This is a genomic window from Streptomyces sp. NPDC051211 (genome assembly GCF_040689505.1).
In the GTDB taxonomy this organism is placed as follows: domain Bacteria; phylum Actinomycetota; class Actinomycetes; order Streptomycetales; family Streptomycetaceae; genus Streptomyces.
Genome location: NZ_JBFBAV010000042.1, coordinates 1 through 57671, shown reverse-complemented (window position 1 = coordinate 57671; position 57671 = coordinate 1). Strand labels below are relative to the sequence as shown.

47 protein-coding genes (1 of these 47 running past the window's edge) are annotated in these 57671 nt (G+C 72.5%); 21 read left to right on the top strand and 26 right to left on the bottom strand.

Translation table 11 applies throughout. The annotated features are described in order from the left end of the window. The 5 genes from sucD to AB0447_RS29700 all read right to left on the bottom strand — a co-directional run. Positions 1–473: the 5' portion of a succinate--CoA ligase subunit alpha gene (gene sucD / locus AB0447_RS29720; protein WP_030031032.1), read on the bottom strand. Its footprint begins 412 nt before the window's first position; the window shows 473 of its 885 coding nt (coding positions 1–473); its start codon is at positions 471–473; the stop codon falls past the left edge of the window. 23 nt (positions 474–496) lie between these two features. Continuing rightward, complete coding sequence (sucC, locus tag AB0447_RS29715; RefSeq protein WP_366479924.1) at positions 497–1675, bottom strand: ADP-forming succinate--CoA ligase subunit beta; 1179 nt, start codon at positions 1673–1675, stop codon at positions 497–499. Positions 1676–1935: 260 nt separating this feature from the next. Further along, on the bottom strand, positions 1936–3093 hold the full coding sequence (locus AB0447_RS29710; protein ID WP_366479923.1) for a VWA domain-containing protein: 1158 nt from the start codon (positions 3091–3093) through the stop codon (positions 1936–1938). Positions 3094–3192: 99 nt separating this feature from the next. Continuing rightward, entirely contained in the window at positions 3193–5709 is a 2517-nt protein-coding gene (locus AB0447_RS29705) for a DUF5682 family protein (RefSeq protein ID WP_366479922.1), read from the bottom strand. After that, on the bottom strand, positions 5706–6812 hold the full coding sequence (locus AB0447_RS29700; RefSeq protein WP_366479921.1) for an AAA family ATPase: 1107 nt from the start codon (positions 6810–6812) through the stop codon (positions 5706–5708). The genes AB0447_RS29705 and AB0447_RS29700 overlap by 4 nt, the downstream gene beginning before the upstream one ends. A gap of 135 nt (positions 6813–6947) precedes the next feature. Here AB0447_RS29700 and AB0447_RS29695 point away from each other — a divergent pair, with 135 nt between their 5' ends. Together AB0447_RS29695 and AB0447_RS29690 are read left to right on the top strand one after the other, a co-directional pair. Then, positions 6948–8288, top strand: a complete 1341-nt coding sequence (locus AB0447_RS29695; RefSeq protein ID WP_366479920.1) for an SWIM zinc finger family protein — start codon at positions 6948–6950, stop codon at positions 8286–8288. Between the two features lie 102 nt (positions 8289–8390). Continuing rightward, entirely contained in the window at positions 8391–9953 is a 1563-nt protein-coding gene (locus tag AB0447_RS29690) for a DUF5691 domain-containing protein (protein ID WP_366479919.1), read from the top strand. A 220-nt stretch (positions 9954–10173) separates the two neighbouring features. On the opposite strand, the gene AB0447_RS29685 is transcribed toward AB0447_RS29690, so the two are convergent. Then, positions 10174–10578 carry a cobalamin B12-binding domain-containing protein gene (locus AB0447_RS29685; protein WP_366479918.1) on the bottom strand — a complete coding sequence of 135 codons (405 nt, stop codon included), beginning with the start codon at positions 10576–10578 and terminating at the stop codon, positions 10174–10176. A gap of 172 nt (positions 10579–10750) precedes the next feature. Between AB0447_RS29685 and AB0447_RS29680 the strand changes: the two genes are divergently transcribed. Together AB0447_RS29680 and AB0447_RS29675 are read left to right on the top strand one after the other, a co-directional pair. Further along, positions 10751–11551, top strand: coding sequence for an alpha/beta fold hydrolase (locus AB0447_RS29680; protein ID WP_366479917.1), 801 nt, complete (start codon positions 10751–10753; stop codon positions 11549–11551). Positions 11552–11771: 220 nt separating this feature from the next. Then, a complete protein-coding gene (locus AB0447_RS29675) occupies positions 11772–13337 on the top strand; it encodes a M23 family metallopeptidase (RefSeq protein ID WP_366479916.1) in 1566 nt (521 codons plus the stop codon). 69 nt (positions 13338–13406) lie between these two features. Here AB0447_RS29675 and pcrA read toward each other — a convergent pair whose 3' ends face one another. Next, positions 13407–15875 (bottom strand): DNA helicase PcrA, encoded by a 2469-nt coding sequence (pcrA, locus tag AB0447_RS29670; RefSeq protein ID WP_366479915.1) that lies wholly within the window; start codon positions 15873–15875, stop codon positions 13407–13409. Between the two features lie 82 nt (positions 15876–15957). Between pcrA and AB0447_RS29665 the strand changes: the two genes are divergently transcribed. Both AB0447_RS29665 and AB0447_RS29660 read left to right on the top strand, forming a co-directional pair. Continuing rightward, the gene (locus tag AB0447_RS29665) at positions 15958–16311 is read left to right on the top strand and encodes a hypothetical protein (protein ID WP_366479914.1); all 354 of its coding nucleotides are present in this window, start codon (positions 15958–15960) and stop codon (positions 16309–16311) included. Positions 16312–16442: 131 nt separating this feature from the next. Then, positions 16443–17519, top strand: coding sequence for an NlpC/P60 family protein (locus AB0447_RS29660; RefSeq protein WP_366479913.1), 1077 nt, complete (start codon positions 16443–16445; stop codon positions 17517–17519). A gap of 26 nt (positions 17520–17545) precedes the next feature. Here the strand turns inward: AB0447_RS29660 and AB0447_RS29655 are convergent, their stop codons facing one another. Further along, positions 17546–18223, bottom strand: a complete 678-nt coding sequence (locus AB0447_RS29655; RefSeq protein WP_366479912.1) for a response regulator transcription factor — start codon at positions 18221–18223, stop codon at positions 17546–17548. Continuing rightward, entirely contained in the window at positions 18220–19512 is a 1293-nt protein-coding gene (locus tag AB0447_RS29650; RefSeq protein ID WP_366479911.1) for a PspC domain-containing protein, read from the bottom strand. The genes AB0447_RS29655 and AB0447_RS29650 overlap by 4 nt, the downstream gene beginning before the upstream one ends. Positions 19513–19657: 145 nt before the next feature. Here AB0447_RS29650 and AB0447_RS29645 point away from each other — a divergent pair, with 145 nt between their 5' ends. Further along, positions 19658–20947, top strand: coding sequence for a PspC domain-containing protein (locus AB0447_RS29645; RefSeq protein ID WP_366479910.1), 1290 nt, complete (start codon positions 19658–19660; stop codon positions 20945–20947). Continuing rightward, a complete protein-coding gene (locus AB0447_RS29640; protein WP_366479909.1) occupies positions 20934–21155 on the top strand; it encodes a hypothetical protein in 222 nt (73 codons plus the stop codon). The genes AB0447_RS29645 and AB0447_RS29640 overlap by 14 nt, the downstream gene beginning before the upstream one ends. Here AB0447_RS29640 and AB0447_RS29635 read toward each other — a convergent pair. From AB0447_RS29635 to guaA, 4 genes are all read right to left on the bottom strand, one after another. After that, positions 21104–21595 carry a DoxX family protein gene (locus AB0447_RS29635; protein ID WP_366479927.1) on the bottom strand — a complete coding sequence of 164 codons (492 nt, stop codon included), beginning with the start codon at positions 21593–21595 and terminating at the stop codon, positions 21104–21106. The genes AB0447_RS29640 and AB0447_RS29635 overlap by 52 nt on opposite strands. 34 nt (positions 21596–21629) lie before the next feature. Next, positions 21630–22895, bottom strand: coding sequence for a hypothetical protein (locus AB0447_RS29630; protein ID WP_366479908.1), 1266 nt, complete (start codon positions 22893–22895; stop codon positions 21630–21632). A gap of 102 nt (positions 22896–22997) precedes the next feature. Then, on the bottom strand, positions 22998–23771 hold the full coding sequence (locus AB0447_RS29625) for a class II aldolase/adducin family protein (protein ID WP_366479907.1): 774 nt from the start codon (positions 23769–23771) through the stop codon (positions 22998–23000). Positions 23772–23899: 128 nt separating this feature from the next. Beyond that, on the bottom strand, positions 23900–25537 hold the full coding sequence (gene guaA, locus AB0447_RS29620) for a glutamine-hydrolyzing GMP synthase (protein ID WP_366479906.1): 1638 nt from the start codon (positions 25535–25537) through the stop codon (positions 23900–23902). A 235-nt stretch (positions 25538–25772) separates the two neighbouring features. Between guaA and AB0447_RS29615 the strand changes: the two genes are divergently transcribed. Together AB0447_RS29615 and AB0447_RS29610 are read left to right on the top strand one after the other, a co-directional pair. Next, positions 25773–26060 (top strand): chorismate mutase, encoded by a 288-nt coding sequence (locus AB0447_RS29615; RefSeq protein WP_366479905.1) that lies wholly within the window; start codon positions 25773–25775, stop codon positions 26058–26060. A gap of 452 nt (positions 26061–26512) precedes the next feature. Further along, entirely contained in the window at positions 26513–28141 is a 1629-nt protein-coding gene (locus AB0447_RS29610) for a peptidase (protein ID WP_366479904.1), read from the top strand. Between the two features lie 118 nt (positions 28142–28259). On the opposite strand, the gene AB0447_RS29605 is transcribed toward AB0447_RS29610, so the two are convergent. The 6 genes from AB0447_RS29605 to AB0447_RS29580 all read right to left on the bottom strand — a co-directional run bounded on the left by AB0447_RS29605 (position 28260) and on the right by AB0447_RS29580 (position 40913). Further along, positions 28260–30044 (bottom strand): GMC family oxidoreductase, encoded by a 1785-nt coding sequence (locus AB0447_RS29605; RefSeq protein ID WP_366479903.1) that lies wholly within the window; start codon positions 30042–30044, stop codon positions 28260–28262. Between the two features lie 11 nt (positions 30045–30055). Further along, positions 30056–31693, bottom strand: a complete 1638-nt coding sequence (locus AB0447_RS29600; RefSeq protein WP_366479902.1) for a succinic semialdehyde dehydrogenase — start codon at positions 31691–31693, stop codon at positions 30056–30058. Between the two features lie 85 nt (positions 31694–31778). Then, entirely contained in the window at positions 31779–33500 is a 1722-nt protein-coding gene (locus AB0447_RS29595; protein WP_366479901.1) for a serine/threonine-protein kinase, read from the bottom strand. A 148-nt stretch (positions 33501–33648) separates the two neighbouring features. Beyond that, positions 33649–36354: a serine/threonine protein kinase gene (locus AB0447_RS29590; RefSeq protein ID WP_366479900.1), complete on the bottom strand. Its 2706-nt coding sequence runs from the start codon at positions 36352–36354 to the stop codon at positions 33649–33651. A gap of 89 nt (positions 36355–36443) precedes the next feature. Further along, entirely contained in the window at positions 36444–39050 is a 2607-nt protein-coding gene (locus tag AB0447_RS29585) for a protein kinase (protein WP_366479899.1), read from the bottom strand. Between the two features lie 156 nt (positions 39051–39206). Further along, positions 39207–40913 (bottom strand): glycerol-3-phosphate dehydrogenase/oxidase, encoded by a 1707-nt coding sequence (locus AB0447_RS29580; protein ID WP_366479898.1) that lies wholly within the window; start codon positions 40911–40913, stop codon positions 39207–39209. Between the two features lie 229 nt (positions 40914–41142). Here AB0447_RS29580 and AB0447_RS29575 point away from each other — a divergent pair, with 229 nt between their 5' ends. The 3 genes from AB0447_RS29575 (at position 41143) to AB0447_RS29565 (ending at position 42965) form a co-directional block, all read left to right on the top strand. Beyond that, positions 41143–42372, top strand: a complete 1230-nt coding sequence (locus AB0447_RS29575) for a nucleotide sugar dehydrogenase (protein ID WP_366479897.1) — start codon at positions 41143–41145, stop codon at positions 42370–42372. Positions 42373–42450: 78 nt separating this feature from the next. After that, the gene (locus AB0447_RS29570) at positions 42451–42651 is read left to right on the top strand and encodes a hypothetical protein (RefSeq protein WP_366479896.1); all 201 of its coding nucleotides are present in this window, start codon (positions 42451–42453) and stop codon (positions 42649–42651) included. After that, on the top strand, positions 42648–42965 hold the full coding sequence (locus AB0447_RS29565; RefSeq protein WP_366479895.1) for a type II toxin-antitoxin system PemK/MazF family toxin: 318 nt from the start codon (positions 42648–42650) through the stop codon (positions 42963–42965). Before AB0447_RS29570 ends, AB0447_RS29565 begins: the two co-directional genes overlap by 4 nt. Positions 42966–43029: 64 nt before the next feature. On the opposite strand, the gene AB0447_RS29560 is transcribed toward AB0447_RS29565, so the two are convergent. The 4 genes from AB0447_RS29560 to AB0447_RS29545 form a co-directional block, all read right to left on the bottom strand. Continuing rightward, positions 43030–44154, bottom strand: a complete 1125-nt coding sequence (locus AB0447_RS29560; RefSeq protein WP_366479894.1) for a GuaB3 family IMP dehydrogenase-related protein — start codon at positions 44152–44154, stop codon at positions 43030–43032. A 170-nt stretch (positions 44155–44324) separates the two neighbouring features. Continuing rightward, positions 44325–45836 carry an IMP dehydrogenase gene (gene guaB / locus AB0447_RS29555; RefSeq protein WP_366479893.1) on the bottom strand — a complete coding sequence of 504 codons (1512 nt, stop codon included), beginning with the start codon at positions 45834–45836 and terminating at the stop codon, positions 44325–44327. A gap of 151 nt (positions 45837–45987) precedes the next feature. Then, a complete protein-coding gene (locus tag AB0447_RS29550; RefSeq protein ID WP_366479892.1) occupies positions 45988–46617 on the bottom strand; it encodes a sigma-70 family RNA polymerase sigma factor in 630 nt (209 codons plus the stop codon). 305 nt (positions 46618–46922) lie between these two features. Beyond that, positions 46923–47534, bottom strand: coding sequence for a response regulator transcription factor (locus AB0447_RS29545; protein ID WP_003948568.1), 612 nt, complete (start codon positions 47532–47534; stop codon positions 46923–46925). 378 nt (positions 47535–47912) lie between these two features. Here AB0447_RS29545 and AB0447_RS29540 point away from each other — a divergent pair, with 378 nt between their 5' ends. Next, positions 47913–48239, top strand: a complete 327-nt coding sequence (locus tag AB0447_RS29540) for a WhiB family transcriptional regulator (RefSeq protein ID WP_366479891.1) — start codon at positions 47913–47915, stop codon at positions 48237–48239. A gap of 118 nt (positions 48240–48357) precedes the next feature. Here AB0447_RS29540 and AB0447_RS29535 read toward each other — a convergent pair whose 3' ends face one another. After that, positions 48358–49260, bottom strand: a complete 903-nt coding sequence (locus tag AB0447_RS29535) for a LysR substrate-binding domain-containing protein (RefSeq protein WP_366479890.1) — start codon at positions 49258–49260, stop codon at positions 48358–48360. A 79-nt stretch (positions 49261–49339) separates the two neighbouring features. Here AB0447_RS29535 and AB0447_RS29530 point away from each other — a divergent pair, with 79 nt between their 5' ends. The 3 genes from AB0447_RS29530 (at position 49340) to AB0447_RS29520 (ending at position 51612) form a co-directional block, all read left to right on the top strand. Continuing rightward, complete coding sequence (locus AB0447_RS29530) at positions 49340–50020, top strand: MOSC domain-containing protein (RefSeq protein ID WP_366479889.1); 681 nt, start codon at positions 49340–49342, stop codon at positions 50018–50020. Positions 50021–50081: 61 nt separating this feature from the next. Next, on the top strand, positions 50082–50855 hold the full coding sequence (locus tag AB0447_RS29525) for an SDR family oxidoreductase (protein WP_366479888.1): 774 nt from the start codon (positions 50082–50084) through the stop codon (positions 50853–50855). A gap of 49 nt (positions 50856–50904) precedes the next feature. Beyond that, positions 50905–51612 carry an ester cyclase gene (locus AB0447_RS29520; RefSeq protein WP_366479887.1) on the top strand — a complete coding sequence of 236 codons (708 nt, stop codon included), beginning with the start codon at positions 50905–50907 and terminating at the stop codon, positions 51610–51612. Between the two features lie 60 nt (positions 51613–51672). Here the strand turns inward: AB0447_RS29520 and groL are convergent, their stop codons facing one another. After that, on the bottom strand, positions 51673–53304 hold the full coding sequence (gene groL, locus AB0447_RS29515) for a chaperonin GroEL (RefSeq protein WP_366479886.1): 1632 nt from the start codon (positions 53302–53304) through the stop codon (positions 51673–51675). 117 nt (positions 53305–53421) lie between these two features. Next, positions 53422–53730 (bottom strand): co-chaperone GroES, encoded by a 309-nt coding sequence (gene groES, locus AB0447_RS29510; protein ID WP_179174625.1) that lies wholly within the window; start codon positions 53728–53730, stop codon positions 53422–53424. A 344-nt stretch (positions 53731–54074) separates the two neighbouring features. Here groES and AB0447_RS29505 point away from each other — a divergent pair, with 344 nt between their 5' ends. The 4 genes from AB0447_RS29505 to AB0447_RS29490 all read left to right on the top strand — a co-directional run bounded on the left by AB0447_RS29505 (position 54075) and on the right by AB0447_RS29490 (position 56829). Beyond that, entirely contained in the window at positions 54075–54449 is a 375-nt protein-coding gene (locus AB0447_RS29505; RefSeq protein ID WP_366479885.1) for a hypothetical protein, read from the top strand. A 105-nt stretch (positions 54450–54554) separates the two neighbouring features. Continuing rightward, a complete protein-coding gene (locus AB0447_RS29500; protein WP_366479884.1) occupies positions 54555–55067 on the top strand; it encodes a response regulator transcription factor in 513 nt (170 codons plus the stop codon). Then, on the top strand, positions 55013–55447 hold the full coding sequence (locus AB0447_RS29495) for a hypothetical protein (RefSeq protein WP_366479883.1): 435 nt from the start codon (positions 55013–55015) through the stop codon (positions 55445–55447). Before AB0447_RS29500 ends, AB0447_RS29495 begins: the two co-directional genes overlap by 55 nt. Next, positions 55435–56829: an FtsW/RodA/SpoVE family cell cycle protein gene (locus tag AB0447_RS29490; protein ID WP_366479882.1), complete on the top strand. Its 1395-nt coding sequence runs from the start codon at positions 55435–55437 to the stop codon at positions 56827–56829. Before AB0447_RS29495 ends, AB0447_RS29490 begins: the two co-directional genes overlap by 13 nt. Positions 56830–57671: the final 842 nt, after the last annotated feature.

Genomic DNA, 57671 nt, shown 5'->3' with positions numbered 1-57671 from the left:
GACACGAGACCGATCTTGCCGGGCTTGGTGATGTCGCCCGGGATGATGCCGGCGTTGGACTGGCCGGGGGTGATCAGGCCGGGGCAGTTCGGGCCGATGATCCGGGTCTTGTTGCCCTTGGCGGTCGCGTACGCCCAGAAGGCGGCGGAGTCGTGGACCGCGATGCCCTCGGTGATGACGACGGCGAGGGGGATCTCGGCGTCGATGGCCTCGACGACGGCGGCCTTGGCGAAGGCCGGCGGGACGAAGAGGACGGAGACGTTGGCGCCCGTCTTCTCCATCGCCTCGGCGACCGAGCCGAAGACCGGGACCTCGGTGCCGTCGAAGTCGACGGTGGTGCCGGCCTTGCGCGGGTTCACGCCGCCGACGATGTTGGTGCCGTCAGCCAGCATCAGCTTGGTGTGCTTCATGCCCGTGGCACCGGTCATGCCCTGGACGATGACCTTGCTGTCCTTGTTGAGGAAGATAGCCATGGTGAGTCTGTGACCTCGTCCCTTTACTTCGCAGCCGCGAGCTCGGCGGCCTTGTCGGCCGCACCGTCCATGGTGTCCACGCGCTGGACCAGCGGGTGGTTGGCGTCCGACAGGATCTTGCGACCCAGCTCCGCGTTGTTGCCGTCGAGACGGACGACGAGCGGCTTGGTGACCTCTTCGCCCTTGTCCTTGAGCAGCTGCAGGGCCTGGACGATGCCGTTGGCGACCTCGTCACAGGCGGTGATGCCGCCGAAGACGTTGACGAAGACGGACTTGACGTCCGGGTCGCCGAGGATGATCTCGAGGCCGTTGGCCATGACGGCGGCGGAGGCGCCACCGCCGATGTCGAGGAAGTTGGCGGGCTTGACGCCGCCGTGGTTCTCGCCGGCGTAGGCGACGACGTCGAGGGTGCTCATGACGAGACCCGCGCCGTTGCCGATGATGCCAACCTCGCCGTCGAGCTTGACGTAGTTGAGGTTCTTGGCCTTGGCGGCCGCCTCGAGCGGGTTGGCCGCAGCGTGGTCCACGAACTCCTCGTGGCCCGGCTGGCGGAACTCGGCGTTCTCGTCGAGCGAGACCTTGCCGTCGAGCGCGATGACCTCGCCGGAGGCGACCTTCGCGAGCGGGTTGACCTCGACGAGGAGCGCGTCCTCGGCGATGAAGGTGGCCCACAGGGTCACGAGGACCTCGGCGACCTGCTCGGCGACCTCGGCCGGGAACTTCGCCTGGGCGACGATCTCGCGGGCCTTCTCGATCGTGACGCCCTCGTTGGCGTTGACCGGGACCTTGGCGAGCTTCTCGGGGGTCTCCTCGGCGACCTGCTCGATGTCCATGCCACCCGCGACCGAGGCCATGGCCAGGAAGGTGCGGTTGGTGCGGTCGAGCAGGTAGGAGACGTAGTACTCCTCGACGATCTCGGGAGCGGTCTCCGCGATCATCACCTTGTGGACCGTGTGGCCCTTGATGTCCATGCCCAGGATGTCCGTCGCGCGGGCGACGGCCTCGTCCGGGGTCGCGGCGAGCTTCACGCCGCCGGCCTTGCCGCGGCCGCCGACCTTCACCTGCGCCTTGACGACCGACTTGCCGCCCAGCCGCTCGGTGGCCTCGCGAGCCGCCTCAGGCGTGTCGATGACTTCACCGGCCAGCACCGGTACACCGTGCTTGGCGAAGAGGTCCCTCGCCTGGTACTCGAACAGGTCCACGCGCGTCCGTCCCTTGTCTTCAAAGATTCGCAGTGTTCGCGGTTGTCTGCGTGGGCGTGCCGCGAGGGCAACGTGACGGCGCTGTCACAAGGGGAGCGCACACGGTGACCGTGGACGCGGCATGTCCGTCCCGCAGGTTATCCCCGTGGGACGTAGGTCCCTAAATCGCAGATCACACCTGAGCGGTGATACCTGTCACAGATCGCCTCACGGCTGAGCTGGAAATTCGTGGGATCTCACCATTCCTCGGGGGAGGGTGGTCAGGGCAGTGGCAGGGGCCGCTTCTCGATCGCGGCGGCCATCACCTCCGGGAACAGGTCGGGGGTGCAGGCGAAGGCGGGGGCACCGAGGGCGGCCAGGGCCGCCGCGTGCTCGCGGTCGTAGGCAGGGGCACCTTCGTCGGAGAGGGCCAGCAGGGCGACGAACTGCACGCCGGCGGCCTTCATGGCCGCGACCCGCTTCAGCATCTCGTTGCGGATGCCGCCCTCGTACAGATCACTGATCAGGACGACCACGGTGTCGGCGGGCCGGGTGATCTTCGACTGGCAGTAGGCGAGGGCCCGGTTGATGTCGGTGCCACCACCGAGCTGGGTGCCGAAGAGCACGTCCACCGGATCGTCGAGCTGATCCGTCAGGTCGACCACGGACGTGTCGAACACGACCAGCCGGGTGGCGATGGACCGCATGGAGGCCAGCACCGCGCCGAACACGGAGGCGTAGACGACGGAGGCGGCCATCGAGCCGGACTGGTCGATGCAGAGGATGACCTCCTTCTTCACCGACTGGCTCGCCCGGCCGTACCCGATCAGCCGCTCGGGCACGACCGTGCGGTACTCGGGGAGGTAGTTCTTCAGGTTCGCCCGGATGGTGCGGTCCCAGTCGATGTCCCGGTGCCGGGGGCGGCTGATCCGCGCGGACCGGTCCAGGGCGCCGGTGAGCGTGGACCGGGTGCGGCTCGCCAGCTTCTTCTCCAGTTGCTCGACGACCTTGCGGACCACCGCCCGGGCCGTCTCCCTGGTCGTCTCCGGCATCGCCTTGTTGAGGGACAGCAGGGTGCCGACCAGGTGTACGTCGGGCTCGACGGCCTCCAGCATCTCCGGCTCCAGCAGCAGCGAGGACAGCCCGAGCCGGTCGATGGCGTCGCGCTGCATCACCTGGACGACCGAGCTGGGGAAGTACTCGCGGATGTCCCCGAGCCAGCGCGCCACCGACGGCGCCGACCCGCCGAGGCCGGCCGACCGCTCCCCCGTCTTCCTGCGGTTCCCGCCGCCGGTGCCGCCGTAGAGCGCGCCGAGCGCGGCATCCATGGCCGCGTCCCGCCCGCCGAGCGCGCAGCCGGTCCCGTCGGCCTCTCCCCCGCCCAGCACCAGCCGCCACCTGCGCAGCCGCTCGACCGCGGCCGTGTCCGTACCCGTCATCTGTCCGTCCCCCTCTGGGCGTCGTCCTCTGTTGTCGCCGGGCGCGCGGCCCGTGGTCCGGGCCGCGGCCGTGTCCCGGCCGCTGCCCGGATGCCGGCCTCAGCCCGCTGCCGCCGCCGGTACCGCTGCCCCTGCCCCACTGCCAGCCCCGGCTCCGGCCGCGAGCAGCAGCCGGACCAGCGGTATCACCGCGTCCGCGCGGGCCCGGTCGAGCTCCGGGGCGAAGCCCTCCGGGGCCTGGCCGGAGCCGGAACCCGCGGTCGTGCCGCCCGGACCGCGCCGCACCAGCTCCCCCAGGGAGCGGCGGACGCCCGGTTCGTACGCCCCGAACGTCCGCCGGAGCAGCGGCAGTACGTCGGTGAAGGCGCCCGCCGGTATCCCGGTCAGCCAGGTGTCGATCAGGCGGAGCAGCCGCTCGTCGTGGACGAGCAGGGTGCCGCCGCCCGCTCCGCCCCCGGCGAAGCCCTCGATCCAGCCGGCCGCGTCGACGGGTCCGGCCGCCGGGGACAGGGCCAGCCCCATCAGCCGGGCGGTCTCCTCCGGTGCCAGCCGGCCGTCGTCGAGCAGCAGCCGGGCGGCCCGGCCGCGGATCAGGCCGGGTATCGCCTCCCGCCCGGCCAGCGTGCCCAACACCGCGGCCCACCGACCCCGCAGCCCGGGATCCGCCGGGCCGACGGCCCCGGATCCGCCGGCCGTGGATCCGTCTGCCGGCCCGGCGGGCGGCTCGGCATCCGGTGCCATCGGGGCTCCGGGCTCGGGCAGCTCCGCGGGCGGCCCGCCCGCCTGGGCTTCGGGGGCGGCCTCCGCGGCCGGGGGCCGGGCCGGGCCCAGGAGGGCTATCGCCCCGTGGACCGCGTCCACATGGTCGCGGAGCTCGGCCGCGGCGTCCGCGTCGAGGCCCGCCGCGCAGGCGGGCGGCAGGGCGACGCAGATCCGCTCGGCGAGCCCCGCCGCGACCGTGCCCAGCGCCGCGGTGTCCGTGCCGCGCACGTCCCCGTACCGCAGCGAGCGGGCCAGCGCGGGCAGGGCCCTGGCCAGCCGGGCCACATCGGTGTCCAGCGCGGCCCGGTCGGCGAGGGCCTTCAACACCGCGGGCAGGGCTTCCGGAAGCCCTGCGAGCAGGCAGCGCTCGGCGAGCGAGGTGACCTCGCCCAGTTCCCCCGCGGCCGCCGCGTCGGCCTCGGCCCGGGCGGTCGCGGCGGCCGCCACGGTGGTCCCCCATATGCCCGCCTCTGCCACCCGCACCGACAGCTCCGGCTCCCAGCGCAGCCGCCAGGTCTCCCGGAAGGTGCCGGTGCTGCCGCGGGATACCGCCGGCCGGCCCCAGTCGACGCCGAGCAGCCGCAGCCGGTGCAGCAGCCGGCTCTTCGCCGCGTCGGTGTCCTTGCGCAGGTCCAGCTCGAGCTCCCGGTCCTGCGCCTCGGGCTTCAGCCGGAGCGAGCGCTGCAGCCGGGTGAGGTCCCGCTGCAGCGGGACCGCCGGTGCCGTCTCCGGGACCTCCCCGAGCACGTCCCCGACGACGAGCCGGTCCTCGATCAGGGCCAGCGGTACGTCGGAGCCGTCGCACATCACCGCCCGGGCCGCCTCCAGGGTTTCGGAGAGGCCGGGCAGCGGCCGCCCGCGCATCGCGGCCAGGGTGTCGGCCAGCCGCACCGCCTCGATCACGTGCGCCGAGGAGACCTGCCGGTCCTCCGCCCGCAGCAGACCCGCGATCTTGGTCAGCCAGCGCTCGACCGGCCGGTCCACGGCGCCGAACAAGTGCCCGTACCAGCCGGGGGAGGTGATGCCCGCCCCGTACCCGCCGGCCCGGGCGAGGCGGCGGTGCGTCCAGGGCACCCAGGCGGTCTCCACCTTCACCTTGGGCAGTCCGGCGAGCAGTGACCTGTCGGCGGCCGCGGTGGTCTTCGCGCGCAGCGCCGGAACGTGCCAGGCCCCGCACACCACCGCGTAGCCCGCGCTGAACTCCCGGCGGGCGGCCCGCATCTTCTGCCGCATGTAGGCCTCGCGGAGCAGGTCCCGGGCGTGGCCGCCGTCCCCGTAGGCCTCGCGCAGGGCGGCCATCGCCTCGCCGAGCGCCTCGAAGGCGGCCACCGGGTCGGCCGTGCCCGTGCCGCGGTGCTCGACCACGTCCTCCCACCAGCGCTCCGGGTCCTCGTACCCGGCGGTCTCGGCCAGCACGGCGAGCGGATCGAGCCGTACGGCGTCCGGCGTGTCCGGCCCGCCCGGCCCGTCCGAGTCCGGTGGGCGCGGGTCGTCCTCGGCGGCCAGCGAGTGCGCGGCGGGCAGGTCGATGAACCGGACCGGTACGCCGGCCTCCTGCGCCCAGCGGATCGCGACCCATTCGGGGGAGAACTCGGCCAGCGGCCAGAACGCGGCCCGGCCCGGGTCCGCGGCCGCGTGCGCGAGCAGGGCGACCGGCGGCCGCATGCCGGGGTCGGCGGCCAGCGGCAGCAGGGCGTCCCCCTCGGGCGGGCCCTCGATCAGAACGGCGGCGGGCCGGGCCGCCTCGAGGGCGGCCCGCACGGCGCGGGCGGAGCCGGGCCCGTGGTGCCGTACTCCGAGCAGCAGCGGCTCCTTGGCGGTCGCGGTCGCCGACGCGGTCGGGGTCACTGTCATACCGTCACCTCGCGGCAGGCGCGGTAGAAGTCCTTCCAGCCGTCCCGCTCGCGGACGACCGCCTCCAGGTACTCCTGCCAGACGACCCGGTCGGCCGCCGGGTCGCGGACGACCGCGCCGAGGATGCCGGATGCCACGTCGGAGGGCCGGAGCACGCCGTCGCCGAAGTGGGCGGCGAGGGCGAGGCCGTTGGTGACCACCGAGATGGCCTCGGCCGTGGAGAGGGTGCCGCTGGGCGACTTGACCTTCGTCCGGCCGTCGCCGGTGACGCCCTCGCGCAGCTCGCGGAAGACGGTGACGACCCGGCGGATCTCTTCCAGGCCCTCGGGGGCGGCCGGGAGGTCCAGGGCCCGGCCCATCTGGTCGACGCGGCGGGCGACGATGTCGACTTCGGCGTCGGCGGTGGCGGGCAGCGGCAGGACCACGGTGTTGAAGCGGCGGCGCAGGGCGCTGGACAGTTCGTTGACCCCGCGGTCGCGGTCGTTGGCTGTGGCGATCAGGTTGAAGCCGCCCACCGCCTGCACCTCCTCGCCCAGCTCCGGTATGGGCAGGGTCTTCTCGGACAGGACGGTGATGAGCGTGTCCTGGACGTCGGCGGGGATGCGGGTGAGCTCCTCGACCCGGGCGGTCATCCCCTCGGCCATGGCGCGCATGACGGGGCTCGGGACGAGGGCCTCGCGGCTGGGGCCGTGGGCGAGCAGCCGGGCGTAGTTCCAGCCGTACCGGATGGCTTCCTCCGGGGTGCCGGCGGTGCCCTGGACGAGCAGGGTGGAGTCTCCGCTGACGGCGGCGGCGAGGTGTTCCGACACCCAGGTCTTGGCGGTGCCGGGGACGCCCAGCAGGAGCAGGGCCCGGTCGGTGGCGAGGGTGGTGACGGCGACCTCGACGGTCCGGCGGGGTCCCACGTACTTCGGGGTGATCACCGTGCCGTCGTCGAGGGTGCCGCCGAGCAGGTACGTGGCGACGGCCCACGGGGAGAGCTTCCAGCGGGCCGGGCGGGGCCGGTCGTCGGCCGCCGCGAGGGCTTTCAGTTCGTGCGCGAAGGCGTCCTCGGCGTGCGGGCGCAGCACTTCGGCGGCGGTGCCGTTCTCGGGTGTGGTCATGGGTCCCCCTCCAGGCTCGGCAGCCCTTTCCGGCTGCTGTTCACCACCGTGCACCACCCCACTGACAACGCCCCCTGTTCTCCACGTCGTTGCAGGTCAGGGCGATTGTCAGTGGGGGTCCCTACGGTGGTTTCCATGACTGAGCAGGGGGTCCGCTGGACAGCGGAACAGGTACTGACTCTGGCTCCTGACGATGCATCACGCAAGGCGGGAGGCAAGTTCGGCGGGGCGGGTCCGTGGTCGCAGACCGGAGGTTCCGCTTCCGGTGCGGTGTGGGGGTTGTGCAAGGGCAGCGGCAGCACGCCGTACCGGACGGTCGTGGACCTGACCGGACCGGCGTACAAGTGCTCCTGCCCGAGCCGGAAGTTCCCGTGCAAGCACGCCCTGGGACTTCTGCTGCTCTGGGCGGCGGAGGGACTGGGCGAACCGGCCGAGGCGCCGGACTGGGCGGCGGAGTGGCTCGCCGAGCGGACCGCGAAGGCCGCCGCCCGGACGGCCCGGCCGGCCGAGCCCGCAGACCCGGAGGCGGCCCGCAGGCGGTCCGAGCGGCGGGCCGCCCGGATCGGCGCGGGTGTGACCGAACTGGAGCGGCGGCTCGCCGATCTGCTGCGCGGCGGGCTGGCCGGACAGGAACAGGCGGGATACGGGGTGTGGGAGGAGACCGCGGCCCGGATGGTCGACGCGCAGGCGCCGGGACTGGCCGCGCGGGTGAGGGAGTTGGGGACGATACCGAGCTCCGGCGCGGGCTGGCCGGGCCGGATGCTGGAGGAGTGCGGCCTGCTGCACCTCCTGGACCGCGCCTGGCTGGGGGTCGCCGGGCTTCCGGAACCCCTCTCCGCGACGGTGCGGACCAGGGTGGGACTGCCGGCGGCCGCGGAGGGGGCGGCCGCGGTGCGGGACCGCTGGCTGGTGCTGGCGCAGTACGACTCGGTCTCCGCGGACGGCCGGCTGACCACCCGGCGGATCTGGCTGCAGGGCCTGGAGAGCGGCCGGACCGCCCTGGTGATGGACTTCGGCCCGCCAGGCCGGCCGCCACAGCTGGCCATACCGGTCGGGCTGGTCCTCGAGGCGGAAGCCAGGTTCCGGCCCGGCTCGGCCGGCCTCCGGGCCGATCTCGGCGACCGGTACGCCGCGCCCGCCCCGCATCGGCGGCCGCCCGCCGGGATGAGCGCGGGGGCCGCGCTCGACGGGTACGGGACGGCCCTGCGGGAGGACCCCTGGCTGGAGTCCTGGCCGGTGGTGCTCGGCCCGGTCGTGCCGATACCGGGCGAGCTGGGCTGGCAGCTGGCCGACGCGGACGGGAAGGACGCCTTGCCGGTGCGGACCGCCGGGGGGCGGGGCGCGTCCGGGCTGTGGCAGCTGGCCGCGCTGTCCGGGGGCGGGCCGGTGACGGTGTTCGGAGAGTGCGGCCATCGGGGCTTCGTGCCGCTGACCGCCTGGCAGAAGGGGACGGGGGAGCCGGTATCGCTGGCGTGAGCTACGACGACAACCACGTGAGCTGACAGCCGAGGAGATCTGCCCCGGTCCCGCGGAGGGGGCGGGACCGGGGCCGGGCACGGAACAGAGGGAGGGGCGGCCATGAACGGGCCGGAGGAGTACGGGGACTGGGAGGAACTGGTCGGCGCCGCGCTGCTGGGCACCGACCGGAAACAGGGCGGCACACCGGAGGCGCTGCTCGACGCGGCGGCGGTCCAGGCGGTGCGGCGCCGGGCCGGACTGCGCCCGGCCGAGGCCGGCCCGCGGCCGGAACCGGCCGCGGAGGATCCGCGGCCCGAGCCGCCCGAGCCGGCCCGGCGGCGGCTGGCCCAGCTGCTCGCCGGGCGGTCCGGGGCGGGCGGCGGGCGGCGCGGCTCGGCGCCGGACCTCACCGAGCTGCTGCCGCAGTGGCTGGCCGCCGCCGGCCGGCACGGCTACCGGGCCCCGGCAGCCCAGCTTCCGGCCCTGCTGGACGCCGCCCGGGCGCGCACGGACCTGCGGCCGCAGGCACTGGCCCTGGCGGGCGCCCGGGGGCGCTGGCTGGCCCGGCTCAACCCGGACTGGCGGTTCGCCCTGCGCAGCGGGGCGGGCGGCGCGGAACTGCCGGACCCGGCGGACCCGGACGGGGTGACGCGGCTCTGGGAGGAGGGACTGTTCGCGGAGCGGGTCGCCCTGCTGGGTGCCGTACGGGCGGAGGACCCGGCGGCCGCGCCCGCCCTGCTGTCGACCACCTGGTCCACCGAGAGGGCCGAGGACCGGCTGATGTTCCTGGACTCGCTGCGGGCGGGCCTCTCGGAGCAGGACGAGCCGTTCCTGGAACGGGCCCTGGGCGACCGGAGCCGCAATGTGCGGACTCTGGCCGCGGAACTGCTGTCGGCCCTGCCCGGATCCGCGCTGGCCGGGCGGATGGCCGAGCGGGCGCTGGAATGCGTCGGCCCCGAAGGGGTGACCCCGCCCGCCGAGTGCGACGAGGGGATGGAGCGCGACGGGGTGGTCCGGCGCCCGCCGGCCGGCCGCGGGGAACGCGCCTGGTGGCTGGGCCAGCTGGTGGAGGCGGCGCCGCTGGCCTGCTGGCGGGACCGGTTCGGCGGGCTGGGCCCGGCGGAGATCGTGGCGGCACCGGTCGCGGAGGGCTGGGCGGAGGAACTGCACGCCGCCTGGTGCCGGGCCGCCGTCCGGCAGCGGAACCCGGAGTGGTCGAAGGCCCTGCTGGGCGCGGCGGCCGCTCCCCCGGCCGCCGGGCCGGGGACGGCGTCCCTGGCGGAGCGGGCGAAACTGCTGGAGACCCTGAGCGAGGCGGAACGGGCCGCCTGGGTGGCGGAGTTCGTACGGGCGCACGGCCTGTCCGAGGCGTTCCAGCTGCTCGGGGTCTGCGAGGTCCCCTGGGCCGGGGAGCTGGGCCGGGCGGTGGTGGACGCGCTGGAGGCGGCGCGGGAGGCGGGCAGCTACCCGTGGAGCTTCAGCGGGGTGATGGGGTTGGCGGAGCGGTGCCTCGACCCTGCGGAGGCGGGGCGGCTCGAGGCCGCTCTGGCCGCTGCGCCGGAGCCGGACCCTTCGGAAGCGTCGCCCGGGGCCGGCTCGTACTGGGCGGAGGCGTTCCAGCGGCTGGTCGCCACTTTGCGGCTCCGCGCGGCGATGCTGACGGAACTGGCGGGGACGGGCTGAACCGCTGCGCGGGGCTGTTCCCCTCCCCGCCCCTTCCCGAAACTGGGGGCAAGCCCCCAGCCCCCCGTCCGGCGCTTCGCGCCGGGTGCGCTCAAACGCCGCGCGGGCTGGAATGCCGCGCAGCGGCATTTTCAGCCCCGCCGGCGTTTGAGGCGCGGGGGTCCGGGGGCCGGCCCCCGGCAACGGCGCCGCACCCAGCCGCCCAGCGCAACGCGCAGAACTACGCCGCGCGGACGTTGGCGCGGACCCAGTCCACGATCGCCGTCGTCGTGGCCCCCGGGGTGAAGATCTCGGCCACCCCCTTGTCCTTCAGCGGAGCGATGTCCGCCTCCGGGATGATCCCGCCGCCGAAGACCTTGATGTCCTCCGCGTCGCGCTCCTTCAGGAGCTCCAGGACCCGGACGAAGAGCGTGTTGTGCGCGCCCGACAGGATGGACAGGCCGATCGCGTCGGCGTCCTCCTGAATGGCCGTGTCCACGATCTGTTCGGGGGTCTGGTGCAGGCCCGTGTAGATGACCTCCATGCCCGCGTCGCGCAGCGCGCGCGCGATCACCTTTGCGCCGCGGTCGTGGCCGTCGAGACCCGGCTTGGCCACCACCACACGGATCGGACCGGTCACACCCATCGCACTGCCTCCCGAGTGAACGAACGTTAAGTACAGCATCCCGCACGACACCGTTTCGCGGTCAACCACGAGGGGGAAATCACAGAGCAAGCACCGTACGGGGGCGCAGGGCCACCGTGCCGACAGCCGCACGGCACGGTGGTGCTGCCGGCGCATCGGGGGAGGGCGTCGGATGGGGCTTTCACTTCTACTCGCCGGTCCGGTGCCCCGTTCCGGTGCCGCGCTGCGTGCCGCCGCGCTGGAGCTGGTGGTGCTGGCCGGACATCTGCTCCTCTACCCGACCGGGATCCGCCAGGAGCGCACCCCGCCGCCCGGGAGGGGCGATACGCCCGGCGCGCGGCCGCCCGCGCTGCTGCTGCACGGGTTCACCGACAACCGGTCCGTCTTCGTCCTGCTGCGCCGCTCCCTCGCCGCGCACGGCGGGCGCCGGGTGGAGACGTACAACTACTCGCCGCTGACCCGCGATCTGCGCGAGGCCGCCCGCCGCTTGGACCGCCGGGTCGAGGAGCTGTGCGCGCGGACCGGGCAGGACCGGGTGGATCTGGTGGGGCACAGCCTCGGCGGTCTGGTCGCCCGCTATTACGTGCAGTGCCTCGGCGGGGATGCCCGCGTCCGGACGCTGGTCACCCTCGGCACCCCGCACTCCGGCACCACGGTCGCGCCGTTCATGGACGCCCACCCGGTGGTCCGACAGATGCGGCCGGACTCGGAGCTGATGGCGGAGCTGCGCGCTCCCGCCCCCGGCTGCCGGACCCGGTTCGTCGCGTTCTGGAGCGAGTTCGACGAGCTGATGGCTCCGACGGACACGGCCCGCCTCGAGCACCCCGACCTGTTCGCGGAGAACGTACAGGTCACCGGTATCGGACATCTCGCCCTGCCCGCGCATCCGGCAGTACTGGCCGCCGTCCGTCGTGTGCTCGACGGGCCGGTGCAGCCGGTGCGGGGCGCCTCCGGGGCCGCGTCCGTCGCCTGAACGAAAACCCGCCGCAAGTCGAACGAATTTCGAACTCAAGGCCAAGGGTCTGCCTACCCGCGACCGAAAGGCGGCCGAATGCCCGGTTCCTGAAGGCTCGAAACCCGCCGAAGATTGTCGCCGCCAGGAACCGCCGGGTACAGTCACGCCACTGCTCTCCTCCGGGGTAACCACATCCCCGGCCACCCAGGCCCCCACTGCCGAGGCGAAAGAGAAGTTGGTGAACGACCGCCCCTCGTCGGGCCAGTACCCCGATCTCGGGTACGACGGCCTTTCCACCACCACTTTCGCTGGCGACCAGGCCTACGGTTCCTTTGAAACGCAGGCCCAGGGGTACGACTACGCAGGCGGGTTCACTCCCTACGCCTCCCACGAGACGACCGGCGTGTACGACACGACCGCGTGGTCCACGGGCATTCCCGCGCAGTCCGTTCCCCAGGACGGCACCGGCCAGTGGTACGCGGCGGAGTATCAGCCGACCTCCTTCGGCTACGACACCTCGGCCGAGCAGACCGGCAACTGGGCGATGCCCGGCTACGGCACCACCATAGGGACCGAGACCGGCGCGTACGACGCGACCGCCTGGAACACCGTGGCGCAGGAGGAACCGCCCCAGCAGTACGCGTACGAGTACGAGTACGCGCAACCGCAGGGCGACTACCCGACGGAGTACGCGGCGGAGTACTCGGCGGACTACGCAACGAGCTACACAACGGGCTACGAGAGCGGTGAACTCGCCACCGAGGTTCCGGCGCCGACCGCCACCTTCGAGGTCATTCCGCCCGAGCAGGACGAGTCGGCCGGACCGGACGAGACCGACGCCGAAGCCCAGGCCGAGGCCGAGGCCGGCCCGTCGACCGGAGTGCACGGCGCCGAGACCCAGACCATGCCGCAGCAGCCGGCCCCGGAGGCGACCCCCGTGCCGCGCGCCGCGCGCCGCGCCGCCGCCAAGGGCAGCTCCGCCAAGGGCAGCACGGCCAAGGGCGGCTCCGGCAAGGGCACTTCCGCTGCCAAGGGCGGCAGCACCCGGGCCGCCGCCGGCAGTCGGCGCCGCACCCCGGCGAAGCGTTCCGCCCTGCTGACCGTGGCCGTGCCTTCCGCCTGCGTCATGGGTGTCGCGGGTGTCGCCGCCGCTTCCGTCGGCGGGCTCACCGGCGGCGGCGAGAAGCCGGACGACGAGATCACCACCGTCGCCGCGCCCGACCCGGCCTCGGTCAAACCGGCCGCCTCGAACACCAAGCTCGACACCCAGCTCGCCGCCCTCAGCGCGGACGCCGGCGATTTCGCGGACCGGGCGAGCCGCACCCAGGAACGCATCGACCTGAAGGTCCGTCAGGAAGAGGACCGCAAGAAGCGGGCCGAGGAAGCGGCCCGCAAGGAGGCGCTCCGCCCCAAGTTCGCGCTCCCGGTCAGGCAGGCCGGCCTCAGCGCCGGCTACGGCCAGTCCGGCGGCATGTGGATGTCCGTGCACACCGGCATCGATTTCCCGGTCTCCTACGGCACGCCGGTCATGGCCGCCACCGACGGGGTCGTGCGCACCCAGTACAACAGCGCCTACGGCAACATGGCCATAGTCACCTCACCCGACGGCACCGAGACCTGGTACTGCCACCTGAGCACCACCAAGATCCGGTCCGGCAAGGTCAAGGCCGGCGACGTCATCGCGTACTCCGGCAACTCGGGCAACTCCACCGGACCGCACCTCCACTTCGAGGTACGGCCCGGCGGCGGGGCCCCGATCGACCCGAGCTCGTGGCTCCGCCGCCACGGCCTCAACCCGAACTAGCCCAGGCCCAAGCCCCGGCCCCGGCCCCGGCCCCGGCCCCGGCTGCAGCCCAAACCGCAGCCGCAGCCGCTACAGCTTCTCGACCGGCGCGTAGCGCAGCAACAGGCGCTTCGGCTTGGCGTCCCCGAAGTCGACGGTCGCCTGCGCGTCCGCGCCGGCTCCCCGGACCTCCATGACCGTGCCCAGGCCGAACTGGTCGTGGGTGACCCGGTCCCCCACCGCCAGGGAGATCACCGGCTTGTCGGCGGCCCGGCGCGTCGCGAACCCCGACGGCCCGGACTTCGTCCGCGAGGACGACAGGAACGCCTCCGGCGAGGTCCCGAACGAGGACTTCCCCGCGCCGCCCGAGCCCGAGATCGGGCCGGCCGGCTTCTGCGCCGGGCCCGTCCGCTTCCACGACAGGTACTGGTCGGGGATCTCCTCCAGGAACCGCGAGGGCGGGTTGTAGGAGGGGGTGCCCCAGGCGCTGCGCATGCTGGAGCGGGTCAGGTACAGCCGCTCGCGGGCACGGGTGATGCCGACGTAGGCGAGCCGCCGCTCCTCCTCCAGCTCCTTGGTCTGGCCCAGTGCCCGCATGTGCGGGAAGACCCCGTCCTCCATGCCGGTCACGAAGACCACCGGGAACTCCAGGCCCTTGGCGGTGTGCAGGGTCATCAGCGTGATGACGCCCGTCCCCTCCGTGTCCTCGTCCGGGATCTGGTCGGAGTCGGCGACGAGAGCCACCTGTTCCAGGAACTCGGCCAGGGTGCCGGGGTTGTCCTCGGCGCGCGCCTGCTCGAATTCCAGCGCCACCGCCGCGAGTTCCTGCAGGTTCTCGATCCGCGTCTCGTCCTGCGGGTCGGTCGACGCCTGGAGCTCGGCCAGGTAGCCCGTACGCTCCAGCACCGCCTCCAGCACCACGGCCGGCCCGGCGCCGGAGTCGACGATCGTCCGGAGCTCCTCCATCAGGACGTTGAACCGCTTGACCGCGTTGGTGGACCGGGCGGCCATCCCGAAGGCCTCGTCCACCCGCCGCAGCGCCTGCGGGAAGGTGATCTTCTCGCGCAGCGCCAGCGCGTCGATCATCGCTTCGGCGCGCTCGCCGATGCCGCGCTTGGGCACGTTCAGGATCCGGCGCAGCGGGACGTTGTCCTCCGGGTTGGCCAGCACCCGCAGGTAGGCCAGCACGTCGCGGACCTCCTTGCGCTCGTAGAAGCGCACCCCGCCGACGACCTTGTAGGGCAGGCCGACCCGGATGAAGATCTCCTCGAACACGCGGGACTGGGCGTTGGTGCGGTAGAAGACGGCGACGTCGCCGGCCTTCGCGTCGCCCGCGTCCGTCAGCCGGTCGATCTCGTCGGCGACGAACTGCGCCTCGTCGTGCTCGGTGTCCGCGACGTAGCCGGTGATGCCGACGCCGGTCCCGGCGTCGGTCCACAGGTTCTTGGCGCGGCGGTTCTCGTTGCGCTCGATGACCGCGTTGGCCGCGGAGAGGATCGTCTGGGTGGAGCGGTAGTTCTGCTCCAGCAGGATCGTCGTCGCGTCCTTGTAGTCCTCCTCGAACTGGAGGATGTTGCGGATGGTCGCGCCGCGGAAGGCGTAGATCGACTGGTCGGCGTCGCCCACCACGCACAGCTCGGCCGGCGGCAGGTCCGGGTAGCCCGGCCCGACCAGCTCGCGCACCAGCGTGTACTGGGCGTGGTTGGTGTCCTGGTACTCGTCGACCAGGACGTGCCGGAAGCGGCGCCGGTAGTGCTCGGCGACGTCCGGGAACGCCTGGAGCAGGTGCACCGTGGTCATGATGATGTCGTCGAAGTCGAGCGCGTTCGCCTCGCGCAGCCGCCCCTGGTACATGGCGTAGGCCTGGGCGAGGGTCTTCTCGAAGCCGTCGGCCGCCTGCGCCGCGAAGGCGTCCTCGTCGATCAGCTCGTTCTTCAGGTTCGAGATCTTGGCGTTGAAGGACTTGGGCGGGAACTTCTTCGGGTCCAGGTCCAGGTCGCGGCAGACCAGTGCCATCAGGCGCTTGGAGTCGGCGGCGTCGTAGATCGAGAAGGAGGAGGTGAAGCCGAGGCGCTTGGACTCGCGCCGCAGGATGCGGACGCAGGCGCTGTGGAAGGTCGACACCCACATCGCGTTCGCGCGCGGGCCGACCAGGCCCTCGACGCGCTCCTTCATCTCACCGGCGGCCTTGTTGGTGAACGTGATCGCGAGGATCTGGCCGGGGTGGACGTTGCGGGCGGCCAGCAGGTGCCCGATGCGGTGGGTGAGCACCCGGGTCTTGCCGGAGCCGGCGCCGGCCACGATGAGCAGGGGCGAGCCCGCGTGCACCACGGCGGCGCGCTGCTGCTCGTTCAGCCCGTCCAGCAGGGACGCCGGGTCGATGACGGGCTTCGGGGAGCCGTCCCGGTAGTAGCGGTCCCCGCTCATGGGCGCGTCGAAGTGCCCCTCGAAGAGGTCGTCCGCGCCCGCTTCGGGGGCGTACTCCTCGGGCGGCGGGGGCGGCTCCTCGTGGGAGGGGGTGAGGTCCGCCAGGAAACTGTCGTCAAAGAGGCTGCTCATCGCCTTCCGAGTCTAGAGCTCCCCGCCGACAGCCGGGCGCCCCCGCCGGATCTCGTCTCCGGCGGCCCCGTACGCTCCTCGCATGGACGTACTCATCGATGTCTTCGTCGGCCTGCACATCATCGGAATCGCCTCGCTGCTCGGCGGTTTCCTGACCCAGATGAAGGCGATGAGCGCGGGCACCGCGCGGTTCGTGCCGGCGATGCTGCACGGCGCGCTGACCATGCTGGTCACCGGGGTGCTGCTGGTCGGGTTCCGCGAGATGGACGGCAGCAGCGTCAACAACATCAAGGTCGGCGTGAAGCTCGCCGTCCTGTTCGTCATCCTGGCGCTGGTCTACGTCAAGCGGGACGAGGAGCAGGTGGACAAGGCGCTGTTCGGTGCGGTCGGCGGGCTGACCGTGGCCAATATCTTCATCGCCGTCCTCTGGAACTGACGCCACACGCCCCCCTCCGGCACCAGTTCGGCCACATCCAGTCACATCAGATCAGTTCGGATCATCTCGTCATCCGCCCGTTACCTTCGGGTCTAGCGTCCTCCCCCAAGACGAACGGAAGGACGCCCCCCGTGGCCAGTCATCGAAAGCCCAGGCAGCGCCCGCTCTCCGGCGGCACCGTCCGGAAGGCCGCCACCCTCGCCCTCGCGGGCGCTGCCACCGCCACCGCGTTCGAAGGTTCCTCGCAGGCGGAGCCGCGGCTCTCCCCGGGCCAGGTCAAGGCCGAGGTGGACCGGCTCTACGAGGAGGCCGAGGCCGCGGCCGAGCGCTACAACGGGGCGAAGGAAAAGGCCGACGAGGCCCAGCGGTCCCTCGCCGAGCTGCGCGACCGCACCGCCCGCAAGGCCGACCGGCTCAACACCGCCCGCAACGCCCTCGGCTCGCTCGCCGCCTCCCAGTACCGCAGCGGCGCCCTCGGGCAGACCGCCCAGCTGGTCCTCTCCGACAGCCCGCAGGAGTACCTGGACGGGGCCGCCTTCCTGGAGCGGACCGGCGACCGCAAGGCCGCCGAGATCGCCTCCGTACGCCGCCAGCTCGACGAGGTCGACACCCTGCGCGCCCAGGCCTCCGGAAAGCTGGCCGAGCTGCGCGACCGGCAGGCGGAACTCGCCCGCCACAAGCAGGCCGCCGAGGGCAAGCTCCAGGCCGCCAAGCGGCTGCTGGCCAAACTCACCGCCGAGGAGCGGGCCCGGTACGAGGCCCAGGACCCGCACTCCGGCCCCGCGGCAGCGCCCGCCCGGGGCGGGTCCGCCACCGCCGCCCGGCCGGCCGCGCAACCGGCCCGGCCGCCCGCCGACGGCTCCCGCGCCGCCCGCGCCGTCTCCTTCGCGTACGGGGCGATCGGGAAGCCGTACGGCTGGGGGGCGACCGGGCCCGGCTCCTTCGACTGCTCGGGCCTCACCCAGGCGGCCTGGCGCTCCGCGGGGGTTTCCCTGCCCCGCACCACCTACACCCAGATCAACGCCGGGCAGCGGATCTCCCGGGACCGGCTGGCCCCGGGCGACCTGGTCTTCTTCTACTCCGGCGTGACGCACGTCGGGCTCTACATCGGCAACGGCCAGATGATCCACGCCCCGCGCCCCGGCTCCACGGTCCGCGTCGCCCCGATCGACTCGATGCCCTGGGCGGGCGCGAGCCGGCCCGCCTGAGCGGGTCCTGTCCCGGTGCCCGTCCGTCACACCAGCCGGCGGGCCGTGGCCCACCGGGTCAGCTCGTGCCGGTTCGACAGCTGGAGCTTGCGGAGCACCGCCGAGACGTGCGACTCGACCGTCTTCACCGAGATGAACAGCTGCTTGGCGATCTCCTTGTAGGCGTACCCGCGGGCGATCAGCCGCAGCACCTCCCGCTCCCGCTGGGTCAGCCGGTCCAGGTCCTCGTCGACCGGGGGCGCGTCGGTGGAGGCGAAGGCGTCGAGCACGAACCCCGCCAGCCGCGGCGAGAACACCGCGTCCCCGTCCTGCACCCGGAAGACCGAGTCGACCAGGTCCGCCCCGGTGATCGTCTTGGTGACGTAGCCGCGGGCCCCGCCGCGGATCACCCCGATGACGTCCTCGGCCGCGTCCGACACCGACAGCGCCAGGAACCGCACCGGGTTCTCGGCCGCCGCCATCAGCGGAGCGCAGCGCCGCAGCACCTCGACCCCGCCGCCGCCCGGCAGGTGCACGTCCAGCAGCACCACCTCGGGGCGGGTGGCCGTGATGACCGTGACCGCCTGGTCCACGTCGGCGGCCTCGCCGACCACCTCGACGCCGGTCCGGTCCGTTTCGCCGATCTCCGCCTGCACGCCCGTGCGGAACATCCGGTGGTCGTCGACGAGCACCACCCGGACCCGCCTGTCCGCTACCTCGCTCATTGGGTGCTCGCCCTCTCCATCTCCAGCTCGACTTCCGTGCCCCCGCCGGCGGCGGCCCGCAGCCGTGCGGTTCCGCCGTTGCGCTGCATCCGGCCGATGATCGATTCTCGTACGCCCATCCGGTCGTCCGGTACCGCGTCGATGTCGAAGCCCGGCCCCCGGTCCCGTACGGACACGAACACCGTCCGCCCTTCCACCTCCGCGTAGACCTGCACCGGCCCGCCCTCGCCACCGTACTTGGCGGCGTTCACCATTGCCTCGCGCGCTGCCTGGATCTGTGCGCCCAGCTTCTCGTCCAGGGGGCAGTCGCCGACGACCACGACCTCGATGGGCACCCCGTGGTGATCCTCCACCTCGGCGGCGGTCTTCTTCACGGCCTCGGCCAGGGTGGCCGGCTCCTCCGCCTCGTCCTTGCCGGTCCCCTCCGGCTTGTACAGCCAGTTCCGCAGTTCGCGTTCCTGCGCGCGGGCCAGCCGGCGGACCTCGCCGACGTCCTCGGCGTTGCGCTGGATCAGGGTGAGGGTGTGCAGCACCGAGTCGTGAACGTGGGCGGCGACCTCGGCGCGTTCCTGGGCGCGGATGCGCATCAGCCGTTCCTCGGAGAGGTCCTGGGTCATCCGGATCAGCCAGGGTCCGGCGAGCAGGGCGATGCCGACGAGGACGGCGAGGCTCGCCGTGAGGACGTTGCCGAGCTGGGCGGCGGAGCCCCGTACGACGATGAACACGGTGAGTCCGACGCCGACCAGGGCCACTCCGGCGAGCGCCCGGCCCACCTGGAGCAGCCGGCCGTGCCGGCCGGCGGCCGCCGTCCAGTGGGCGCGGCGGGCGTTGTCGGCCTGCCGCCACACCAGCACCACGCCGGCCCCGACCAGCAGCGTGGGCCACAGGTAGCGGCCGGATTCGCCGCCCACCTGCACCTTGGTGATGAAGAGGATGACCCCGACGGCCAGCACGACGAGCGCGACGACCTGCCCGGTGTCGGGGGTGCGCAGCCGGCGCCGGCCGTCCGGCATGGTCTCGTAGAGGGAGCGGCCGGCCGGCTTGCCGCCGACCCCGAGCGGTACGAAGACCCAGAACGCGGCGTAGAGCAGCACCCCCAGCCCCTCGCCGAACATGAACATGCCGAGGAAGGCGAGCCGGACCCACAGCACGGGCAGCCCGAGGTGACCGGCGAGGCCGCGCGCGACACCGCCGAGCATCCGCCCGTCGGCGCTCCGGTAGAGCTTGCGCTGCGGATGCTCTTCGGCCTCGGGGGCGTGCGGGGTACTGGATGCGGCGACCACTGGCATGTTCCCGATGGTCACACGCGGGAGAGGGCGGGGACATCAGGGCAGCCCCCCGGTTTTCGGTGGGAACGGCCCTCGGGGGTTTCTCAGGGTTGCGCCAGGGTCGGGCCGGATACCGGCGGCTCGGGGCGGCCGTCACCATGGAGCCATGACCGACGTCCACGAGTCTCCGCCCGCAGCCCCGGAGGCCGCCCAGGCCGACCGCCCGCCGCTGCGCCGCAGCAAGCGCGACAAGGTGCTGGCGGGCGTGTGCGGCGGCCTGGGCCGGTACTTCGACCTCGATCCCGTGATCTTCCGGATCGTGCTCGGTACCCTCGCGGTCACCGGCGGCGTCGGCCTGATCTTCTACGGCTTCGCCTGGCTGCTGCTGCCGCTGGACGGCGAGGAGGACAACGAGGCCAAGAAGCTGCTCACCGGCCGGATCGAGGGCGGCACCCTGGCCGCGGTCCTGGCGGCGCTGGTCGGCTGCGCGGTGTTCCTGTCGCTGCTGGACAACGGCGGCATGGGCGGCTTCTCGATCCTGGTGATCCTGGCCGTGTCCGGCGCCGCCTACTGGTCCCACCGCCGCCGGAGCCTGCCCGCCGCCGTGGCCGAGCCGGCCCACCCGCGTGCCGAGGCACCGCCGGAGACCCAGGCCCCGCCCACCCCGGGCAGCCCCTCCTGGTGGAAGGACCCGCTGGTCAAGGCCGGGGCGCCGGGCAGTGGCTACCTGTGGGGCCCGGAGGGTGCCGCCGGCCCGCCGGAGAGCCAGGACGACCCGTCCGCCCCTGCGGCAGCCGGACCCCAGCCGCCTCCACAGCGCCGCCCGCGCGGCGGGATCGGAGGCCGGGTCTTCCTGTTCGCCCTGCTCGGCGGCTCCATCGGGACCGCCGCCGCCTGGCACGGCCACCCGCTGGGCCACGCCCTCCAGGTCGGTTTCGCCTGCGCCCTCACCGTGTTCGGCCTCGGCCTCGCGGTCAGCTCGGTCCGCGGCCGCACCGGCATCGGCACCGTCCTGCTCGCCGTGCTCACCGCCGGGCTGCTGGCCGGGGCGGCCGCACTGCCCCGGGAGATCGGCACCGACTGGAAGCAGGTCGACTGGCGGCCGGCCGCCGTAGCCGAGGTCCGGCCGTCCTACGAGGCCGGCACCGGCCTCGCCACCCTGGACCTGAGCCGGCTCGACGTGGCCAAGGGCAGCACCCTCGCCGTGACCGCGTCCATCGACGCCGGCCGGCTCAAGGTGGTCCTGCCCCGCGAGGTCACCGCCCGCGCCGAGGTCCGCGTCCGGCTGGGCGACGTACAGATGCCGGGCGACCGGGCGGACCGCATCGAGGGCGTCCGCAACCAGACCCGGACGGCGACCGTGCCGCCCGCCCCCGGAACCGAGGCCGGCGGGACGATCGAACTGCACCTGAACGCGGGTGTGGGACAGGTGGAGGTGGCCCGTGCGGCGTCATGAGTTCCAGCCCGGACGGCTCCTCGCCGGCCTGGTCCTGCTGGTGGCGGGAGTGCTCTATCTGGTCGACGCCACCGGCGGGAGCGACCTCGCCTGGTGGGTGGTCCTCCCGATGACCACGGGCGGGCTGTCCCTCGCCGCCCTGATCGGCCTGACCACCTATGCCGTACGCCGCGACCGCGGCCAGATCCGCTCGTCCAGCGACCAGTAGGAGGCCCCGGCCAGGATCAGCGGCAGCCACGCCATCAGGTAGATGAGGTCGTTGCCGTAGTAGTACGGGGTGACCTGCCAGCTGACGGTCAGCCACAGGCTCAGCGAGATCAGCGCCCCGCCGCAGGCCGCGGCCCGGGCGAACAGCCCGGCCAGGGTGCCCAGGCCCACCAGGAGCTCCCCGACGGCCAGCACCACCGCGAAGCCGACCGGGGACTTCAGGGCCAGGTCCACCAGCCCCGGGATCGCCGAGGTGTCCCGCACCCCGCGCATCAGGTCGCCGATCGAGCCGTCACCGGAAGCGGACAGGAACGCGGAGTCGGTCAGCTTGTCCAGACCCGCGTAGACGAAGGTCACGCCGAGGAAGATGCGCAGCGGCAGCAGCGCGTACAGGGAGGCCCGCTCCCGCAGATCGGTTCGGAGGGAGGGCTGCTCCCCCATCTCTGTTCGGGTCACGCTCCCATGTCTACCCCGTTCACTCGGCAACGTCGATGGCACAGCGGTTGGATTCCACCCCCGCGGCGGTCACCACCGACACGTCGGTACGCCCCGGTTCCACATCGGCGGGCACCGGAACCACCAGGACCGTGTCCGAGGGGTTGGTGAACCCGCCCGCGACCGGCACCAGCGGAACGTGCACGTGCACCGCCCCGATCCGCACCACCAGCCGCGCCAGCATCTCCGGGGTGTGCGCCCCGGGCGGCACGAAACCCACTCCGCGGATCTCGATGTCGTCCCCCGTGCGGACGGGCGCGTCCAGGTCCCCCGGCTCCCGGGTCCGGACCACCGACAGCACCAGCGGACGGCTTCCCTCCGCGTACTTGGCGGCCAGATAGACGGCGGCCGACAGGGCGACCAGCAGGGCCAGCGCCCACGGCAGCCGCGGCAGCCGGTCCGGGAACCGGGCCAGCGAGACCGCCGCGTACGTCAGCACCACCGTCGACACCAGGACGTACTGCGCGTCGGGGAAGCTGCCCCGCCCCGAGTCGTCGGTCAGCAGGTCCGCGCCGCGCGGCCGGTCCGCCGGCAGCTTCTGCAGCCGCTGCCCGAGAATGCGTACGGACACCACCCGGCGGACCAGCACCGCCACCGCGGAGGTCAGGGCCACCACGGCCAGCAGCGGGACCGCCCGCCACAGCTCCAGCCCCTGGTACAGCGCCTCCCGTTCCGGCCCCGGCCCGGAGGCCGCCAGCCGCAGGGCCGGCAGCAGCGCGGCGAACGCGGTCAGCAGCAGCCAGGCGCAGGGCACGGCCTTGGAGGTGGACAGCCGGTTGTCCTCCCCGACGAGCGGCGCCAGCAGCCCGCCCCGGACGGTCTGCGCGCGGGCCGCCACCGTGAGCAGCCCGGCCAGCAGCAGCGCGGCCAGCAGCCCGGCGGTACGGGCGGCCGACCAGCCGGTGCCGAGCGCGGTGCCGACCTGCACCAGCAGCAGCAGCCCGGCCGCGATCCACACCGCGAGCACGGCCCGCCGGGACAGCAGGTACAGCCAGGAGTGGCCGGCTTCGCGGCCCCGGTCGGCGACCGTGCGGGCCGACTGGGTCAGCTCGTCGGAGACCCACTGGCGGGAGGCCCCGGCCGAGCGGGCCACCGCGGCGGGCAGGCCCTGGCCGGCGGCGAACTCGTCGCGCTGCTCCTGGAAGGCGAGGGCGGCCCGGCGGTGGCCCTCGCGTGCCCCGTGCGGGCAGTCGTCGCAGGTGCAGCCGCCCCCGTGGGTGGTTCGGTGGATCTCTTGGACAGCCACGAGCGTGCCGCCTCTCTGAACTTCGGTGCAATGCTCGCGAATTGTGCACCACCGCACCGGGGCTCCGGACTGCGCACGATGTCAGAGCGGGTGATTAACCGTTCATGATGTTGACGCCACGCGTTGCCAGAGGGGTTGGTAGTTGACCCACGCGGCGAGGTCCGAGCCGAGCTGTACGCGAGTGGCGACGGCACTGCGGTGGTCGATCTGCACGGGCTTGCCGGCCGACCGTGCGGCCAGCTGTACCTGGGCCGCACGCTCCATCGAGATGAACCACCAGGCCGCGGCGTCCACCGAGCCGCCCACCGTCAGCAGGCCGTGGTTGCGCAGGATCAGCGCCTTGTACGGGCCCAGCGCCTGGGCGATCCGGGTGCATTCCCCGGCGTCGAACGCCACTCCCGTGTATTTGTCGAGAAGGGCGTGGTCCTGGTAAAAGGCGCAGGCCTCCTGCGTGATCGGGTCGATCAGCTCGCCGAGGGCGGCCAGCGCGCGACCGTGGACGGAGTGGGTGTGGGCGACGGCCACCACCTCGGGCCTGGCCCGGTGCACGGCCGCGTGCACCGCGAAGGCGGCCTCGTTGACCCGCCGCCCGCCCTGGACGACGCGCCCGTCCCCGTCGACCAGCAGCAGGTCCTCGGGGGTCAGCCGGGCGAACGCCACCCCGAACGGGTTCACCCAGTAGCAGTCCTCGAACTCGGGGTCGCGTGCCGTGATGTGCCCGCCGACCCCGTCCTCGTACCCGAGCTCCCCGAACAGCCGGAGGGCTCCGGCGAGCCGCGTCCTGCGGTGCGCGCGCTCCTCCTGCGGCGTGCCGAACTGCGGCGGCATCTCGAAGGCCAGCCGCTCCACGGGCACCGGCTCCGGCTGGTCGGTCATGGCCCTCCTCGGTCGACTCGCGGCTGCGGCGCAAGGTACCCGCGGGCCCGCGAACTGGCCAGAGGAACGGCGAAGCCGCCGCTCCAAGGTGGCAGCGGCGGCTTCGCGTCAGGGACGGCGGGTGGGGACTACTCCCACTCGATGGTGCCCGGGGGCTTGCTGGTGCAGTCCAGCACCACCCGGTTCACGTCCGGCACCTCGTTGGTGATCCGGGTCGAGATCTTCGCCAGCACCTCGTAGGGCATGCGGGTCCAGTCCGCGGTCATCGCGTCCTCGGACGAGACCGGGCGCAGCACGACCGGGTGGCCGTACGTGCGGCCGTCGCCCTGGACGCCGACGCTGCGGACGTCGGCCAGCAGGACCACCGGGCACTGCCAGATCTCGCGGTCCAGGCCGGCCGCGGTGAGCTCGTGGCGGGCGATGGCGTCGGCCTCGCGCAGCAGGTCCAGGCGCTCCTTGGTGACCTCGCCGACGATGCGGATGCCGAGGCCGGGGCCGGGGAACGGCTGGCGCTGGACGATCTCGTCCGGCAGGCCGAGCTCCTGGCCGACCATCCGGACCTCGTCCTTGAACAGCTGGCGCAGCGGCTCGACGAGCTGGAACTCCAGGTCCTCGGGCAGGCCGCCGACGTTGTGGTGCGACTTGATGTTGGCGGTGCCGGTGCCGCCGCCGGACTCGACGATGTCCGGGTACAGGGTGCCCTGGACCAGGAACTCGACGGGGGTCTCGTGCGGGGCCTCGGCGATGATCTCGGCCTGGGCCTGCTCGAAGACGCGGATGAACTCGCGGCCGATGATCTTCCGCTTCTCCTCGGGGTCGGAGACCCCGGCGAGGGCGGTGAGGAAGCGCTCCTGCGCGTCCACGACCTTCAGCTGCACGCCGGTCGCGGCGACGAAGTCCTTCTCGACCTGCTCGGTCTCGCCCTTGCGCATCAGGCCGTGGTCGACGTACACGCAGGTCAGCTGGTTGCCGATGGCCTTTTGGACCAGGGCGGCGGCGACCGCGGAGTCCACGCCGCCGGACAGGCCGCAGATGGCGCGCTTGTCGCCGACCTGCTCGCGGATGGCCGCGATCTGCTCCTCGACGATGCTGCCGGTGGTCCAGCTGGGGGCCAGGCCGGCGCCCCGATAGAGGAAGTGCTCCAGGATCTGCTGGCCGTGCGTGGAGTGCATGACCTCGGGGTGGTACTGGACCCCGTACAGCTTCTTCTCGTCGTTCTCGAAGGCCGCGACCGGTACGACGTTCGTCGAGGCGGTGACGGTGAAGCCCTCGGGCGCCGCGGAGCAGGCGTCGCCGTGCGACATCCACACCGACTGGTGCTCGGGGGTGCCCTCGAAGAGGGTCGAGCCGGGCTTGCTGACGGACAGCGGGGTGCGGCCGTACTCGCGGGCACCGGTGTTGTCCACGGTGCCGCCGAGGGTGGTGGCCATCAGCTGGAAGCCGTAGCACATGCCGAAGACGGGGATCCCGGCCTCGAAGATGGCACGGTCGAGCTGGGGGGCGCCCTCTTCGTACACGGAGGACGGGCCGCCGGAGAGGATGATCGCCTTGGGGTTCTTGGCCAGCATCTCGGCCACGGGCATCGTGCTCGGCACGATCTCGCTGTAGACCCGGGCCTCACGGACGCGGCGGGCGATGAGCTGGGCGTACTGCGCGCCGAAGTCGACAACGAGGACGACGTCCGGTGCGGCGGTGGATGCTACTGGCACGGGGCGGCCTTCCGGCGGAAAGAGGGTGTGTGTTGTCGATTCTAACGGGGGACGCATGGCCGTCTTCGTCTCACCATCCGAACCTGCTTGGCCCGGGGCGGGACGCACGGTAATAATTCGTTCCATGCGCAAGCAGCTGAGCTTCCTCTTTACCTATGGCACCGGCCGGTCCGGTCGCCATGGGTCCTCGTGATGCTCGCTTGAGCCGCTGACTTCCCAGAGCGCCCCGGTCCGACAGGACCGGGGCGCTCTGCGTTTCCGCTCCTGTCGGCACAAACCTTCAGGAGAAACCATGAGCACCGCCACCGCCACCTCCGCCACCACCACCGCCGCCGCCCCCGAGCAGCTGATCGCCGACTCCCGCGACCGGATCGACGCCATCGACGACCGGATCATCGGGCTGATCCAGGAGCGGATGGCCGTCTCGGCCGTCATCCAGGAGGCCCGGGTCTCCTCCGGCGGGCGCCGGGTGCACCTCTCGCGCGAGATGGAGGTGCTCCAGCACTGGAGCGACGCGCTCGGCAAGCCCGGCACCTCGCTGGCCATGACCGTGCTGGAGCTGTGCCGCGGCCGGGTCTGAAACCTCACCGGGTGCACGGCCACGCGGGTGCGGGCACGCGGGCGGGCGCGCGCGGGCGCCTGTTCGTCACCCGTCCGGGCCGTGACCGCCCCCGGGGGCCTTCGTTGGTGAGGTTGTCACGCGTGGCTCCGCCGGAGCGATGAGACGCACGGCCCGTGGAAGTGCGTCGTGGGACCTCGTTCCGGCGCGTGACCGGACGGCAGGGGACAGCGGCCCGGTCACCTCATGAAGGACGGCCGGCCTCGGGGACGCCCGAGGCCGGCCGTTCTGTTTGCGGCCCTGCATACGAGGACGGGGACCGCGCTCCCCCTCCGAGCGCGGTCCCCGTCGATCGCACCTAAGTGACCGGCGATCACCCCGGAAGGTTGCCCTCCCGGCGGGAATCGGAGATGTGGGCTCCGTCACACGGTGAACGGCGCAACTGCGGTGCGGCCTCAGCGGTCAGGTTCTTCATGAAGAAGCGACTCTCCCTGCTGGCCGCGGCCGGTCTGGTGGCCGTGGGACTGACCACCCCCGCGGTCGCCGCGGACTCCGTACACACCCTCGTCGGCCCGTCCGCCCTCGCCCTCCAGCCGCACCCGGCGACGGGCGCAGCCGAGGCGACTTCCCTGACCGTCGGAGCCGAGTGGCCCGCGACGTCGTGGAACAAGGACGTGACCTTCACGGTCGACCTGGGCAAGGTGCGCGGCATCGCGGACGTGGTCGCCGACCCTGCGGCAGCCCACCGGCAGCAGTGCACCGTGGCCGCGGCCACGCTGACCTGCGTGGCCCGCAGCTGGCTCAGCGTCGACCTGAAGGTCAGCGCGGCGAAGGGCAGCACGGTGGGCCGGGCCGGTGACATCGCGGTCACCGCGAAGGCCGAGGGCGCCGCCTTCACCCCCTTCACCACCCGGGTCCAGGTCGGCGGCCCCGACCTGGTGCTGGGCAAGCTCGGGCTGCGGAACAGCCTCGCGGTGGGCGAAGGACAGCGGGTCCCGATCGTCTTCGCGAACGACGGAACCACCGCCGCCAAGGGTGTGGCCCTCTCCATGCGGACCACCCGCGGCATGGAGTTCGTGGAGAAGTACGACAACTGTGCGTACAGCTCCGACGGCGACGGCCCGACGGACAAGGGCCTGGGCACCACCGTGTGCATCCTCGAGGGCAGCTTCGAACCCGACCTCGCCTACGAAACGGTCGAGCCGCTGACCCTGAAGGCCACCCACCGGGCCCTTCAGGAATCGCTGGAGGTCAGCGTCTTCGAGGCGGACAAGGCGCCCGCCTCCAAGGCGCTCGCCAAGCCGCACACCGGCCGGAAGCTCTCCCTGAAGCCGCGGGCCGCCACCCTGCGGTCGGCGGACCTCAACCCGTGGGACAACACGCAGAGCGCCGGCTTCACCGTCCGGAACACCGCCGACTTCATCGCCCTCGGCGACTCCGCCACCGCGAAGGCCGGCGAGACCGTCGGCGTCGACCTCGGCTTCCGCAACAACGGCCCCGCCTGGGTCGGCTACGTCCACTCCGGTGAGCCGGTGGGCCTGGTCGACATCACGATCCCGGCCGGCGCGAAGGCGGCGAAGAAGCCCGAGCACTGCCGTGGCGTCAACGCCGACGGCGGCTACCGGGAGCAGCAGCTCGGGGCGCCCCGCTACTTCTGCGAGATCGGCTCCCGCGTCTTCGACGGGGAGCAGGCCCTCCACGGCTTCCAGCTGAAGATCGAGAAGGTCGTCCAGGACGCCATCGGCACGGTCCGGGTCGGCGCGTGGACGTCCTCCGGCAGCACGCCGCACGCGTGGGACTCCGACACGGTCAACAACACCGCTCTGCTGGTCCTGAACCCGAAGAGCGTCACCCCGTCCCCGAGCACGACGTCCGGCCCCGCCCCCAGCCCCAGCGCCGGCTCGGGCACCGGCACCCCGACCCCGACCGCCTCGGCCTCCGGGACCCCGACCGCCACCCCGAGCGGCAACGCCGCCGTGCCCAACGGCGACCTGGCCGACACCGGCAGCTCGGCGCTGCCGCTGGCCGTCGGTTCCGCCGCGGTCCTCGCCGGCGGAGCCGTGCTGTTCGTGGTGTTCCGCCGCCGCACCGGTCGCGCGTAACGACGTACCCCGCGGCGTACGCCGGCGGCGTGCCCAGCGGCATGCGCCCGGGCGTACGCGGCGGCCGGGAGCCCCGGCAGGATCCGTCCTGCCGGGGCTCCCGCGCGTCCGCCTCAGGTCACTGCGGCCGTTTCGGCGGGACCTCCGGGACCGCCAGGAACGGCAGCCGGAGCGCGCCGAACGCCTCCTTCGGGACCGCCGGTGACACCGGTTCCACCGCCGCGAGCCGCTCGTACGCCGCGCCCTGGGCCGGCCGCGGGTCCGCCTCGCCCTTGTTCGGCCAGTACGACATGGCCCGCTCCGCCTGCGCGGTGATGGTCAGCGACGGGTTCACCCCGAGGTTCGCGGAGACCGCCGAACCGTCCACCACCGAGATGCCCGGGTGCCCGTACAGCCGGTGGTACGGGTCGACCACGCCCTCCTCCGGGGAGGCGCCGATCGGGCAGCCGCCGAGGAAGTGCGCGGTGAGCGGGGTGCCCATCAGCTCGCCGACGTTGCTGCCGGGGAAGCCGCCGATCTCCTCGGCGAGCAGCGTCGCCGCCCGGGTGGCCTCGGCGATCTGGGTGGGGTTGGGCGCGCCGTGGCCCTGGCGGGCGGTGAGCAGGCCCTTCCCTATGCCGCCCGGCTTGCGGTAGGTGGTCAGCGAGTTGTCCAGGGACTGCATGACCAGGCCGATGATGGTCCGCTCGGACCAGCGCCGGTTGGACAGCGAGCGGAGCAGCTGGAGGGGGTGGGTGGCGGTGCGGGCGAACCAGGCCGCCACCCGGTGCTTGCCGTAGGGGACCTGGAGGATCGTCAGGAACCCCATCGCGTTCGAGCCCTTGCCGTAGCGGACCGGCTCGATGTGGGTGTCGGCGTCGGGGTGCACGGACGAGGTGATCGCCACGCCGCGGGTGAAGTCGGCGCGCTTGTCCTTGCCGTGCCGCCGCCGGTAGCGGCGGTCGTCGGTCTGCGCGCCGACCAGTCCCTCGGAGTTGGTGCGGGTGAGATCGCCCAGCCGGGCGGACAGCCGCGGGAGCTCCCCGCGGTCCTTCATGGTGTGCAGCAGGGTCTGGGTGCCGTACGTGCCGGCCGCGAGGACGACGTGGCGGGCGCGCAGCATCTTGGCCTTGCCGCGGCGGCGCTGGTCGGTGGGGACGGTCCGCACCCGGTAGCCGCCGTCGGGGTGCTCGGAGAGGGCGGTCACCGTGGTCATCGGTCGGATGACGGCGCCGGCCCGCTCGGCGAGGTGCAGGTAGTTCTCGTTGAGGGTGTTCTTGGCGCCGTGCCGGCAGCCGGTCATGCACTCGCCGCATTCGGTGCAGGCCCGGCGGGCGGGTCCGGCGCCGCCGAAGTAGGGGTCGGGGACCTCCCCGCCGGGGCGCGCCGTGGCGGTGCCGTCGGCGTCGGCCCCGTCTCCGAAGAACACCCCGACCGGGGCCATGTGGAAGGAGTCCCCGACGCCCATCTCCTCCGCGACGGCCTTCAGGTGCACGTCGGAGGGGGTCATGGTCGGGTTGAGGCGCACCCCCAGCATCCGCTTGGCCTGGTCGTAGTAGGGGGCGAGTTCCGCCTGCCAGTCGGTGATGGCGGACCACTGCCGGTCCCGGAAGAAGGCCGGCGGCGGCACGTACAGGGTGTTGGCGTAGTTGAGCGAGCCGCCGCCGACTCCGGCGCCGGCCAGCACCATCACATTGCCCAGCAGGTGGATCCGCTGGATGCCGTACAGCCCGAGGGCGGGCGCCCACAGGTAGTTGCGCAGGTCCCACGAGTTGCGGGGCAGGGTGGCGCGGGTGAAACGGCGGCCGGCCTCCAGGACTCCGACCCGGTAGCCCTTCTCGGTCAGCCGCAGGGCCGACACCGAACCCCCGAAACCGGACCCGACGACGATGACGTCGTAGTCGTACTCCTTGTCGAACGACACTGCAGCGACTCCTAGCGCATGCGAAGGGCCTTCATGACCTTGAGGCTGCGGGTCATGAACGCGGCGTACGCGTCGTCGTTCATGCCCAGCGAGGGGGCCATCGGGAGCAGCCGCTGGTGGGCGACGGTCTGGGCCTCGGTGTACTTGAGGATGCCCTCGGAGCCGTGCCGGCGGCCGAGGCCGGAGTCCTTCATGCCGCCCATGGGCGACTGGACGCTGCCGTAGGCGGGCGCGTACCCCTCGTTGATGTTGACGGTGCCGGTGCGCAGCCGGGCGGCGACGGCGTGGCCGCGCCGGGCGTCCTTGGTCCAGACGCTGGCGTTGAGGCCGTACGCGGTGGCGTTGGCCTGCGCGACGGCCTCGTCCTCGTCGGTGAACCGGTAGATCGAGACGACCGGGCCGAAGGTTTCCTCGGCACACACCGCCATCGGCGCCTCGACCCCGTCGAGGATGGTGGGCTCGTAGAAGAGCGGGCCGATGTCGGGGCGGGCGACCCCGCCGGCGACCAGGGTCGCTCCCTTGGCGACGGCCTCGTCCACGTGCCGCCGTACGGTCTCCAGCTGGCGCTCGCCGACCAGCGAGCCCATGTCGGCGCCGTAGGCGAGGGAGGCACCGAGGCGCATGGCCTTGGTGCGGGCGGCGAAGCGCTCGACGAAGGCGTCGGCGACGGAGGCGTGGACGTACAGCCGCTCGATGGAGATGCACAGCTGCCCGGCGGAGGAGAAGCAGGCCCGGACGGCGCCCTGGGCGGCCTTCTCTATGTCGGCGTCGTGCAGCACGAGCATGGCGTTCTTGCCGCCGAGTTCCAGGGAGACGCCGACCAGGCGGGCGGCGGCGCCTTGGGCGACCTCGCGGCCGGTACGGGTGGAGCCGGTGAAGGACACGTAGTCGGCGTGCCGGACCACCTCGGGGCCGACCACCGGGCCCTCGCCGAGGACCACCTGGAAGACCTCGGCGGGCAGCCCGGCCTCGATCAGCAGGTCGCGGGCCCACAGGGCGGTCAGCGCGGTCTCGGTGTCGGGCTTCATGACCACCGCGTTGCCGGACACGAAGGCGGGCAGCGCATCGCCGACGGACAGTTCCAGCGGGTAGTTCCAGGGGGCTATCTGCCCGACCACCCCGCGCGGCTGGCGCAGCTCGGTGACCTTGGTGAGGGTGGGCATGGCCCCGGCGTGCCGCTTGGGCCGGAGGTAGGCGGGAGCCTTGCGCCCGTAGTGGCGGGCGGCGACGGCGACGGCCTGGACCTCTTCGTGGGCGTGCAGACGGGCCTTGCCGGTCTCCAGCTGGATCAGGTCCAGGACCTCGGACTGCCGGGCGAGCACCAGGTCGTGGAAGCGGAGCAGTACGGCGGCCCGCGCCCGGACCGGTACGGCCGCCCAGGCGGGCTGGGCGGCACGGGCCCGCTCGAAGGCGGTGGCGACGTCCTCCGGGGTGGCCTCGGGGAGGTCGGCCAGCTTGTCCCCGGTGAAGGGGGTGTGGTTCGCGGTGCGGCCGGAGCCGGTCACTCCGCGGGTCAGCCGGGCGACCAGCTCGGGGGTCACCACGTCGGCGGCGGTGCGTGCGCCGGCCGGGGCGGCGGCGACCGGGTTGGTGAAGTCGGGGGTGGCCGTGGTGCCGGGGGCGGTGGCCGGGGCCTGCGAGTCCGTCATGCGGGTGAGCGTATTGCCCGCCGAACCCTTTGGGTACCCGCCGGTAACCGGAATTTGAGTTTTCCGCCAGTGATCGGTGGCAGCATCAGCGGGCGGCGGGCGGCCGCCAGCCGCTGAGCACCGTGTCGAACTGTGCACGGGTCTTGGACCAGTCCGATGCCGGGCCGGCCATGTAGACCGCGTACTCGGAGCCGTTCGGGGCCACGTACATCTGGTCGATGGCGCGGCGCGGGCCCGGGAAGTCCTTCTTCTCCTGCCAGGTGAACTCCCAGAGGGCGGCCTGGGTCTGACCCTGGAAGGTGATCGGCTGCAGAGACACCCGGTTGTAGGCGGACCGGGCGCTCACCTGCTTCTCCAGGTCGAGCAGGTGGGCGTACGGATCCCGGTAGTCCGGGGTCGGGTCGATGCTGATCCGGATCCGGTGCTTTCCGTTGTCCGGGGTGTAGTCGATCTGGTCCCCGAACATCTGGCGCTTCCAGCCCTGCGGGACGAAGAGGGTGAACCCGGCCGGGTCCGTGACCTGGCGCCAGCCGGCCGGGACGGTGGCCGCCTTGCCGTCTCCGGCCTGCGTGCCGCCCGTACCGGATGTACCGGCCGTACCGCCGCCGGTCTGTGCGCCGCCCGTGCCGCCGCTCGCGGTCTGGCGGCCCTCGTCGGCCGCTGCGCCCCGTCCGTCGAGGTACTTGCCGATGCCGAAGGCGCCGCCCCCGCCGAGCAGCGCCGCCACCAGCGCCACGACCGCGCCGCGGCGGAGGCGGCCCTTGCGGGAGCCGCGGGGGGCGGCCGCGGCGGACGGGTGGTCCGGCGGGCCGGCCTGCCCCGCACCGCCCGCTCCGGGCACCCGGGCCGTACCGCTGCCGCCGGGGTCGGTCCCGCCGGGCGCGGGCCGTACGGGGGCGGCCCGGCCGAGGTCGGCCTCGGCGCGCTCCTGCGCGGCGAACGTCTGCGTGGGCACGTACGCGTGGGCCGCCTTGGGCTCCCGGCCCTCCATCGCCTCCAGCAGCATCCGCTCGGCCTCGGCGGCCGAGGGCCGCTGCGCCGGGTCCTTGCGCAGCAGCGCGGTGATGACGGCGCCCAGCGCGCCCGCCTGACGCGGCGGCGGGGGCTCGTCGTTGACCACGGCCTGCAGGCTGGAGATCGGCGAGGTGCGGCGGAACGGGGAGCGGGCCTCGACGGCCGTGTAGAGGGTGGCGCCGAGGGACCACAGGTCGGAGGCCGGGTCGGGGGCGCCGCCGGTGACCCGTTCGGGGGCCAGGTAGTCGATGGAGCCGACCAGCTCGCCGGTCCGGGTGATCGAGGTGTCCCCCTCGATCGCGGCGATGCCGAAGTCGGTGAGCAGCACCCGCCCGTCCTTGGCGAGCAGCACGTTGCCCGGTTTCACGTCCCGGTGCAGCACGCCCACGGCGTGCGCGGCGCGCAGGGCGCCCAGCACGTGCAGGCCGATCCGGGCGGCCTCGCGGGGCTCGATCCGGCCGGCCGCCTTGGCGGCGTCGGCCAGGGAGGGGCCGTCGATGAACTCCATGACGATCCACGGCCGGTCGTCGTGTTCGAACACGTCGTGGACGGTCACCACGGCCGGGTGCGCGATGCGCGCGGCGGCCCGCGCCTCCTTCTGGGTGCGGGCGTGCAGAACGGCCCGGTCGGCCTCCGCGACGTACAGACCGGCCGTCAGTTCCTTGACGGCCACCGTCCTGTGCAGCAACTCGTCGTGGGCGCGCCAGACCTTGCCCATGCCGCCGCGGCCGATGGGCTCGGCGAGCCGGTACCGGTTTGCGAGTACGTCGCCCTCGCCTGTCCTGTGTTCCACGAAACCTCGCCGCTCTGTGCACTTCGGACGCCAGGTTACGGAGCACGCGGCCATGGCCGGAACCAAGCGGGGTCGGTGAGACAGCACTGTGACGCAATTGCCGCAGTGACGGATGATCAGACTGCGTTTCCGGGAGGGTCGAGGACCCTCAACGGCCGGGCCGGTAACTCCCCGTGGCCTTCCCGTGGACCTCGGTGACCTTGTCCTGGCCGTCCTGCGGGCCGAGCACCATGACCACGTGGTACCGGCCGCCGAGCGCCGCGACGTAGTTGCGGACGTAGAGGCTGCGGCCGTTGGCGTCCGTCCAGGTGTAGGTGCCCTCGGCGGTCAGCTTCTGGCCCACCTTCGTCTGCTTGGTGCCGCTGGAGGTGGCCCAGGTGGAGGACCGGAAGGGCTCCAGCTCGCGTTCCTTGTCCTTCTGGTAGGCGAGCGGGTCGGGGCTGCCCGCGACGGCGTCCCGGCCGGGGACGACGATCAGTTCGTAGTCCCCGTCGGAGTAACGGACCTGCCCGGCATCGTTCTTGGCGCTCCGCTCCCAGCCGCTGGGGACCAGCACCTCGAAGCCTTCGGGGTCCTGGGCGACGGTGTACCCGGGGGGCGCTGGGGCCGTCCCGGTCCCGGCACCCGTCCCCGTGCCGGTTCCCGGCGGCGGGGTGGGCTGCGAGGACGGGGTGGCCTCGGGGCCGGCGGAGGCCTGCGGCGCGGGACTGCTGCCCGGGCTCGAAGGCTTCCCCTGGTTCTGCGGGTTCGTGGGGGCGGGGCCCGGGTTGCCGGCCGGATCCTGGTCGGCCTCGGGCAGGAAGAGCACGGCGTACGCGACGACGGCCGCGAGCGCGAGCAGGATCCCGAGCAGCAGGTTCCGTCCGAGCGAACGCGCGCTGCGGGGGCGGCGCGAGCCGCTCTCCTGGCGGTGCCGCCCGTGGTGCACTTCGCCGCGGCGGCGTACGACGGGCAGCCGCGCGGGGTCGGTGGCGGGCAGCGGAACCAGGTATTCGGCGCCCTCGGGCTCGGGAGCGGACCGGACGAGGGAGCGCAGCCAGCCGCGCAGTTCCTCGAAGTCGGGCCGCTCGGTGGGGTCCTGGCGCAGCAGCGACTCGACGACCGGCCGCAGCGGCCCGCACTCCTCCGCGAAGGCGGGCGGCTCGGCGCACACCATCTCGACCAGTTCGGCGGCGCTCTCCTCCGGGTAGGGGGCGTGCCCCTGCACCGACCGGTACAGCAGGGCACCGAGCGCCCACAGGTCGGTGGCCGGCCCGACGGGAGCGGCGAGTTGCCAGGTGCCGTGCACCGGGCGGGCCTGCTCGGGCGCCCACCGCTCGGTCACGGCCCCGACGACGGCGATCCGGGTCTGCCGGGCCCGCTCGGCCGCCAGCCCGGCACCGGGCCGGGCCTCGGCACCCCAGCCGCTGCCCTGGGCGTTCCCGGGCGCCGCGGGGTACGGCTGCACCGGCTGCGGCAGCTGGACCGGCTGCGCGGACGGGGCGGGGGCGGGCTCGGGCGGGGCCTGCGGGGTGGCGGGGGCGGCCAGGGCGGTGTCCTCGGCCTGGCGGTAGCCCTGCGGGAGGGCCAGCTGTGCGGGCAGGGCGGGCCGGGCGTACGGGGTGGGCGGCACCGCGATCGGGGCCGTCGTCGCCGGCTCGGATTCGAGGCCCGCGTCGAATCCGGCCTCGTATCCGGCCTCGTGTCCGGCCTCGGTCACCGGCTGGGACTCGGGTTCCGCCTCGGGGGTGGCCGGGAGCTCCTGGCGGCGCGGGGTGGCCCCGTGCCAGCTGCCGGCCGTGGTCTGCGGGCCTCCGCCGTACGGGTACGAGTACCCCTGCGGAAGCTTCGACCCTCGCGGCCGCGGCTCCGGCTCCGGAACCGGCCCCGGGGTGACGGCCCGGCGCTCCTCGGTGACCCGCGCGGCCGCCTGCGTCCCGGCACGGTAGGCCGCGACGGCTCCGGCGCGCGCGGCCGCCGTCAGATCGGGCCGGTCCTCGGCCCGCTGTCCCGGCGTGATCCGGTCGGCGTAGACGGGCCCCTGCGAGGAATCGGGCTCCGGCCGCTGCGTCCCGGTGGACAGCGCGGCGAGTCCCGCCCCCGAGGTCGCCCCGTACTCCCCCGGCCCGGACCGGGCCGGGGGGACGGGAACGGGCGGCGGAACGGGAGCGGACGGCGGAATGGAGGCCGGGGCCGGGACGTGAGCCTGTGCCCGGGCGGGAGCCGGGGTCGGGACGGGGGCAGACTGCTGCGCACCGGGACGGCCCCAGTCCGCCGCGGGGACGCCCTGGTCCAACGAGGGGACCGGATCGTAGCCGCAGAGCGCCTCCTCGGCCGCGCCCGCGGCCAGGCCGGTCAGGACCACCCGCCCGTCATCGCATATCAACACGGTGCGCACCGTGATGTTGCGGTGGGTCCAGCCGTGCGCGTGCAGGACGCGCAGCGCGGTCAGGACGTCCGAGGCGACCTCAGCGGCCCGGTACGGACTCAGCGGTTCGTCCGCGATCAGTGCCGCCAGGGGCCGCGCCGGGACGAGTTCGCTCACGATCCACAGCGAACCGTCTTCGGCGAACACGTCGAAGACCTGGTCCAGCCGCGGATGGTCGGGGATCCGGGCGGCCGCCTGGGCCGCCTCGATGGCACGCCGGACCGCGGGGAGTTCCCCGAGCGCTGCCGGGGTCCGGCGGTCCGGAGCCGACCCGCCGCCGTCCAGCAGCTCCGCGTCCACGATCTCCGGCAACGGGACCTGCCGGACCAGTACTTCCTGCCCGCTGCGGGTGTCGAAGGCCCGGGTCTCGATCAGTTCGTACGCGTCGGACGGCGGCAGCGGCAGACGGTAGCGGTCGGCCAGGATGCGCCCCGCGTAGTCCTCCACTCCGCCTCCCCCGTTGCCCCGATGTCCCCCGGACACGATACGTCGCACAACCCGCCCGCGTCCCGGACCTGAAGGAGGTCGCCGGGGGCTCAGTCCACCGGCCGGAAGGTGTCGAACGCGGCCTTCCGCAGCTGCGTGCACTCCGCGCCGTCCCACTGGTCCGCCGCACAGCTGATCATGATCGCGTAGCCGTGCTTGGCGTCGACCTTGAAGCCCCGGTTCAGCACCCGCACCATCATCCCGTTCTGCTTCCGCTCGAACTCCCAGTCGGCGACCGTCGGGTAACCGCGGTAGTCCACCAGGTCGATGCGGATCTGCCGGTACTCCCGGCTGCTGCCCGCCACGAACGGTGCGGCCTTCACCCAGGCCAGCTTGGCGTCGTCCTTCGGACTCTTGTTGAAGTCGACCTGGATGCGGGGGAATCCGCCGTTCCTGCTGTATATGGCACCGGACTTCTCGCCTGCCGTGCCGGTCTGCACGAAGCCCTCCGGCATGGCCATGGCGAAGTGGAACTCGGCGTTGATCACCGCCACGAACCCGGCGGGCATGCCGCTGCCGGCCCCGCCGGGGCCACCGGGAATCGTCCCCGGCGTTCCCGAACTCCCCGCCGTACCGGACCCGGACCCGGATCCGGAGCCCTGGTCTCCCGACCCCTGGCCGGAACTCTGGCCGGGCGCCGGGGTGCTGCCGCCCTTGCCGTCGCCGCCCGTACCGCTGCCGGGGGACGGGGTGCCGGACACCTGGGTGCCCGGGTTCCCGACCTTGGCCGCGTCCTTGCCGCCCTTGTCCTCGTCGTCGCCGAACGCCCACACGACCAGCGATCCGACCACGGCGAGGACCACCACCAGGGCTGCTATGGCCAGCGCGATCGTGCGGCGCTGCATCACATCCGTCAGCGGGGCCACGGCCTTCGGCACCCGCAGCGAGGAGGTGGGCGCGGCTGCGGCCGAAGCAGGTCCTGCGGAGCCGGACTTGGCTCCGGCCGCCGGGGCCTCCGCCGCACTCGCCGTCGTCGCGGCCGCGGCCGCGGCTGCCGCGGCAGCTGCCTTGCGGGCCGCCTTCAGCGCCTCGCGGGCCCGGTCTCGCTGCTCCCGCTCCCGCTTCGCGGCCGCCTTCGCGGCGGCCTTTTCCGCCGCCTTCTCCGCCGCCTTGTCGGCTGTGGCCTTCTCGGCCGCTGCCTTGGCCGCAGACAGCGATATCACCCTGGTCTCGTCGGCCGGGGCTTCGGCCGGAGCATCCGGCGCGTTGACGACCGCGGTCAGCATGGCCCGGGCGCCGGCGTCGTCGAGCCGCCGGTCCGGATCCTTGACGAGCAGGCCGTAGATGACCTCCGTCAGCGGGCCGGCGTTCTTGGGCGGATCGACCGGCTCGGTCATCACCGCGGTGAGGGTCGCCAGCGCCGACCCCTTGTCGTACGGGGGTACGCCTTCCACCGCCGCGTAGAGCAGGCCGCCCAGGGACCACATGTCGGCGGGCGGGCCGGGCTTCTGGCCGCGGGCACGCTCGGGCGAGATGTAGGAGGGCGCGCCGACCAGCATGCCGGTGGAGGTGACCGAGGGGTCGCCCTCGACCTGCGCGATGCCGAAGTCGGTCAGTACCACCCGGCCGCTGTCGGAGATGAGGACGTTGGAGGGCTTCACATCGCGGTGCAGGATGCCCTCGCCGTGCGCGGCCTTGAGTACGTCGAGCACCGCGAGGCCGACCTCGGCGGCCCGGCGCGGGGTCAGCGTGCCCTTCTCCCGGATGAACTCGGCCAGCGAGGAGCCCTCGACGAGCTCCATGACGATCCAGGGGCGCCCGTCCTCGTCGACCACGTCGAACACGGTGACCGCGCCGCCGCTGCGGATCCGGGCGATGGCCTTGGCCTCGCGCAGGGTCCGGGTGATCAGGCGGCGCTTCTCGTCCTCGTCCACACCGGAGCTGAACCGCAGCTCCTTGACGGCCACCGTGCGGCCCAGGGTCTCGTCGACGGCCCGCCAGACGGTGCCCATGCCGCCCTTGCCCAGCACCCGCTCCAGCCGGTACCGCCGGGCCAGCAGCCGCCCTTCGTCCTCGGCGGTGTCCCCGGTGACCCCCTTGGGCCGCGCATCCTTCACCGGCTCCGCCTTACCCGCGGCCGGCTTGCCCACACCCGGCTTGACCGTATCGGCCTTCACCGGCTCCGCCTTGCCCACGGCCGGCTTGCCCACACCCGGCTTGGCCGGATCGGCAGTACCCGACTCCGGCTTGCCCGCACCCGGCTTGGCCGGATCGGCTTTACCCGGCTCCGGCTTGCCCACACCCGGCTTGGCCGGATCGGCCTTACCCGGCTCCGGCTTGGCCGCGGCCGGCTTGACCGCACCCGGCGTGGCCGGATCGGCCTTCACCGGCTCCGGCTTACCCGCGGCCGGCTTGGCCAGATCGGTTTTGGCCGACACCGGCTTGGCCAAGTCGGCCTTCGTCCGGCCCGGCGCGCCCGCGTCGGCATCCGGCTTCGCGGCAGCCGGCTTTGCGGCAGCCGCCGCGGCAGGCTCCGGTTTCGCGGCAGCCGAAGGCTTCGCGCCGGCCCCTGCCGCATCCGGCTGGGCCGAGTCCGGCTCCGCCGGAACCGGTGCCGTCGGCTCGGCCGACTTCGGCTTTCCGAGGTCCGGTTCCTGGGTGCGGTTGTCGTGCTCGCCCCCACCGGAACCTGAGGGCGTGTGCTCCGGCTTCGACATGGGTCCCCTCTGCGATCGTGCCGCCCGCTCGGCCGGCCCGGCGTCCACCGGGTCCCGACGGTAACCCGCCCCGGCCGAACCCTCATTGTTCCTCACTCCGGGACGGACGGGCGCCCGGGGTCCGCGGTTCCCCGGACCCCGGAAACCGGGCGCGGCTCACAGCGGGACGATGTCGGGCGCCCCCAGCCTGGCCGCGTCCGCCGTCTGGTCGTCGGGCTGCCGCTGCGACTCCCGTTCCGCCTGGACCCGCTTCTCGTAGTGCTCGACCTCCTTCTCGATCTGCTGCTTGTCCCAGCCGAGCACCGGGGCCATCAACTCCGCGCATTCCCTGGCCGATCGGGTGCCGCGGTCGAAGGTCTCGATGGAGATCCGGGTCCGCCGGGTCAGTACGTCGTCCAGGTGCCGGGCGCCCTCGTGGGAGGCGGCGTACACGATCTCGGCCCGCAGGTAGTCGTCCGCCCCGCCCAGCGGTTCGCCGAGCCGCGGATCCTTTTCGATCAGATCCAACAGTTGCTCGGTCAGCGAGCCGTACCGGTTCAACAGGTGCTCGACCCGCACCACATGAAGGCCCGTCCGGGCGGCGATCCGGGCCCGCGCGTTCCACAGCGCCCGGTAGCCCTCGGCCCCCACCAGGGGGACGTCCTCGGTGACACAGGCGGCGACCCGCTGGTCCAGCCCGTGCACCGCCTCGTCCACCGCATCCTTGGCCATCACCCGATAGGTGGTGTACTTGCCGCCCGCCACGACCACCAGCCCGGGCACCGGGTGCGCGACGGTGTGCTCCCGGGAGAGCTTGCTGGTCGCGTCCGACTCGCCGGCCAGCAGCGGCCGCAGGCCCGCGTACACCCCCTGGACGTCGTCCCGGGTGAGCGGCACCGCGAGCACCGAGTTCACGTGCTCCAGCAGGTAGTCGATGTCCGCGCTGGAGGCCGCCGGGTGCGCCTTGTCCAGGTCCCAGTCGGTGTCCGTGGTGCCGACGATCCAGTGGCGGCCCCACGGGATGACGAACAGCACGGACTTCTCGGTGCGCAGGATCAGGCCGGTCGTGGAATGGATGCGGTCCTTCGGCACCACCAGGTGGATGCCCTTGGAGGCGCGGACGTGGAACTGGCCGCGCTCGCCGATCAGCGCCTGCGTGTCGTCCGTCCACACCCCGGTCGCGTTGACGACCTGCTTGGCGCGGATCTCGTACTCCCCGTCGCCTTCGACGTCCTGGACACGGGCGCCGACGACCCGCTCGCCCTCCCGGAGGAAGCCGATCACCCGGGCCCGGTTGGCGCACTGCGTCCCGTACGCCGCGGCCGTCCGCACCAGGGTGGCGACGTACCGCGCGTCGTCCATCTGGGCGTCGTAGTACTGGAGGGCCCCCACCAGGGCGTCCTTGCGCAGGCAGGGGGCGACGCTCAGGGCCCGCTTGCGCGACAGGTGCCGGTGCACGGGCAGGCCGCGGCCGTGCCCGCTGGACACCGACATGGCGTCGTACAGCGCGACTCCCGAACCGGCATAGAGCCGCTCCCAGCCCTTGTGCTGAAGCGGGTACAGGAAGGGCACCGGTTTCACGAGGTGCGGCGCGAGCCGCTCCAGCAGCAGACCGCGCTCCTTGAGCGCCTCCCGGACGAGCGCGAAGTCGAGCATCTCCAGATAGCGGAGCCCGCCGTGGATCAGCTTGCTGGATCTGCTCGACGTCCCCGAGGCCCAGTCGCGCGCCTCGACCAGCCCGGTCGAGAGCCCCCGGGTGGCCGCGTCGAGCGCGGTGCCGGCCCCCACCACTCCGGCGCCCACGACCAGCACGTCCAGTTCCCGCTCGGCCATCCGGGCGAGCGCCTCGGCGCGCTGCGCCGGTCCCAGTGTCGCTGTCCTCACTGCTGCCTCCCGTTGGTGTGCGGGTCGCCCCGCTCACTTCCCCCGTGGACATCAGTCTGACCTCGCACTCCCACATCAGCCACCGCCTGTGGACAACACAACGGTGGCCACCGCCCCCCAATGCGACACATCGGTCATATATACGCCTAGTCTGACATAGCGCCAGCTTCCCCTGCCCACAGGACTTGCGCGTACAGCCCCCTCATGTCAGGGAAGGGACGGCACCGCCATGCCCGCAGATCTCGCCGTCATCGGACTCGGCCACCTCGGCCTGCCACTCGCCCAGGCCGCCGTCTCCGCCGGTATCGAGACCGTCGGCTACGGGTGCGGCCCCGCCACGGACAGCACGCTCACCGCCGCCGACATCCGCCGGATGTCGGCGGCCGGCTTCCGCGTCACCACCGATCCGGCCGAACTCGGCCGGGTCCGGACCGCCGTCATCTGCGCCCCCACCCAGCTCGGCCCCGACCGTGCGCTCGACCTCTCGGCGGTCGGCGAGGCGGCCCGCGCGCTGGCCGGCCGACTGCGCCCGCACACCACCGTCATCCTCGAGTCCGCCGCCCATCCCGGCGCCACCGAGGACTACCTGCGCCCCCTGCTCGAAGCCGGCTCCGGCCTGCTGGCCGGCCGGGACTTCCATCTGGCCTACTCCCCCAGCCGCTTCGACCCGGGCAACCGGACGCACAACCTCACCAACACCCCCAAGGTGATCGGCGGCCTCACCCCGGCCTGCACCGAGTCCGCCGCAGCCTTCTACGCACGCCTCACCGAGAAGGTGGTCCGCGCCCGCGGCCTGCGCGAGGCCGAGACCGTCCAGCTCCTCGAAACCAACTACCGGCACGTCAACATCGCCCTGATGAACGAGATGGCGGTGCTCTGCCACGACCTCGGCGTGGACCTGTGGGACGTCATCCGCTGCGCCGAGACGAAGCCGTACGGCTTCCAGGCCTTCCGCCCGGGCCCCGGCGTCGGCGGCCACGGCATCCTGCTCGACCCCAACTGCCTCCCGCACACCACCCGCACCCCGGGCCACCCGCTGCGCATGGTCGGACTGGCGCAGGAGATCAACGACCGGATGCCGCAGTACGTGATCCAGCGCTGCGCCACCCTGCTGAACGAGCACGGAAAATCCGCCCGCGGCGCCCGGGTGCTGCTCCTCGGCGTCACCTACAAGCCGGACCTCGCCGACCAGGAGGGCTCTCCGGCCCGCGAGATCGCCAGCCGCCTGCTCGACCTGGGCGCACTGATCAGCTACCACGATCCGTACGTGACCGGCTGGCGGGTCCGGGACCGGCCGGTGCCCCGCGCGGACTCCCTCTACGAGGCGGCCGCCAACGCGGACCTCACGCTCCTCCTCCAGCACCACCGCACGTACGACCTCCAGGGCCTGGCGGTGAAGGCGCAGCTGCTCCTCGACACCCGCGGCGCCAGCCCGGCGGGCGCGGCCCACCGCCTCTGACGCCTGCCCGATGCCGCGCCGCCCGCCCGACGTGAAACATTCGTTGTACAGATGTTGCACGGCAGCTAAGCTGGCCATATGGCGACGACGATAGGGTTTCGGCCCACGGAAGAGGATGAGCGCATCATCGCGGCAGCCATGCGCGAGGGAGAGCGGACCAGCGACGTGATCAGACGGGCACTGCGCCTGCTGGAGCGGGAGGCATGGCTCGAGCAAGCCCGCGCGGCCGCCGAGCGGCTCGCGGACGAGGACCTCAGTAACGAACCGGATGCCTGGTGATCCGGGGCGCCGTCTACCGAGTGGACCTGGGCAACGCCAAGCGCGGGCACGAGCAGCAGGGCAAGCGGTACGGGCTCGTGCTGAGTCCGAGCAGCATGGCCTGGAACGTGGTGACGATCATCCCCACCTCGACCAGCGCCCAGCATTCCCCGTTCCGACCCGAGCTGGAGATTGCCGGAACGCTCACCCGACTGCTGGTCGACCAGATCCGCACGGTCGACGTGTCGTTCGTCCACGGCGACCCGGTGCACTACTTGGACCGATACGAACTCGCCCAGGTCGAGCACGCCGTCACGCTGTACCTCGGGCTCTGACAGACGCCGGAGGGCCGGCACCCCACCCGGGGTGCCGGCCCTCCGTACGACGGACGCGGGAACGTCAGCGGCGGTGCTGGGAGTCGGCGACCGTGACCTCGACGCGCTGGAACTCCTTCAGCTCGCTGTAGCCGGTGGTGGCCATCGAGCGGCGCAGGGCGCCGAAGAGGTTCATCGAGCCGTCCGGGGTGTGCGACGGGCCGGTGAGGATCTCCTCGGTGGTGCCGACGGTGCCCAGGTGGACCTTCTTGCCGCGCGGAACGTCCTCGTGGACCGCTTCCATGCCCCAGTGGTGGCCCTTGCCCGGCGCGTCGGTGGCGCGCGCCAGCGGGGAGCCGATCATCACCGCGTCCGCACCGCAGGCGACGGCCTTCGGCAGGTCGCCGGACCATCCCACGCCGCCGTCGGCGATGACGTGCACGTACCGGCCGCCGGACTCGTCCATGTAGTCGCGGCGGGCCGCGGCCACGTCCGCGACGGCGGTCGCCATCGGGACCTGGATGCCGAGCACGTTGCGGGTGGTGTGCGCGGCGCCGCCGCCGAAGCCCACCAGCACGCCGGCCGCGCCGGTCCGCATCAGGTGCAGGGCCGCGGTGTACGTGGCGCAGCCGCCGACGATCACCGGGACGTCGAGCTCGTAGATGAACTGCTTCAGGTTCAGCGGCTCGGCGGCGCCGGAGACGTGCTCCGCCGACACGGTGGTACCGCGGATCACGAAGATGTCCACGCCGGCGTCGACGACGGCCTTGGAGAACTCGGCGGTGCGCTGCGGGGAGAGCGCGGCGGCGGTGACGACGCCCGAGTCGCGCACCTCCTTGATCCGCTGCCGGATCAGGTCCGCCTGGATCGGCGCGGAGTAGATCTCCTGGAGGCGGCGGGTGGCGGCCTCCTCGTCCAGCTCGGCGATCTCGTCGAGCAGCGGCTGCGGGTCCTCGTACCGGGTCCACAGGCCTTCGAGGTTCAGCACGCCGAGGCCGCCGAGCTCGCCGATGCGGATGGCGGTCTGCGGGGAGACCACCGAGTCCATGGGGGCGGCCAGGAACGGGAGCTCGAACCGGTAGGCGTCGATCTGCCAGGCGATCGAGACCTCCTTCGGGTCGCGCGTGCGGCGGCTGGGGACGATGGCGATGTCGTCGAAGGCGTACGCCCGGCGGCCGCGCTTGCCGCGCCCGATCTCGATCTCAGTCACGTGTGGTGGCCTTTCCCTCTTGGTCTGCCCGTCCAGTATCCCCGAACGCCGGACGACCGCGTTCCCCCGACCGCTGTACGGACGCGGACCCGCCGCGGAAAGGCCGCCGAACGGCTGAGGGCGGGACCGGTGTCCCGGTCCCGCCCTCAGCCGTCGTGCCTGTCCCGCGCTCAGCCCTTGCGGGAGTAGTTCGGGGCTTCGACCGTCATCTGGATGTCGTGCGGGTGGCTCTCCTTGAGGCCCGCCGAGGTGATCCGGACGAACCGGCCGCGCTCCTGGAGCTCGGGCACCGTCCGCCCGCCGACGTAGAACATCGACTGGCGCAGGCCGCCGACCAGCTGGTGGACGACCGCGGACAGCGGGCCGCGGTAGGGCACCTGACCCTCGATGCCCTCGGGGATGAGCTTGTCGTCGCCGCCCACGCCCTCCTGGAAGTAGCGGTCCTTGGAGAAGGACTTGCGGTCGCCGCGGGACTGCATCGCACCCAGCGAGCCCATGCCCCGGTAGGACTTGAACTGCTTGCCGTTGATGAAGAGCAGCTCGCCCGGGGACTCCTCGCAGCCGGCCAGCAGCGAGCCGAGCATGACCGTGTCCGCACCGGCGACCAGGGCCTTGGCGATGTCGCCGGAGTACTGCAGGCCGCCGTCGCCGATGACCGGGACGCCCGCGGCCTTGGCGGCCAGCGAGGCCTCGTAGATGGCGGTGACCTGCGGGACGCCGATGCCGGCGACCACGCGGGTGGTGCAGATGGAGCCGGGACCGACACCGACCTTGATGCCGTCGCAGCCGGCGTCGATGAGCGCCTGGGCGCCGTCGCGGGTGGCGACGTTGCCGCCGATGACGTCCACCGAGGCGTTCGACTTGATCTTGGCGACCATGTCGCCGACCAGGCGGGAGTGGCCGTGCGCGGTGTCGACGACGATGAAGTCGGCGCCGGCTTCGACGAGCGCCTGGGCGCGCTCGTACGCGTCACCGGCGACGCCGACCGCGGCGCCCACCAGCAGCCGGCCGCCCTTGTCCTTGGCCGCGTTCGGGTACTTCTCGGCCTTGACGAAGTCCTTGACGGTGATGAGGCCCTTGAGGATGCCCGCCTCGTCGACCAGCGGCAGCTTCTCGATCTTGTGGCGGCGCAGCAGCTCCATGGCGTCCACACCGGAGATGCCGACCTTGCCGGTGACCAGCGGCATCGGGGTCATGACCTCGCGCACCTGGCGGCCGCGGTCCGACTCGAAGGCCATGTCGCGGTTGGTGACGATGCCGAGGAGCTTGCCCGCGGAGTCGGTGACCGGGACGCCGGAGATGCGGAACTTGGCGCACAGCTCGTCGGCCTCGCGCAGGGTCGCGTCCGGGTGCACCGTGATCGGGTCGGTGACCATGCCGGACTCGGAGCGCTTGACCAGGTCGACCTGGTTGGCCTGGTCGGCGATGGAGAGGTTGCGGTGCAGTACGCCGACGCCGCCCTGGCGGGCCATCGCGATGGCCATGCGGGCCTCGGTGACCTTGTCCATGGCGGCGGACAGCAGGGGAACGTTCACGCGGACGTTCCGGGAGATGAGGGAGGAGGTGTCGATCTCGTCCGGCGCCATGTCCGACGCGCCGGGGAGGAGGAGCACGTCGTCATACGTCAGCCCCAGCGTCGCGAACTTGCCCGGTACTCCATCGACGTCGCCGTTGACAGTCATGACACCTTCCCAGATGGTCTTGCTCAGCGCGGATGTCCATGCTAACGGGATCGCGGGGCGTCTCATTCCACGATGAAGATCGACCGGGAGTTTTGTCAGTTCATACGAAATTGACAAAGCCGGCGAGACGGACGGGATCACTCGGACCGGATCACTGCTCGGCGAGGGCGCGCAGCCGGCTGAGCGCCCGGTGCTGGGCGACCCGCACCGCGCCCGGGGACATTCCGAGCATCTGCCCGGTCTCCTCGGCCGTCAGCCCGACCGCCACCCGCAGCACCAGCAGCTCCCGCTGGTTCTCCGGCAGATTGGCGAGCAGCTTCTTGGCCCATTCCGCGTCGCTGCTGAGCAGCGCCCGCTCCTCGGGGCCCAGCGAGTCGTCCGGCCGCTCGGGCATCTCGTCGGACGGTACGGCCGTACTGCCCGGGTGCCGCATCGCGGCCCGCTGCAGGTCGGCGACCTTGTGCGCGGCGATGGCGAAGACGAAGGCCTCGAAGGGGCGGCCGGTGTCCCGGTACCGCGGCAGCGCCATCAGCACGGCGACACAGACCTCCTGCGCGAGGTCCTCGACGAAGTGGCGGGCATCCCCGGGCAGCCGGGAGAGCCGGGTGCGGCAGTAGCGCAGGGCCAGCGGGTGCACATGGGCGAGCAGATCGTGAGTGGCCTGCTCGTCGCCCTCGACCGCCTTGCGGACGAGCGCGCCGACAGCCCCGGCACTGCCGCTCTTGGCGGCGCCGGTGGGGCCTGTGGCCGCGGGGGACCCCAGGGCCTCATCGTCGCGCATCAATCCATGGTGCCTTGGCGCCGAAGCTTCTGCGGCACCATGGCCCGTTTCGTGCATCGAAGCGTTATGAGCGGGCGCGCCGGAACTCATCACTTGCGCCTTCCCCTCCCGCTCGGCCGAATGTCCCCGAGGACTCCACATCTCCAGAATGCGGCACACCCTCAAGGATGCGGCATCGCGCACGAAGCGACACGTCCCCCGGATTGTGCCTCGCCAACCCCCGGCTGCGCACCGGGTACGACGGGACGTGCCGCTGCCGCCCCGTCCGCCGGCGGCGGACGGGGAGCGCTATTCCGGCTCCGCGGTCAGCGGACCAGGCCCCAGCGGAAGCCGAGCGCGACGGCGTGCGCCCGGTCCGAGGCGCCCAGCTTCTTGAAGAGGCGGCGGGCATGGGTCTTCACCGTGTCCTCGGAGAGGAACAGCTCCCGGCCGATCTCCGCGTTGGAACGGCCGTGGCTCATCCCTTCCAGCACCTGGATCTCGCGCGCGGTGAGCGTGGGCGCGGCGCCCATCTCGGCCGAGCGGAGCCGGCGCGGGGCGAGCCGCCAGGTCGGATCGGCGAGCGCCTGCGTGACCGTGGCCCGCAGCTCGGCGCGCGAGGCGTCCTTGTGCAGATAGCCGCGGGCACCGGCGGCGACCGCGAGGGCCACGCCGTCGAGGTCCTCGGCGACCGTGAGCATGATGATGCGGGCTCCCGGGTCGGCCGAGAGCAGTCGGCGGACGGTCTCGACACCGCCCAGGCCGGGCATGCGGACATCCATCAGAATCAGGTCGGAGCGGTCGGCACCCCAGCGGCGGAGGACTTCCTCGCCGTTGGCAGCCGTCGTCACACGCTCGACGCCGGGCACGGTGGCCACCGCGCGACGGAGCGCCTCTCGGGCAAGCGGGGAGTCGTCGCAGACGAGGACGGATGTCATGACCGCCCTCCGCAGCTGCTGATGCGCGTCACCTTGAGCCTCCAGGCTGGTACGTATCGTCACCTGTGCGGTCGATGCTCTCGGACACCTGTCCGGGAACTTCTTCGTTCAACCGCCTTCGCACTCTCAACGATGGTCACTCGAAAGAGTTACGGGTCGGACGGACACCTTCGGCACTCTACGTGAGGAAGCGAACACGATGGAGGCGCCACAAGCCGCGTGTCCTCCATCTGGAGCTATGCCCTATTTGGCGGCTTTTCTTCCGTTTGGCATGTGTCTGAGGCTAGATTCCCAATGAGTCATATTTACATCTACTCGGACAGTAGGTGTGGAGACATGGACCTATCCGCCTCAGTACCGGCACCAAGAGGACTAGCAATGGCAGATTTCTCCCGCCTCCCCGGACCGAACGCCGACCTCTGGGACTGGCAGCTCCTCGCCGCCTGCCGCGGGGTCGACAGCTCCCTCTTCTTCCACCCGGAAGGCGAGCGGGGCGCGGCCCGGAGCGCGCGCGAGGCCTCGGCTAAAGAGGTCTGCATGCGATGCCCGGTGCGCTCGGAATGCGCCGCGCACGCGCTCGCCGTACGTGAGCCCTACGGGGTGTGGGGGGGCCTCACCGAGGACGAGCGCGAGGAACTGATGGGACGCGCGCGTCACCGCCTCATCCCCGCCAGCAGTGTGACGGGCACGAACACGCCGCACTGAGCGCCTGAGAGAAGAAACGTACGAAGGAACGTTTCTTCGAATCTGTGGAATCCGTGGAACGCGCGCGGCCGCTCGGGCGTGTCGCGCGGCCGGGCCGTCACCCCCGGGCCTGCCGGGCCTACCGGGTGGCGGCCCGCTCCAGTTGGGCCAGGGTCGCCGCCACCGCCGGCACCCGCGCGAGGTCGGGCAGGGTCAGCGCCACCACTTCGCGCTCCACCGCCGGCTCCACGGCCACCGTCCGCGCCCCCTTGGCCCGTACGGACTCCACGGCCAGCTCCGGCAGCACCGCCACCCCGAGCCCCGCGCCGACCAGCCCGACCACCGCCGGGTAGTCGTCGGTGGCGAAGTCGATGCTCGGGGTGAACCCGGCGCTCTCGCAGATGTCGACCAGATGCCGGCGGCAGCGCGGGCAGCCCGCGATCCACGGCTCCTCGGCCAGATCGGCCATCCGGACCTGCTCCGCACCGGCCAGCCGGTGCCCCTCCGGGACCAGCCCCACGAGCCGGTCGGTGAGCAGCGGACGGACCACGAGGTCGTCCCACTCCCCGGCGTCGGCCGTCGCGGCGGACGCGTACCGGAAAGCCAGCGCCACATCGCAGTCGCCCTCGCGCAGCATCTCCACCGAGCGCGGCGGTTCGGCCTCGACCAGGGAGATCCGGGTGCCGGGGTGTTCCGCCCGCATCGCGGCGAGCGCGGTGGGCACCAGGGTGGAGCTGCCGCTGGGGAAGGACACCAGCCGGACCCGTCCGGCCCGCAGGCCGGCGATGGCCGCCACCTCCTCCTCGGCGGCGGTGAGCCCGGCCAGGATCCCGGCGGCGTGCCGGACCAGGGCGTCGCCGGCCTGGGTGAGCCTCATCTCGCGGCCGGCCCGGACCAGCAGCGGGGTGCCCGCCGACTGCTCCAGCGCCTTCATCTGCTGGGAGACGGCCGGCTGGGTGCAGCCGAGCTCGCGGGCCGCGGCGGAGAAGGACCCGCTGGCGGCCACGGCGCGCAGGACCCGGAGATGACGTGCCTCGATCACCCTTCGAGCATAAGCCCCGCTTTGACTGGAGCGCCAATATCGTCTCGACCCTTTGAGCGGACTGGGTTAGCGTGCACCCATGCACCTCATCTCCGTGAACCTCGGCCGGGCGACCGCGGTCGACTACACCGACACGGCCGGCGGGCACACCGGCATCGGCAAGCGCCCCACCACCGGTCCGGTCCGCGTCTTCGCGCCCGGCCCCAAGGGAACCGGGGCCTCCGGCGTCGAGGGAGACGAGATCAGCAACCTGCGCCACCACGGCGGCGACCACCAGGCCGTCTACGCGTACGCGCGCGAGGACCTCGACTGGTGGGAGGGCGAGCTGGGCCGCGAACTGCCCGGCGGGATCTTCGGCGAGAACTTCACCACCACCGGCCTGGACGTCAACGGCGCGCTGCTCGGCGAGCGCTGGCGGGTCGGCCCCGACCTGCTGGTCGAGGTGGCCTCGGCCCGCATCCCCTGCCGGACCTTCCAGGGGCACCTCTCGGAGACCTCCTGGGTCAAGCGGTTCACCCAGGCCCGGCGGCCCGGGGCGTACCTGCGGGTGATCGAGGAGGGGCGGGTCTCCCCCGGCGACCGCATCGAGCTGGTGCACCGCCCCGACCACGAGGTCTCGGTGGAGTTCTGGTTCCACGCCTTCACCACCGAGCGCAGCCTGCTGCCGCGCACCCTGGCGGCGGGCGCGGCGATGGAGCCCAAGGCGCACGAGACCGTACGGGCGTACCTGGCCAAGAACGCCGGGGTCGCCGCGGGCTGACACCGCGTCGGCCCGCCGGGCCCCTGACGCCCGGACGGCTCCGGGCGGCTAGGTTGCCGCTATGACGACTGCGTTGATTACGGGATCCACGGCGGGCATCGGCGCCGCCTTCGCCCGGCGGCTCGCCGCCCAGGGCCACAATCTGGTCCTGGTGGCCCGCGACACCAAGCGGCTGCGCGAGCAGGCCACGGAACTGCACGACCGGCACGGCATCGAGGCCGAGGTGCTGACCGCCGACCTGTCCACCGACGAGGGCATCGGCGCGGTCGAGGAACGGCTGTCCGACCGCACCCACCCGGTGGACCTGCTGGTCAACAACGCGGGCTTCGGCAACAAGGGCCGCTACCTGGAGGTCCCGCTGGCCGACGAGCTGACGATGCTGAAGGTGCACATCGAGGCGGTGCTGCGGCTGACTTCGGCGGCGACCGAGTCGATGCGCTCACGCGGCCGCGGCGGCGTGATCAACGTGGCCTCGGTGGCCGCGTTCCTGCCGCGCGGCACGTACGGGGCGAGCAAGGCGTGGGTGGTGCAGTTCACCCAGGGCGCGGCGAAGGACCTGGCGGGTTCCGGGGTCCGGCTGATGGCGCTGTGCCCGGGCTTCGTCCGTACGGAGTTCCACCAGCGGGCCGGCATGGGCACGGACAACATCCCCAACTGGATGTGGCTGGACGCGGACAAGCTGGCGGCGGAGGCACTGGCCGATCTGGCGCGCGGGAAGACGGTCTCGATCCCGGACCCGCGGTACAAGGCGCTGATGGGTGTCGTGAAGCTGACGCCGCGCGGGCTGCTGGGCGGGGTGTCCTCCCGGACGGGGCGCAAGTACGGACCCCAATAGCGGCATACCGGAATAAAATGGTCATGTCCCATCCATCCCGGGAGATGCCATGACATTCGTACAGATAATCGATTACAAGACCAGTCGGTACGACGACCTGAACCGGCTCATGGACCAGTACGTCGAGCAGAGCCAGGGCAGGCGGACCGTCACCCACAGCCTGATCGGCAAGGACCGCGAGGACGCGGACCACTACGTCGACGTCGTCGAGTTCCCCTCGTACGAAGAGGCCATGAAGAACTCCCAACTCCCGGAGACGGACCGGATGTTCCAGGAGATGGTGTCCCTGTGTGACGGGATGCCCAAGTTCACCAACCTGGACGTGGTGCGGGACGAACAGCTCAACAAGCACCTGGTGAACCGGGTGTTCGAAGCCATCATGCAGGGCAACCTGGACGTCTTCGACGAGTGCTTCGCGACGAACTACATCGATCACGACGTCGGCAAGGAGGAGAGCACCGTCATCGGGCGCAACGGCATGCGCTCGGACGTGGAGGGGTGGCGTGCGGCCTTCGACTTCACCTTCGAGCCGATGGCGCAGCTGGCCGACGGTGATTTCATCAGCACGGTGTGGAACTGGCGCGGCACCCACCACGGAGACTTCATGGGCGTCGCCCCGACCGGCAAGACGTACGAGATGTCCGGCACCACCACCTTCCGCTGCCAGAACGGGGAGATCATCGAGGGCTGGTGGCACTACGACATCGGTCGCCTGCAGCGCGAGATGGGCGCTTCCGAGTCCCCGTACAAGTCCTGAACCACGGGGAAGGCCCCGTTCCGCTGCTGCGGAACGGGGCCTTCTCGGCGCGGGGCGCGATCAGTGGCTGTGGCCGTGACCGTGGCCGTGACCGTGACCGTCGGCCTCCTCCTCGGCCGGCTTCTCGACGACCAGGGTCTCGGTCGTGAGCAGCAGGGAGGCGATGGAGGCGGCGTTCTCCAGGGCGGAGCGGGTGACCTTGACCGGGTCGATGACGCCGGCCTTGACCAGGTCGCCGTACTCGCCGGTGGCGGCGTTGAAGCCCTGGCCCTTCTCGAGCTCGGCGACCTTGGAGGTGATGACGTAACCCTCGAGGCCGGCGTTCTCGGCGATCCAGCGCAGCGGCTCGACGGCGGCGCGGCGGACGACGGCGACACCGGTGGCCTCGTCGCCCTCCTTGCCGAGGTTGCCCTCGAGGACCTTCACGGCGTGCACCAGAGCGGAGCCACCACCGGAGACGATGCCCTCCTCGACCGCGGCGCGGGTCGCGGAGATGGCGTCCTCCAGACGGTGCTTCTTCTCCTTCAGCTCCACCTCGGTGGCGGCGCCGACCTTGATCACGCACACGCCTCCGGCCAGCTTCGCGAGGCGCTCCTGGAGCTTCTCGCGGTCCCAGTCGGAGTCCGTGGCCTCGATCTCGGCCTTGATCTGGTTGACGCGGCCGAGGACCTCCTCGTGGCTGCCGGCGCCGTCCACGATCGTGGTGTCGTCCTTGGAGACGGTCACGCGGCGGGCGGTGCCCAGCACGTCCAGACCGGCCTGGTCGAGCTTGAGGCCGACCTCCTCGGCGATGACGGTGGCACCGGTGAGGGTGGCCATGTCCTGCAGCATCGCCTTGCGGCGGTCACCGAAGCCCGGGGCCTTGACGGCGACCGCGTTGAAGGTGCCGCGGATCTTGTTGACGACGAGGGTGGAGAGCGCCTCGCCCTCGACGTCCTCGGCGATGATCAGCAGCGGCCGGGAGCCACCCGCCTGGATGACCTTCTCCAGCAGCGGCAGGAGGTCCTGGATGGAGGCGATCTTGCCCTGGTTGATCAGGATGTACGGGTCGTCGAGGACGGCCTCCATACGCTCCTGGTCGGAGACCATGTACGGCGAGAGGTAGCCCTTGTCGAAGGCCATGCCCTCGGTGAACTCGAGCTCCAGGCCGAAGGCGTTGGACTCCTCGACGGTGATGACACCGTCCTTGCCGACCTTGTCCATCGCCTCGGCGATGAGCTCGCCGACCTGCTGGTCCTGCGCGGAGAGCGCGGCCACGGCGGCGATGTCGGACTTGTCCTCGATCGGACGGGCGGTGGCGAGCAGCTCGTCGGAGACGGCCTTGACCGCGGCGTCGATGCCCTTCTTCAGGGCGGCCGGGGAAGCACCGGCGGCGACGTTGCGCAGACCCTCGCGGACCAGCGCCTGGGCCAGCACGGTGGCGGTGGTGGTGCCGTCACCCGCGATGTCGTTGGTCTTGGTCGCCACCTCCTTGACGAGCTGGGCGCCCAGGTTCTCGTACGGGTCGTCGAGCTCGACCTCACGGGCGATCGTGACACCGTCGTTGGTGATGGTGGGGGCGCCGAACTTCTTGTCGATGACGACGTTGCGGCCCTTGGGGCCGATCGTCACCTTGACCGTGTCGGCAAGCTTGTTGACGCCGCGCTCGAGGGCGCGACGGGCGTCCTCGTCGAACTTCAGGATCTTCGCCATGGGAGCGGTTCAGCCCTCTCGAAAAATCTGGGGTTTAACGAACCGCGCCCCTCGCCGCCCGGCAATCAGCGGGGTGACCAGGGGCGCAGCTCAAAGCATGCTTCTGCTTCGGGTGAATTACTTCTCGATGATCGCGAGCACGTCGCGAGCCGAGAGGACGAGGTACTCCTCGCCGCTGTACTTCACCTCGGTGCCGCCGTACTTGCTGTACAGCACGATGTCGCCGACGGAGACGTCGAGCGGCAGGCGCTGACCGTCCTCGAAGCGGCCCGGGCCCACAGCGAGGACGACGCCCTCCTGGGGCTTCTCCTTCGCGGTGTCCGGGATAACCAGGCCAGAGGCCGTGGTCTGCTCGGCGTCGAGCGGCTGGACCACAATGCGGTCCTCGAGCGGCTTGATGGCAACCTTGGAGCTGGCGGTCGTCACGATCCGACCTCCCCCTTCGGAGATCTCACGGGGTTAACTGTCTGAGGTGGCGACCAGGTCGATCCGTCGTCGCGGGTGCCGGACCTGCCCGTCGCTGTGTTGGCACTCACCAGTGGCGAGTGCCAGGCCCGAGACTATTCCGGCGATTAGCACTCGGTCAAGCGGAGTGCCAATTCACGCCAGGGGTGTTGCGGAATCCGCCCTTCCTTATGCGGGGCCCGGCGGACCCGGATGGCCGGTAGGCGGAACGTTTCTCTGCCCGCCGTACGCATGATCCTGCGCATGCGCGGCGGCCGGAGCGGGAACCCAGTGGCCGCACGATCGCCCCCAAGCAAGGAACCCTCATGCGCATCCGCCACACCCTCGGTGCCGCCGCCGGCGCCGCCCTGCTCGTCATGGCCCTCCCCACCTCGGCCAGCGCGGCCGAAGGCACCTTCACCTACGAGTACCGGTCCGAGAGCCGGGCTCTGCAGACCGGAAAGCTGGTCGACCCGCCGAGCGAGCAGTGCATCACGCTCGACGAGGCGGACGACCCGAAGGAGGTGCCGCCCGCGCACTCCCCGGTGAACGACACGGACGAGACCGCCACCGTCTTCACCGACCCCGGCTGTGAGGGCGAGTCCCTCGACCTCGAGCCCGGCGAGGAGGGCACCAAGAAGCTCCAGATCCGCTCGGTCGTCTTCCACGACGACTCGGACGAAGACTCAGACGAGGACTGAGACGAAGACCGAGACAAAGACCGAAACTGAGACTGAGACCGAGACCGAGACGTCCGGTAGCGCACGCCACCGCCCCGCACATCCCGTTATGTGACAGTTGAGGGCGTGCGCATACTCGCGGTCGAAGACGAAGCAGGCCTCGCCGAATCCCTTCGGCGAGGCCTCTTCGCCGAAGGCCACTGGGTCGACACCGCCCACGACGGCCACCGCACCCCCGTCCTCATGCTGACCGGCAGGGACGGCGAGTACGACGAGGCCGACGGCCTCGACTCCGGCGCCGACGACTACCTCACCAAGCCGTTCTCCTTCGTGGTGCTCGGCGCCCGGCTGCGCGCCCTGGCCCGGCGGGCCGGCGCCCCCGAGCGCACCACCCTCCAAGCCGGCGACCTGTCCTGGACCGCGAGGGCTGGCTGCCGCCGCGGCACCGCCGAGATCGAGCTGACCGCGCGCGAGCTGGACGTCCTCGGCTGCCTGATGGAACGGCCAGGACGGGCCGTCGCCGAGCAGGACATCCTCGACGAGGTCTGGGAGACCCGGCCGGCATCGATCCGAACATCGTCGAGGTGTACGTCTCCTCGCTGCGCAAGAAGATCGACGCGACGAAGCAGGACGTGGTGACGGACGAGGGATGGGATCTGCTCGGCTTCGTGAAGCAGGCGAAGAACCTGTCCGGGGGTCGGGTGGAGTTCACGACGCTGCCCGTGGAGCGGTTCGGAAGGAACCATGGCGAGGACATCAACGTCGTAGATGATATGAAGATAAAGCGCCGCATTGCCGAGCAGATCGGACCGAAGGCTTCCGCCGGCCCTGCCGCCCCGGGCGGCTCGGACGAATCGGGCAGCTCGGGCAGCTCCGGCAACTCCGGCGCATCAGGCTCACCCGGCGCATCAGGCTCCCCCGGTGTATCAGGCTCCCCCGGCGCATCGAAGGCCGTGGGCCAGGACGACCCGGAGAACGGACCCGCCATCGACGGCGACGGCATCCCGTGCGTGGACTGAGCCCCTCGCCGGTCGCGGGCGCCCGCCGCCGCACCGAAGCGCTGCTTCTCGTCTTCGTCATCGCCATCACCACCTTCGGGCACGCCGACGCGGGCCTGGCGATGAACGGGGAGCTGCCCCCTGACCTGGCCGGATTCGCCATCAGCATCACCCTGCTGTCCCTCGTCGGACACTTGGGCGTACGCCGGTTCGCCGCGTACGCGGATCCGCTGATCCTGCCGCTGGCGATGCTGCTCACCGGTCTCGGACTGGTCCTGCTGCACCGGCTCGACCAGGCGTACATCGAGCGGTACAACGGCGAGGCGAACGCGCCCGGACAACTGGTGTGGACGGTCATCGGCGTGGCCGCCTGCGTGCTGGTGGTCGCCCTGCTGCGGGACCACCGCTACCTGCAACGGTTCATCTACATCACCATGGCCGTGTCGCTGGTGCTGCTCATCGCGCCGGCCTTCATGCGGGCCGACACGTACGGCGCGAAGCGGTGGATCTACCTGGGGCCGTTCTCGATGCAGCCCGGCGAGTTCGTGAAGATCATGATCGCGGTGTTCTTCGCGGGCTACCTGGTCGTCCACCGGGACACGCTGGCGCTGGCCGGACGCAAGTTCCTGGGCATGCGGCTGCCGCCGATGCGGCAGCTCGGACCCATCATCACGGTGTGGATCGTGGCGATGCTGGTGCTCGTCTTCGAACGGGACCTGGGCACCTCCCTGATCTTCTTCGGCGTGTTCGTGGTCATGCTGTACGTCGCGACCGAACGCACCAGCTGGATCGTGTGCGGCTTCTTCATGGCCGCGGTGGGCGCCTTCGCCGTCGGCTCCACCGAGCCGCACGTCAAGAACCGCGTCCAGGCCTGGCTGAACCCGATGGCCATCTTCCTGCCGCCGGAACAACGGCCCCCGGGCCTCACCTCCGACCAGTCGGCGCAGGCCCTGTTCAGCTTCGGCACCGGCGGCATCACCGGCACCGGCCTCGGCCAGGGCCAGCCCGAACTGATCAAGTTCGCCGGCCGCACCGACTTCATCCTCACCACCGTCGGCGAGGAACTCGGACTGGCCGGCGTCATGGCGGTCCTGATCCTCTACGCCCTGCTGGTCCAACGCGGCCTCCGGATGGCCCTCGGCGCACGCGACCCCTTCGGCAAGCTGCTCGCGGTCGGCCTGTCGGCCGCACTGGCCCTACAGGTCTTCGTGGTCGCGGGCGGCGTGACCGGCCTGATCCCCCTGACCGGCAAGGCCCTGCCCTTCCTGGCGAAGGGCGGCTCTTCCCTGCTCGCCAACTGGATCATGGTCGCCCTCCTCCTCCGCATCAGCGACAGCGCCGAACGCCAACGCGAAGCCGACACCCGCACCACCTCCCCACCTCCGGCCACGCTTGCGGCGTAGCTGAGCGGTGGGTGGGGGGCGGGCCGCCCTCGGTTGCTTGCGCCGGGCGTACGGGGCGCACGGCGCGGGCCTGCTTCTTTGCCCCCCACTCGGAGCCGGTGCGGGGCGGGGGTGTGCCACCCACCCCTGGAGGCTTCGGCCGGACGGAGTCCACAGGCCCGGGGAGGGCTTTCGGGGCGCCCGGCGCGGGCCTGCTCCTTTGCCCGCCACTCGGAGCCGGGCCGGAGCGGCGGTATGCCACCCACCCCTGGAAGCTACGACCCGACGGAGCCCACAGGCCCGGGGAGGGCTTCGGGGCGCACGGCACAGGCCGCCTCTTTGCCCCCCACTCGGGGCCGGGGCGGGCCGGCGGTGTGCCACCCACCCCTGGAGGCTTCGGCCGGACGGAGTCCACAGGCCGAGGCGGGGCTTCGGGGCGCACGGCGTGGGCCCGCTCCTTTGCCCCCCGCTCGGGGCCGGGCCGGAGCGGCGGTATGCCACCCACCCCTGGAAGCCACTACCAGACGGAGAGCAGACGTCAGGGCGGGATGTTCGGGGCGCGCACAGCGCGGCCCCACTGGCCTGTTGGGCGGAGCCTGCCCGGCCCGCGGCTGGAGCGGAGCCCCGCTTTCCGGCCTCGGCGGGGAGGGCTGCGGGGGTGGGGGCGGAGCCCCGCTTCCGGCCCCGCCGGGGTGGGTTGCCGGGGTCGGGGCGGAGCCCCGCTTCCGGCCCGCCGGGGTGGGTTTCGGGGGCCGGGCTCTCCAGCCCCGCCGGCGTTTGAGGCGCGGGGTCTGGGGCGGAGCCCCAGTTCGGGAAGGGGCGGGTAGGGGAACAGCCCCGCGCAGCGGACCCCGCCAAGCCGC

Excerpts from the sequence above, each read along its gene's own strand:
- AB0447_RS29710 (WP_366479923.1), bottom strand. The coding sequence starts at position 3,093 with ATGACGGGTACGGACACGGCCGCGGTCGAGCGGCTGCGCAGGTGGCGG.
- AB0447_RS29705 (WP_366479922.1), bottom strand. The coding sequence starts at position 5,709 with ATGACAGTGACCCCGACCGCGTCGGCGACCGCGACCGCCAAGGAGCCG.
- AB0447_RS29700 (WP_366479921.1), bottom strand. The coding sequence starts at position 6,812 with ATGACCACACCCGAGAACGGCACCGCCGCCGAAGTGCTGCGCCCGCAC.
- AB0447_RS29695 (WP_366479920.1), top strand. The coding sequence starts at position 6,948 with ATGACTGAGCAGGGGGTCCGCTGGACAGCGGAACAGGTACTGACTCTG.
- AB0447_RS29690 (WP_366479919.1), top strand. The coding sequence starts at position 8,391 with ATGAACGGGCCGGAGGAGTACGGGGACTGGGAGGAACTGGTCGGCGCC.
- AB0447_RS29685 (WP_366479918.1), bottom strand. The coding sequence starts at position 10,578 with ATGGGTGTGACCGGTCCGATCCGTGTGGTGGTGGCCAAGCCGGGTCTC.
- AB0447_RS29680 (WP_366479917.1), top strand. The coding sequence starts at position 10,751 with ATGGGGCTTTCACTTCTACTCGCCGGTCCGGTGCCCCGTTCCGGTGCC.
- pcrA (WP_366479915.1), bottom strand. The coding sequence starts at position 15,875 with ATGAGCAGCCTCTTTGACGACAGTTTCCTGGCGGACCTCACCCCCTCC.
- AB0447_RS29665 (WP_366479914.1), top strand. The coding sequence starts at position 15,958 with ATGGACGTACTCATCGATGTCTTCGTCGGCCTGCACATCATCGGAATC.
- AB0447_RS29655 (WP_366479912.1), bottom strand. The coding sequence starts at position 18,223 with ATGAGCGAGGTAGCGGACAGGCGGGTCCGGGTGGTGCTCGTCGACGAC.
- AB0447_RS29650 (WP_366479911.1), bottom strand. The coding sequence starts at position 19,512 with ATGCCAGTGGTCGCCGCATCCAGTACCCCGCACGCCCCCGAGGCCGAA.
- AB0447_RS29645 (WP_366479910.1), top strand. The coding sequence starts at position 19,658 with ATGACCGACGTCCACGAGTCTCCGCCCGCAGCCCCGGAGGCCGCCCAG.
- AB0447_RS29635 (WP_366479927.1), bottom strand. The coding sequence starts at position 21,595 with ATGGGGGAGCAGCCCTCCCTCCGAACCGATCTGCGGGAGCGGGCCTCC.
- AB0447_RS29625 (WP_366479907.1), bottom strand. The coding sequence starts at position 23,771 with ATGACCGACCAGCCGGAGCCGGTGCCCGTGGAGCGGCTGGCCTTCGAG.
- guaA (WP_366479906.1), bottom strand. The coding sequence starts at position 25,537 with ATGCGTCCCCCGTTAGAATCGACAACACACACCCTCTTTCCGCCGGAA.
- AB0447_RS29615 (WP_366479905.1), top strand. The coding sequence starts at position 25,773 with ATGAGCACCGCCACCGCCACCTCCGCCACCACCACCGCCGCCGCCCCC.
- AB0447_RS29610 (WP_366479904.1), top strand. The coding sequence starts at position 26,513 with ATGAAGAAGCGACTCTCCCTGCTGGCCGCGGCCGGTCTGGTGGCCGTG.
- AB0447_RS29600 (WP_366479902.1), bottom strand. The coding sequence starts at position 31,693 with ATGACGGACTCGCAGGCCCCGGCCACCGCCCCCGGCACCACGGCCACC.
- AB0447_RS29585 (WP_366479899.1), bottom strand. The coding sequence starts at position 39,050 with ATGTCGAAGCCGGAGCACACGCCCTCAGGTTCCGGTGGGGGCGAGCAC.
- AB0447_RS29575 (WP_366479897.1), top strand. The coding sequence starts at position 41,143 with ATGCCCGCAGATCTCGCCGTCATCGGACTCGGCCACCTCGGCCTGCCA.
- AB0447_RS29570 (WP_366479896.1), top strand. The coding sequence starts at position 42,451 with ATGGCGACGACGATAGGGTTTCGGCCCACGGAAGAGGATGAGCGCATC.
- guaB (WP_366479893.1), bottom strand. The coding sequence starts at position 45,836 with ATGACTGTCAACGGCGACGTCGATGGAGTACCGGGCAAGTTCGCGACG.
- AB0447_RS29550 (WP_366479892.1), bottom strand. The coding sequence starts at position 46,617 with ATGCGCGACGATGAGGCCCTGGGGTCCCCCGCGGCCACAGGCCCCACC.
- AB0447_RS29545 (WP_003948568.1), bottom strand. The coding sequence starts at position 47,534 with ATGACATCCGTCCTCGTCTGCGACGACTCCCCGCTTGCCCGAGAGGCG.
- AB0447_RS29540 (WP_366479891.1), top strand. The coding sequence starts at position 47,913 with ATGGCAGATTTCTCCCGCCTCCCCGGACCGAACGCCGACCTCTGGGAC.
- AB0447_RS29530 (WP_366479889.1), top strand. The coding sequence starts at position 49,340 with ATGCACCTCATCTCCGTGAACCTCGGCCGGGCGACCGCGGTCGACTAC.
- AB0447_RS29525 (WP_366479888.1), top strand. The coding sequence starts at position 50,082 with ATGACGACTGCGTTGATTACGGGATCCACGGCGGGCATCGGCGCCGCC.
- AB0447_RS29520 (WP_366479887.1), top strand. The coding sequence starts at position 50,905 with ATGACATTCGTACAGATAATCGATTACAAGACCAGTCGGTACGACGAC.
- groL (WP_366479886.1), bottom strand. The coding sequence starts at position 53,304 with ATGGCGAAGATCCTGAAGTTCGACGAGGACGCCCGTCGCGCCCTCGAG.
- AB0447_RS29505 (WP_366479885.1), top strand. The coding sequence starts at position 54,075 with ATGCGCATCCGCCACACCCTCGGTGCCGCCGCCGGCGCCGCCCTGCTC.